The organism is Cyanobium sp. T1B-Tous (assembly GCF_024345475.1).
Classification (GTDB): Bacteria; Cyanobacteriota; Cyanobacteriia; order PCC-6307; family Cyanobiaceae; genus Cyanobium_A.
Genome location: NZ_JAGQBE010000007.1, coordinates 1 through 53425, shown reverse-complemented (window position 1 = coordinate 53425; position 53425 = coordinate 1). Strand labels below are relative to the sequence as shown.

At 68.5% G+C, this 53425-nt stretch carries 58 protein-coding genes, 1 tRNA gene and 1 pseudogene (1 of these 60 cut by a window edge); 32 read left to right on the top strand and 28 right to left on the bottom strand.

The features are described from left to right. The 4 genes in view from sufB to KBY71_RS03070 are tightly spaced (at most 47 nt apart) and all read left to right on the top strand, a layout consistent with a single transcriptional unit that may run on beyond the window. Positions 1–1200: the 3' portion of a Fe-S cluster assembly protein SufB gene (sufB, locus tag KBY71_RS03085; RefSeq protein WP_254927523.1), read on the top strand. The gene continues 240 nt to the left of window position 1, outside the view; 1200 of the gene's 1440 nt are visible here — the last part of the coding sequence; its start codon lies beyond the left edge, outside the window; its stop codon occupies positions 1198–1200. 47 nt (positions 1201–1247) lie between these two features. Further along, the gene (gene sufC / locus KBY71_RS03080; protein WP_254927522.1) at positions 1248–2063 is read left to right on the top strand and encodes a Fe-S cluster assembly ATPase SufC; all 816 of its coding nucleotides are present in this window, start codon (positions 1248–1250) and stop codon (positions 2061–2063) included. Next, on the top strand, positions 2063–3175 hold the full coding sequence (locus KBY71_RS03075) for a SufD family Fe-S cluster assembly protein (RefSeq protein WP_254927521.1): 1113 nt from the start codon (positions 2063–2065) through the stop codon (positions 3173–3175). The genes sufC and KBY71_RS03075 overlap by 1 nt, the downstream gene beginning before the upstream one ends. 2 nt (positions 3176–3177) lie before the next feature. Beyond that, positions 3178–4470: a SufS family cysteine desulfurase gene (locus KBY71_RS03070; protein ID WP_254927540.1), complete on the top strand. Its 1293-nt coding sequence runs from the start codon at positions 3178–3180 to the stop codon at positions 4468–4470. Here the strand turns inward: KBY71_RS03070 and KBY71_RS03065 are convergent, their stop codons facing one another. Beyond that, on the bottom strand, positions 4471–5181 hold the full coding sequence (locus tag KBY71_RS03065) for a trans-aconitate 2-methyltransferase (RefSeq protein ID WP_254927520.1): 711 nt from the start codon (positions 5179–5181) through the stop codon (positions 4471–4473). Here KBY71_RS03065 and KBY71_RS03060 point away from each other — a divergent pair. Next, on the top strand, positions 5180–5758 hold the full coding sequence (locus KBY71_RS03060; RefSeq protein WP_396095060.1) for a DUF1543 domain-containing protein: 579 nt from the start codon (positions 5180–5182) through the stop codon (positions 5756–5758). The genes KBY71_RS03065 and KBY71_RS03060 overlap by 2 nt on opposite strands. Positions 5759–5840: 82 nt before the next feature. On the opposite strand, the gene KBY71_RS03055 is transcribed toward KBY71_RS03060, so the two are convergent. Both KBY71_RS03055 and KBY71_RS03050 read right to left on the bottom strand, forming a co-directional pair. Further along, entirely contained in the window at positions 5841–6179 is a 339-nt protein-coding gene (locus KBY71_RS03055) for a P-II family nitrogen regulator (RefSeq protein ID WP_254927518.1), read from the bottom strand. A gap of 10 nt (positions 6180–6189) precedes the next feature. Next, positions 6190–7641 (bottom strand): ammonium transporter, encoded by a 1452-nt coding sequence (locus KBY71_RS03050; RefSeq protein WP_254927517.1) that lies wholly within the window; start codon positions 7639–7641, stop codon positions 6190–6192. A gap of 159 nt (positions 7642–7800) precedes the next feature. Here KBY71_RS03050 and mtnA point away from each other — a divergent pair, with 159 nt between their 5' ends. The 3 genes from mtnA to KBY71_RS03035 all read left to right on the top strand — a co-directional run bounded on the left by mtnA (position 7801) and on the right by KBY71_RS03035 (position 10792). Beyond that, positions 7801–8928 carry an S-methyl-5-thioribose-1-phosphate isomerase gene (gene mtnA / locus KBY71_RS03045; RefSeq protein WP_254927516.1) on the top strand — a complete coding sequence of 376 codons (1128 nt, stop codon included), beginning with the start codon at positions 7801–7803 and terminating at the stop codon, positions 8926–8928. An 80-nt stretch (positions 8929–9008) separates the two neighbouring features. Continuing rightward, positions 9009–10106, top strand: coding sequence for an ecdysteroid 22-kinase family protein (locus KBY71_RS03040; RefSeq protein ID WP_254927515.1), 1098 nt, complete (start codon positions 9009–9011; stop codon positions 10104–10106). A 5-nt stretch (positions 10107–10111) separates the two neighbouring features. Continuing rightward, complete coding sequence (locus KBY71_RS03035; protein WP_254927514.1) at positions 10112–10792, top strand: class II aldolase/adducin family protein; 681 nt, start codon at positions 10112–10114, stop codon at positions 10790–10792. Here the strand turns inward: KBY71_RS03035 and KBY71_RS03030 are convergent. Together KBY71_RS03030 and KBY71_RS03025 are read right to left on the bottom strand one after the other, a co-directional pair. After that, complete coding sequence (locus KBY71_RS03030) at positions 10774–12147, bottom strand: sodium/glutamate symporter (protein WP_254927513.1); 1374 nt, start codon at positions 12145–12147, stop codon at positions 10774–10776. The two genes, KBY71_RS03035 and KBY71_RS03030, sit on opposite strands and share 19 nt — an antisense overlap. Then, positions 12144–14006: a prolyl oligopeptidase family serine peptidase gene (locus KBY71_RS03025; RefSeq protein ID WP_254927539.1), complete on the bottom strand. Its 1863-nt coding sequence runs from the start codon at positions 14004–14006 to the stop codon at positions 12144–12146. Before KBY71_RS03025 ends, KBY71_RS03030 begins: the two co-directional genes overlap by 4 nt. A 168-nt stretch (positions 14007–14174) precedes the next feature. On the opposite strand from KBY71_RS03025, the gene def reads away from it, so the two are divergent. The 5 genes from def (at position 14175) to KBY71_RS03000 (ending at position 16229) form a co-directional block, all read left to right on the top strand. Then, positions 14175–14759 (top strand): peptide deformylase, encoded by a 585-nt coding sequence (gene def, locus KBY71_RS03020; RefSeq protein WP_254927538.1) that lies wholly within the window; start codon positions 14175–14177, stop codon positions 14757–14759. A 10-nt stretch (positions 14760–14769) separates the two neighbouring features. Continuing rightward, on the top strand, positions 14770–14967 hold the full coding sequence (locus tag KBY71_RS03015; protein ID WP_254927512.1) for a hypothetical protein: 198 nt from the start codon (positions 14770–14772) through the stop codon (positions 14965–14967). Positions 14968–15021: 54 nt separating this feature from the next. Continuing rightward, entirely contained in the window at positions 15022–15684 is a 663-nt protein-coding gene (locus tag KBY71_RS03010; RefSeq protein ID WP_254927511.1) for a DUF3747 domain-containing protein, read from the top strand. Positions 15685–15771: 87 nt separating this feature from the next. Further along, a complete protein-coding gene (rpsU, locus tag KBY71_RS03005) occupies positions 15772–15942 on the top strand; it encodes a 30S ribosomal protein S21 (RefSeq protein ID WP_010304532.1) in 171 nt (56 codons plus the stop codon). 104 nt (positions 15943–16046) lie between these two features. Next, positions 16047–16229, top strand: a complete 183-nt coding sequence (locus KBY71_RS03000) for a hypothetical protein (RefSeq protein WP_254927510.1) — start codon at positions 16047–16049, stop codon at positions 16227–16229. A gap of 27 nt (positions 16230–16256) precedes the next feature. Here the strand turns inward: KBY71_RS03000 and KBY71_RS02995 are convergent, their stop codons facing one another. Further along, a complete protein-coding gene (locus KBY71_RS02995) occupies positions 16257–17834 on the bottom strand; it encodes a YifB family Mg chelatase-like AAA ATPase (RefSeq protein WP_254927509.1) in 1578 nt (525 codons plus the stop codon). 61 nt (positions 17835–17895) lie between these two features. Here KBY71_RS02995 and KBY71_RS02990 point away from each other — a divergent pair, with 61 nt between their 5' ends. Genes KBY71_RS02990 through KBY71_RS02980 form a run of 3 tightly spaced genes read left to right on the top strand, consistent with a single transcriptional unit; the run spans position 17896 to position 20470 of the window. Then, a complete protein-coding gene (locus KBY71_RS02990; RefSeq protein WP_254927537.1) occupies positions 17896–18258 on the top strand; it encodes a histidine triad nucleotide-binding protein in 363 nt (120 codons plus the stop codon). Positions 18259–18297: 39 nt separating this feature from the next. Next, positions 18298–20289, top strand: coding sequence for an ABC transporter ATP-binding protein/permease (locus KBY71_RS02985; protein WP_254927508.1), 1992 nt, complete (start codon positions 18298–18300; stop codon positions 20287–20289). Positions 20290–20293: 4 nt separating this feature from the next. Beyond that, complete coding sequence (locus tag KBY71_RS02980) at positions 20294–20470, top strand: chlorophyll a/b-binding protein (RefSeq protein WP_315858500.1); 177 nt, start codon at positions 20294–20296, stop codon at positions 20468–20470. Here KBY71_RS02980 and KBY71_RS02975 read toward each other — a convergent pair. From KBY71_RS02975 to psbX, 4 genes are read right to left on the bottom strand one after another with little or no spacing between them, the layout of a single operon-like run. Next, complete coding sequence (locus KBY71_RS02975; RefSeq protein ID WP_254927507.1) at positions 20467–20943, bottom strand: hypothetical protein; 477 nt, start codon at positions 20941–20943, stop codon at positions 20467–20469. The two genes, KBY71_RS02980 and KBY71_RS02975, sit on opposite strands and share 4 nt — an antisense overlap. Beyond that, entirely contained in the window at positions 20940–21470 is a 531-nt protein-coding gene (locus tag KBY71_RS02970; protein WP_254927506.1) for a Tol biopolymer transporter periplasmic protein, read from the bottom strand. Before KBY71_RS02970 ends, KBY71_RS02975 begins: the two co-directional genes overlap by 4 nt. Before the next feature lie 55 nt (positions 21471–21525). After that, positions 21526–22461 (bottom strand): Ycf66 family protein, encoded by a 936-nt coding sequence (locus KBY71_RS02965; protein ID WP_254927505.1) that lies wholly within the window; start codon positions 22459–22461, stop codon positions 21526–21528. 56 nt (positions 22462–22517) lie between these two features. Beyond that, entirely contained in the window at positions 22518–22640 is a 123-nt protein-coding gene (psbX, locus tag KBY71_RS02960; protein ID WP_190390211.1) for a photosystem II reaction center X protein, read from the bottom strand. A gap of 90 nt (positions 22641–22730) precedes the next feature. On the opposite strand from psbX, the gene KBY71_RS02955 reads away from it, so the two are divergent. Beyond that, positions 22731–23075, top strand: a complete 345-nt coding sequence (locus KBY71_RS02955; protein ID WP_254927504.1) for a YggT family protein — start codon at positions 22731–22733, stop codon at positions 23073–23075. 21 nt (positions 23076–23096) lie between these two features. On the opposite strand, the gene accC is transcribed toward KBY71_RS02955, so the two are convergent. Continuing rightward, positions 23097–24455, bottom strand: a complete 1359-nt coding sequence (gene accC / locus KBY71_RS02950; protein WP_254927503.1) for an acetyl-CoA carboxylase biotin carboxylase subunit — start codon at positions 24453–24455, stop codon at positions 23097–23099. Between the two features lie 136 nt (positions 24456–24591). On the opposite strand from accC, the gene KBY71_RS02945 reads away from it, so the two are divergent. The 3 genes from KBY71_RS02945 to msrB all read left to right on the top strand — a co-directional run bounded on the left by KBY71_RS02945 (position 24592) and on the right by msrB (position 26472). Continuing rightward, positions 24592–24673: transfer RNA gene (locus KBY71_RS02945), tRNA-Leu, on the top strand. A gap of 52 nt (positions 24674–24725) precedes the next feature. Then, a complete protein-coding gene (locus KBY71_RS02940; RefSeq protein ID WP_254927502.1) occupies positions 24726–26000 on the top strand; it encodes a glycosyl transferase in 1275 nt (424 codons plus the stop codon). Between the two features lie 28 nt (positions 26001–26028). Further along, the gene (gene msrB / locus KBY71_RS02935) at positions 26029–26472 is read left to right on the top strand and encodes a peptide-methionine (R)-S-oxide reductase MsrB (RefSeq protein ID WP_254927501.1); all 444 of its coding nucleotides are present in this window, start codon (positions 26029–26031) and stop codon (positions 26470–26472) included. 10 nt (positions 26473–26482) lie between these two features. Here msrB and KBY71_RS02930 read toward each other — a convergent pair whose 3' ends face one another. Together KBY71_RS02930 and smc are read right to left on the bottom strand one after the other, a co-directional pair. Then, positions 26483–27556 carry a PRC-barrel domain-containing protein gene (locus tag KBY71_RS02930; RefSeq protein WP_254927500.1) on the bottom strand — a complete coding sequence of 358 codons (1074 nt, stop codon included), beginning with the start codon at positions 27554–27556 and terminating at the stop codon, positions 26483–26485. Between the two features lie 68 nt (positions 27557–27624). Next, positions 27625–31236 carry a chromosome segregation protein SMC gene (gene smc, locus KBY71_RS02925; RefSeq protein WP_254927499.1) on the bottom strand — a complete coding sequence of 1204 codons (3612 nt, stop codon included), beginning with the start codon at positions 31234–31236 and terminating at the stop codon, positions 27625–27627. Positions 31237–31335: 99 nt separating this feature from the next. Between smc and KBY71_RS02920 the strand changes: the two genes are divergently transcribed. Together KBY71_RS02920 and KBY71_RS02915 are read left to right on the top strand one after the other, a co-directional pair. After that, positions 31336–31758 (top strand): glycine zipper domain-containing protein, encoded by a 423-nt coding sequence (locus KBY71_RS02920; RefSeq protein WP_254927498.1) that lies wholly within the window; start codon positions 31336–31338, stop codon positions 31756–31758. Beyond that, entirely contained in the window at positions 31755–32168 is a 414-nt protein-coding gene (locus KBY71_RS02915) for a phage holin family protein (RefSeq protein ID WP_254927497.1), read from the top strand. The genes KBY71_RS02920 and KBY71_RS02915 overlap by 4 nt, the downstream gene beginning before the upstream one ends. Here the strand turns inward: KBY71_RS02915 and KBY71_RS02910 are convergent. The 4 genes from KBY71_RS02910 to KBY71_RS02890 all read right to left on the bottom strand — a co-directional run bounded on the left by KBY71_RS02910 (position 32165) and on the right by KBY71_RS02890 (position 35814). Next, positions 32165–32914, bottom strand: a complete 750-nt coding sequence (locus KBY71_RS02910) for a histidine phosphatase family protein (protein WP_254927496.1) — start codon at positions 32912–32914, stop codon at positions 32165–32167. The genes KBY71_RS02915 and KBY71_RS02910 overlap by 4 nt on opposite strands. A gap of 7 nt (positions 32915–32921) precedes the next feature. After that, complete coding sequence (locus KBY71_RS02905; protein ID WP_254927495.1) at positions 32922–34097, bottom strand: class I SAM-dependent RNA methyltransferase; 1176 nt, start codon at positions 34095–34097, stop codon at positions 32922–32924. A 371-nt stretch (positions 34098–34468) separates the two neighbouring features. Next, positions 34469–35182, bottom strand: coding sequence for a pirin-like bicupin family protein (locus KBY71_RS02895; protein ID WP_254927494.1), 714 nt, complete (start codon positions 35180–35182; stop codon positions 34469–34471). Beyond that, positions 35179–35814: a DUF938 domain-containing protein gene (locus tag KBY71_RS02890; RefSeq protein WP_254927493.1), complete on the bottom strand. Its 636-nt coding sequence runs from the start codon at positions 35812–35814 to the stop codon at positions 35179–35181. Before KBY71_RS02890 ends, KBY71_RS02895 begins: the two co-directional genes overlap by 4 nt. Before the next feature lie 142 nt (positions 35815–35956). On the opposite strand from KBY71_RS02890, the gene KBY71_RS02885 reads away from it, so the two are divergent. Beyond that, entirely contained in the window at positions 35957–36319 is a 363-nt protein-coding gene (locus KBY71_RS02885; RefSeq protein ID WP_254927492.1) for a hypothetical protein, read from the top strand. A 55-nt stretch (positions 36320–36374) separates the two neighbouring features. Here KBY71_RS02885 and KBY71_RS02880 read toward each other — a convergent pair whose 3' ends face one another. The 4 genes from KBY71_RS02880 to KBY71_RS02865 form a co-directional block, all read right to left on the bottom strand. After that, positions 36375–36719 carry a SemiSWEET transporter gene (locus KBY71_RS02880; protein WP_254927491.1) on the bottom strand — a complete coding sequence of 115 codons (345 nt, stop codon included), beginning with the start codon at positions 36717–36719 and terminating at the stop codon, positions 36375–36377. Between the two features lie 303 nt (positions 36720–37022). After that, positions 37023–37184, bottom strand: a complete 162-nt coding sequence (locus KBY71_RS02875; RefSeq protein WP_254927490.1) for a hypothetical protein — start codon at positions 37182–37184, stop codon at positions 37023–37025. 65 nt (positions 37185–37249) lie between these two features. Continuing rightward, positions 37250–37708, bottom strand: coding sequence for a hypothetical protein (locus KBY71_RS02870; RefSeq protein ID WP_254927489.1), 459 nt, complete (start codon positions 37706–37708; stop codon positions 37250–37252). Positions 37709–37786: 78 nt separating this feature from the next. Further along, entirely contained in the window at positions 37787–38233 is a 447-nt protein-coding gene (locus tag KBY71_RS02865; RefSeq protein ID WP_254927488.1) for a hypothetical protein, read from the bottom strand. Between the two features lie 163 nt (positions 38234–38396). Between KBY71_RS02865 and KBY71_RS02860 the strand changes: the two genes are divergently transcribed. From KBY71_RS02860 to KBY71_RS02840, 5 genes are all read left to right on the top strand, one after another. After that, positions 38397–39380 (top strand): DnaJ C-terminal domain-containing protein, encoded by a 984-nt coding sequence (locus tag KBY71_RS02860; RefSeq protein ID WP_254927487.1) that lies wholly within the window; start codon positions 38397–38399, stop codon positions 39378–39380. Between the two features lie 25 nt (positions 39381–39405). Continuing rightward, positions 39406–40407 (top strand): porphobilinogen synthase, encoded by a 1002-nt coding sequence (gene hemB / locus KBY71_RS02855; protein WP_254927486.1) that lies wholly within the window; start codon positions 39406–39408, stop codon positions 40405–40407. 75 nt (positions 40408–40482) lie between these two features. Further along, positions 40483–41379, top strand: coding sequence for a hypothetical protein (locus tag KBY71_RS02850; RefSeq protein ID WP_254927485.1), 897 nt, complete (start codon positions 40483–40485; stop codon positions 41377–41379). After that, positions 41367–41780, top strand: coding sequence for a VOC family protein (locus KBY71_RS02845; RefSeq protein WP_254927484.1), 414 nt, complete (start codon positions 41367–41369; stop codon positions 41778–41780). The genes KBY71_RS02850 and KBY71_RS02845 overlap by 13 nt, the downstream gene beginning before the upstream one ends. Before the next feature lie 32 nt (positions 41781–41812). After that, positions 41813–44251, top strand: a complete 2439-nt coding sequence (locus KBY71_RS02840; RefSeq protein ID WP_254927483.1) for an endonuclease MutS2 — start codon at positions 41813–41815, stop codon at positions 44249–44251. Positions 44252–44281: 30 nt separating this feature from the next. On the opposite strand, the gene KBY71_RS02835 is transcribed toward KBY71_RS02840, so the two are convergent. Then, positions 44282–45505 (bottom strand): ABC transporter ATP-binding protein, encoded by a 1224-nt coding sequence (locus KBY71_RS02835; protein ID WP_254927482.1) that lies wholly within the window; start codon positions 45503–45505, stop codon positions 44282–44284. Positions 45506–45543: 38 nt separating this feature from the next. Between KBY71_RS02835 and obgE the strand changes: the two genes are divergently transcribed. Further along, positions 45544–46548: a GTPase ObgE gene (gene obgE, locus KBY71_RS02830; RefSeq protein ID WP_254927481.1), complete on the top strand. Its 1005-nt coding sequence runs from the start codon at positions 45544–45546 to the stop codon at positions 46546–46548. Between the two features lie 38 nt (positions 46549–46586). On the opposite strand, the gene KBY71_RS02825 is transcribed toward obgE, so the two are convergent. After that, the gene (locus KBY71_RS02825; protein WP_254927535.1) at positions 46587–46805 is read right to left on the bottom strand and encodes a CP12 domain-containing protein; all 219 of its coding nucleotides are present in this window, start codon (positions 46803–46805) and stop codon (positions 46587–46589) included. Positions 46806–46946: 141 nt separating this feature from the next. Here KBY71_RS02825 and KBY71_RS02820 point away from each other — a divergent pair, with 141 nt between their 5' ends. Then, the gene (locus KBY71_RS02820) at positions 46947–47447 is read left to right on the top strand and encodes a hypothetical protein (RefSeq protein WP_254927480.1); all 501 of its coding nucleotides are present in this window, start codon (positions 46947–46949) and stop codon (positions 47445–47447) included. Here the strand turns inward: KBY71_RS02820 and KBY71_RS02815 are convergent. The 3 genes from KBY71_RS02815 to KBY71_RS02805 are packed head-to-tail and all read right to left on the bottom strand — an operon-like array spanning position 47436 to position 50981. Continuing rightward, the gene (locus tag KBY71_RS02815) at positions 47436–49346 is read right to left on the bottom strand and encodes an ABC-F family ATP-binding cassette domain-containing protein (RefSeq protein ID WP_254927479.1); all 1911 of its coding nucleotides are present in this window, start codon (positions 49344–49346) and stop codon (positions 47436–47438) included. The genes KBY71_RS02820 and KBY71_RS02815 overlap by 12 nt on opposite strands. Then, complete coding sequence (locus KBY71_RS02810) at positions 49343–49984, bottom strand: DUF2301 domain-containing membrane protein (protein WP_254927478.1); 642 nt, start codon at positions 49982–49984, stop codon at positions 49343–49345. Before KBY71_RS02810 ends, KBY71_RS02815 begins: the two co-directional genes overlap by 4 nt. Beyond that, positions 49977–50981 (bottom strand): glutathione S-transferase C-terminal domain-containing protein, encoded by a 1005-nt coding sequence (locus KBY71_RS02805; protein ID WP_254927477.1) that lies wholly within the window; start codon positions 50979–50981, stop codon positions 49977–49979. The genes KBY71_RS02810 and KBY71_RS02805 overlap by 8 nt, the downstream gene beginning before the upstream one ends. A gap of 78 nt (positions 50982–51059) precedes the next feature. Here KBY71_RS02805 and KBY71_RS02800 point away from each other — a divergent pair, with 78 nt between their 5' ends. Continuing rightward, on the top strand, positions 51060–52025 hold the full coding sequence (locus KBY71_RS02800; protein WP_254927476.1) for an aspartoacylase: 966 nt from the start codon (positions 51060–51062) through the stop codon (positions 52023–52025). Here the strand turns inward: KBY71_RS02800 and KBY71_RS02795 are convergent. Together KBY71_RS02795 and KBY71_RS02790 are read right to left on the bottom strand one after the other, a co-directional pair. After that, positions 52004–52408: a hypothetical protein gene (locus tag KBY71_RS02795; RefSeq protein ID WP_254927475.1), complete on the bottom strand. Its 405-nt coding sequence runs from the start codon at positions 52406–52408 to the stop codon at positions 52004–52006. The two genes, KBY71_RS02800 and KBY71_RS02795, sit on opposite strands and share 22 nt — an antisense overlap. Positions 52409–52469: 61 nt before the next feature. Further along, complete coding sequence (locus tag KBY71_RS02790; RefSeq protein ID WP_254927474.1) at positions 52470–52820, bottom strand: hypothetical protein; 351 nt, start codon at positions 52818–52820, stop codon at positions 52470–52472. A gap of 274 nt (positions 52821–53094) precedes the next feature. Between KBY71_RS02790 and KBY71_RS02785 the strand changes: the two are divergent. Beyond that, positions 53095–53425 (top strand): annotated as a pseudogene (locus KBY71_RS02785) (photosystem II q(b) protein); the annotation flags it as partial.

Genomic DNA, 53425 nt, shown 5'->3' with positions numbered 1-53425 from the left:
ATCATCTATTACGCGGCGCCCAAGCAGCAGGAGAAAAAAGCCAGCCTCGACGAGGTGGATCCCAAGCTGCTGGAAACTTTTGAAAAGCTGGGAATCCCGCTCAGCGAGCAGAAGCGCCTCTCCAATGTGGCCGTCGATGCGGTGTTTGACAGCGTTTCGATTGCCACCACCTACAGGGAAAAGCTGGCCGAGCATGGGGTCATTTTCTGCTCCATCAGCGAAGCGGTGAAGGAGCACCCCGATCTGATTGAGCAGTATTTGGGCACGGTTGTCCCCAGCAACGACAACTACTTCGCTGCGCTCAACTCGGCCGTTTTCAGTGACGGCTCGTTTGTCTTCATTCCCAAGGGCGTGGAGTGCCCGATGGAGCTTTCCACCTACTTCCGCATTAACTCGGCGGATACGGGTCAGTTTGAGCGCACCTTGATCGTGGCCGAAGAGGGGGCGTCCGTGAGCTACCTGGAAGGGTGTACGGCGCCGATGTTTGACACCAACCAGCTGCATGCGGCCGTGGTGGAACTGGTGGTGTTGGACGACGCGTCCATCAAATACTCCACGGTGCAGAATTGGTATGCCGGCGATGAAAATGGTGTCGGCGGGATCTACAACTTTGTGACCAAGCGCGGCCAGTGCCGCGGCGACCGCAGCCGCATCAGCTGGACCCAGGTGGAAACCGGTTCGGCGATCACCTGGAAATATCCCAGCTGCGTTCTGCAGGGGGCCGATTCCGTGGGTGAGTTCTATTCCGTGGCCCTCACCAACAACCGCCAGCAGGCCGACACGGGCACCAAGATGATCCACGTGGGCCCCCGCACCCGCTCCACGATCGTGAGCAAGGGGATCAGCGCAGGCCATTCCTCCAACAGTTACCGCGGCCTGGTTCAGATCGGTCCCAAGGCTGTGGGTGCCAAGAACTACAGCCAGTGCGATTCGATGTTGATCGGCGACCAGGCTGCGGCCAACACCTATCCCTACATTCGCTCCCAGCAGCCCGATGCGGCGGTGGAGCATGAGGCCAGCACCTGCCGCATCTCCGCCGACCAGCTCTTCTATCTCCAGACTCGGGGCATTGGCTTTGAAGAGGCGGTGTCGATGATGGTCAGTGGCTTCTGCCGCGACGTCTTCAACCAGCTGCCGATGGAGTTCGCCGCCGAGGCCGACAAGTTGCTGGCCCTCAAGCTCGAGGGATCCGTGGGCTGACGTCCCGGTTCCCATCTGTGTTCTGTTGTTTCCTCTGACTGCCCTCCGTGATCCGTCCCGACGCCCCCCTGCTGCTTGAGATCCGGGATCTCCACGCCCGTGTGGAGGACCAGCCGATTCTCAAAGGCGTCAACCTGACCCTGCGTGCCGGTGAAATCCATGCGGTGATGGGCCGCAACGGCAGTGGCAAAAGCACCCTCTCCAAGGTGCTGGCGGGCCATCCCGCGTACACCGTCACGGCGGGATCGGTGACCTACCGGGGGGCTGACCTGCTGGAGCTCGACCCGGAGCAACGGGCCCGCATCGGCCTGTTCCTGGGGTTTCAGTACCCGGTGGAGATTCCCGGGGTGAGCAACCTGGAGTTTCTGCGGGTGGCCACCAATGCCCGCCGGGCTGAGCGGGGTGAGGACGAACTCGACACCTTTGCCTTTGAGGATCTGGTGCGGGAGCGGCTCAAGGTGGTGCAGATGGATCCCGCCTTTCTGGAGCGGAGCGTCAATGAAGGCTTCTCCGGCGGCGAGAAGAAGCGCAACGAGATTCTGCAGATGGCGCTGCTCGAGCCCCTGGTGGCCATCCTCGACGAGACCGATTCCGGCCTCGATATCGATGCGCTGCGGATTGTGGCCGACGGGGTCAGCCAGTTGGCGGGTCCCGACAACGCCACCCTGCTGATCACCCACTACCAGCGCCTGCTGGATCTGATCACCCCCGACTACGTGCACGTGATGGCCGCGGGCCGGATCCTGCGCACCGGTGGCAAGGAGCTGGCCCTGGAGCTGGAGCGCACCGGCTACGACTGGGTGGATCAGGAGTTGGCCAACCTCGAGGCCACCGGTGAGCGCGAACCGGTGGAGGTGGCCTGATGCCAGCTGTCGCGTTGCCGGCAACCGCTGAGTGGTTGGCCGCTCTGGCGGGGGAGCCCCTGCCCGGACGCCGTCAGGAGGATTGGCGCTTCACCGACCTGGCGGCCCTGCAGGCCGTTGCCCCCCAGTTCTGGGGTGGCTCCGACCCCTTGGCCCATGTCGTTCTTCCCGCCGGCGTGACCCGTCTGGCTGGGGCCGAGGTCCCAACCCTTCGTGATCAGACCCTGCAGGCCACCGGGAGTGCGGCCGCCTGGACGGTGCGGCTCAACCAGGGTGCGTCGCCCCATGGCCTGGCGCTGCGGGTGAGCGGAGCCGCCGGCCCCCTCCAGCTCCAGCTCGATGCCGGCGACGGCCCCGGGCTGCTGGCGCTGCAGCTGCTGCTGGTGCTGGAGGAGGGGGCCAGCCTGGAGCTGTTGCTGCACCACTCCTCCCGGGGAGCCAATGCCACCAGCCTGGTGACCCTGGCCCAGCTGGCCCGTGGCGCCCGCCTCAACCTCGGCGTGCTGGCCGCCGGTGATGCCCGCGCCAGCCTGCTCAGCCACCTGGCGATCAGCCAGGCCCCTGCCAGTGAGCTGAAGCTCACCACGGCCGTGGGGGGCTGGGGACTCAGCCGGCTGGAACCCCGGGTGTGTCAGATCGAGGGGGCCGCCCAAACCCGTCTGCGGGCCCTGCAGCTGGTGGATGGCCAGGAACTGGCGGATACCCACAGCCAGGTGAGCTTCGGGGGCCCCGAGGGCGAGCTCGACCAGCTCCACAAAGTGGTGGCCGATGGCGCCGGCCGCAGTGTGTTCAACGGGGCGGTGCGGGTGCCCCGGCAGGCGCAGCAGACCAACGCCGCCCAGCTCAGCCGCAGCTTGCTGCTCTCGGAGCGCGCCCGGGTGGACACCAAGCCCGAGCTGGAAATCGTGGCGGACGATGTGAAATGCGCCCACGGGGCCACCGTGAGCCGTCTGCAACAGAACGAACTGTTCTATCTGCAGAGCCGGGGCATCGGGGCTGACCAGGCCTCCAAGTTGCTGCTGCGCGGCTACTGCGAGGAGGTGCTGCGGGAGTTGCCGGCGGGCGCTGCGGCCTGCCATCCCCTGCAGCTGCTGCTGCCGGAGCGCCCATGACCATGACCGCCGCCTCCCCGCCCACCCCCGGAGCCGATGCCGTGGCCGCGGCGCCCGATCTTGCCGCCCTCACCCGGGCCGATTTCCCCCTGCTGGCCCAGACGGCCTGCCTGGGTCAGCCCCTGATCTACCTGGATCACGCCGCCACCAGCCAGAAGCCCCGCCAGGTGCTGGCGGCCCTGCAGCACTACTACGACCACGACAACGCCAACGTGCATCGCGGCGCCCACCAGCTCAGCGCCCGCGCCACCGAGGGGTTTGAAGGGGCCCGGGCCAAGACTGCCGCCTTCGTGGGGGCGGCCAGTCCGCGGGAGATCGTGTTCACCCGCAACGCCAGCGAGGCGATCAATCTGGTGGCCCGCAGCTGGGGTGAGGCCAACCTGCGCCCCGGCGACGAGGTGCTGCTCACGGTGATGGAGCACCACTCCAACCTGGTGCCCTGGCAGCTGCTGGCGGCCCGTACCGGCTGCGTGTTGCGCCATGTGGGCCTCACCGACACCGGTGAGCTCGATGGCGATGACCTGCGGCGCCAACTCTCGGAGCGCACCAAGTTGGTGAGCCTGGTGCAGGTGAGCAACACCCTCGGCTGCCTCAACCCGATCGCCCAGATCGCTCCCCTGGCCCATGCCGCCGGGGCCCTGCTGCTGGTGGATGCCTGTCAGAGCCTGGCCCACCTGCCGGTGGATGTGACCACCCTTGGCGCTGACTTCCTCGTGGGCAGTTCCCACAAGCTGTGCGGGCCCACCGGCATGGGCTTCCTCTGGGCCCGGGAGGCCCTGCTCGAGGCCATGCCCCCCTTCCTGGGTGGCGGCGAGATGATCCAGGACGTCTACTTGGATCACAGCAGCTGGGCCGAGCTGCCCCACAAATTCGAAGCGGGGACGCCGGCCATCGGCGAGGCGATCGGCATGGGTGCCGCCCTCGACTACCTCAACGCCCTGGGCCTCGAGCGCATCCATGCCTGGGAGCAGGTGCTCACCCGCCAGTTGTTTGATCGCCTGCGGGCGATCGAGGGCGTGCGAATCCTCGGCCCCACTCCGGAGCAACAGCCCGATCGGGGCGCCTTGGCCGCCTTCACGGTGGATGGTCTGCATGCCAACGACATTGCGGCGCTGCTCGATTCGGCCGGCATCTGCATCCGTAGTGGCCATCACTGCACCCAGCCCCTGCATCGCCTCTACGGCATCCCCGGCTCAGCCCGCGCCAGCCTCAGTTTCACCACCAGCCCCGCCGAGATCGACCGCTTCGCCGAGGAGCTGGAGGGCACGATCACCTTCCTGCGCGAGCACAGCTAGCTAGGCCGGCGTGAGCACCGCCAGCGCTTCGGCCTGGTCGGGTCCAGCCCAGATCCAGGACAGGGCCCAGCCCTGCTTGAGGGCTGTGGTGCCGATGGTGGCTCGGTCCGCGGGCAGGTCGTAATGACTCACATGGAAGCAGGCCTCGGCCAGTTGCTGCGGCTGGAGGGCACCCCCCCAGTGGTCGCTCATCCGTTGGGTGTAGCGCAGTCGAAAGTCGTCCACCGATTCACCGGGTTCCCGAAAAATGTCCGCCCAGAGAAACATGCCTTTGGGATTGATCTTCTTGCGAACCCCTGCCAGGAAGGCCTCTTGGCTCTCCCCATCCAGGTGGTGGATGGCGAAGGAGGAATAGAGGATGTCAACCGGATTGGTGTGTGGCGTTGCCGCTGTGGCCCACTCCAGCAGCTCACCCTGAATCCAGTCACAGGGATAGGGCACCTCCCCCAGGGCTTGGGCAGCCAGAGGCAGGACGGAGGAGGCCTGATCCAGACCCAGGAGCGAACCGAGGGGGAGGTCCCGTAGAACGGCCGCCAGGGGGTCGGCATCGCCACAGCCCAGGTCGACAAAGTGGGGGCGGTGCCCAGCCGGGGCCCCATCGCAGTAGTGCTTCAGAACCTGCTCCACCGCCCCAACCAGGGCCCGATGGTGCATGAAGTCGTGTTGCACGATTGTTTTATAGGTGCTCCATTGGTTTTCAAAGAAGTCCATGGGCGCTCGGCAACCTGTTCATTCTGCTCAGCCCAGGTTGGTCCAAGCCCTAAGCCCAAGTCTGTTTCTGGTGGTGCTGGGTGGCCGTGCACCGGGCTGCCACGTCGAACTCCATGACGTGCGCTTTGTGGCCGGCGCCACGATCGAGGCGGTGATCCCGGAGCTGCGGTGCCAGTGGTTCGGGACGCGTCAGGGTTTGCACCTGGATGCCTACCTGGCGGTGCGGGCGGTGGATGGCTGGGCGGTGCGCCTCGGGCGCGAGCCGTCCGCGCCCCGGCCCGAGCGGCTCTGGTTTGTGAACCTGGGCGCCTACCGCCCCGACTGCCTGGCCGAGTTGCACCACTTCGGCCTGGTGGTGGCCCGCTCGCCCCAGGCGGCCAAGGCAGCGGCCAAGCGCCAGTGGCTGCAGGGCGCCTTGCACCAGCACAAGGACGACCTCTGCGCGGTGGACGATTGTCTGGCGATCGAGCAGTTGGAGTTGCTGGGCGGTGAGCGCTGGCACGTGCAGCTGGAGCCCCACCCCGAGGGCCTCAACCCGAGCCAGGTGCCGGATTGGTTTGGCTATCGGCCCATTTGAGTCCTCCCCGCTCACTCCTCCCCGTTCACTCGCCTGTTGGCTCCGCGAAGCAAAAGCCCCCCGGATGGGGGGCTCGTGGCCCTCAGAGGGCGGCGTCGCCGCGTTCGCCGGTGCGGATGCGAATGGCGGTTTCGACCGCACTCACGAAGATCTTGCCGTCGCCGATCTCACCGGTTCGGGCCGCCTCGGAGATGGCGGTGATGGCCGCTTCCACCTTGTCGTCAGCCACGACGGCGGTGATGCGCACCTTCGGCAGGAAGTCCACCGTGAAGGCGTTGCCGCGGTAGCGCTCCACCTGGCCTTTCTGGCGGCCGAAGCCGCGCACATCGTTGATGGTCATGCCCACCACGTCGATGGCCACGAGGGCGGTTTTGACAGCATCCACCTTGGCTGGGCGGATGACAGCAGTGATCTGTTTCATGGCTGGCGGCTCAATAGGTCATGGGGTCGTAGGCCTCTTCGCCATGGGCGACGAAGTCGAGGCCGCGTTCTTCCTGGTCGGGGGTGACCCGCAGGCCCACCAGGGCGCCGACGATCCAGAGGATGATCGCGGTGCCGATTCCCACAAAGCCGTAGCTGATCAGCACGGCCTTGACGTGGGCGATGAACAGGGCGGTGTTGCCGCCGCTGGCCAGGATCTCCGCCGACTTGGGGAAGTAGTCGGCTGGCACCAGGGCCGGGATGGCCAGGGCGCCGGTGAGCAGGGCTCCCACCGTGCCACCCACACCGTGGACGGCGTAGGCATCGAGGGAGTCATCAAAGTTGATGGCCGCCTTCACCTGAACGGCGATGTAGCAGGCGATGGCGGTGGCTGCGCCGATGATCAGCGCCTGGGGCATGTAGACAAAGCCGGCGGCAGGGGTGATGCCCACCAGGCCGGCCACCGCACCGGTGGCAGCGCCCACGGCGGTGGGTTTGCCATCGCGGAACCAGTCAATCAGGCACCAGGTGAGCAGGGCTGTGGACGCCGACAGGGTGGTGGTGAGGAAGGAGAGGCCAGCTCCCTTGGCGGCGAAGTAGCTGGCGCCGTTGAAACCAAACCAGCCGAACCAGAGCAGACCGGCGCCCAACAGGATGAAGGGCACGTTGTGGGGAGGACGCTTGTTCTCGGGCCAGCTGCTGCGGGGGCCCACGATGGCGGTGGCCACCAGCGCGGCCACACCGGCGGCGATGTGCACCACGGTGCCGCCGGCGAAGTCGATGGCGCCGATTTCACCGAAGGGACCGATGTAGCCCCCGCCCCACACCATCTTGCACATGGGGCAGTAGATGAACAGGCTCCAGAGCAGGGCAAACCAGAACCAGGCCTTGAAGTTGATCCGCTCCACCAGGGCGCCGGAAATCAGGGCGGGGGTGATGATCGCGAACATGCCCTGGAAGAGGGCGAACGAGGACGCCGAGATGGCAAATCCATCTGCCAGCGGACCGTCACCCAGCTCACCGCCCACACCGTTGAGCCACATCTGGCCGAGGCCACCAATGAAGGGACTGCCGAAACCGGTGTCGAAGGAGAGGGAGTAGCCGAGCACCACCCACACCACCCCGATGAGCCCCATCAGGAAGAAGCTCATCATCATCGTGTTGAGCACGTTCTTGGCGCGGGTGAAGCCGCCGTAGAAGAACGCCAGGCCCGGTGTCATCAGGAGCACCAGGGCTGAACCCATCAGCATCAGCAGGGTGTCGGCACCGTCCGTGGGCACCTTGGCCAAGGCAGCCTTGGCAGACCCGGCCATCAGCGGCAGCAGGCCAGCACCGAAGGCGAGCAGCATCACGGCGTACCGCTTCAGTTCAGGCTCCTGAACCTTGGCGAGCACCTCGGTGCGGAATCGATCAAAGACAGCCAGCGGGGTGGGACCGCCGCGAGCGATAGGGACTTGGGCCATGAAGGGGTTGGGCCTCTCCAGTGTTCAAAACGAACCTTCCTGCTGCCCCGGGGCGCTGTTTTGTATCGGATCACACATTTGAGGGGATCTGTTGCTCTCCCACAGGGGTTGACCCTTCCCCAGGGATGATCACCGGATCACCGTTGCGCGGGATCCTTCATGAACATCGACGGCAAGTCCTGGCGCACGATCTGGCTGGAGTCGGATGGCCGTTCGGGCTCCCACGCGATCGGGGTGATCGATCAGACCTTGCTGCCCCATCGCTTTGCCACGCGCACCCTGGCCAGTTGCGACCAGGCCGCCGAGGCGATCCGCACGATGGTGGTGCGCGGCGCCCCGCTGATCGGCGTGACCGGGGCCTACGGGCTGATGCTGGCCCTGCAGGCCGATCCGGGTGACGCCTCCCTGGAGGCGGCCTTTGCGCAACTCAATGCCACCCGGCCGACGGCGATCAACCTGCGCTGGGCCCTGGAGCGGGTGCAGGCCAAGGTGCAGCCGCTGCCGCCGGCTGAGCGGGCCGAGGCGGCCAAGGCGGAGGCTGCGGCGATCGCCGATGAGGACGTCGCCATGTGCGAGGCCATCGGCGACCACGGGCTGGCGATCTTCCAGCAGCTGGCGGCGGCCAGGCCCGGCGCCACGCTCCATGTGCTCACCCACTGCAATGCCGGCTGGTTGGCCACGGTGGATTGGGGCACGGCCCTCGCCCCCATTTACAAGGCCCACCGCGCCGGGCTTCCCATCCACGTGTGGGTGGATGAGACCCGCCCCCGCAACCAGGGCGCCTCACTGACGGCCTTTGAGCTGGGTCAGGAGGGTGTGCCCCACACCGTGATCGTCGACAACGCCGGCGGCCACCTGATGCAGCACGGCCAGGTGGATGCGGTGATCGTGGGCACCGACCGCACCACCCGCCGCGGCGATGTGTGCAACAAGATCGGCACCTATCTCAAGGCCCTGGCGGCCCACGACAACGGGGTGCCCTTTTATGTGGCCCTGCCGGCCTCCACGATCGATTGGACGATCGATGACGGTGTGGCCGAGATCCCGATCGAAGCCCGCAGCGCCGAGGAGGTGACGGCCATCCAGGGGCGGCTGCTGGGCGGCGGGGGCGGCGGCTCCGTCGAGGGGCAGCTCGCCACGGTGCAGCTCAGCCCCGACGGCAGCCCCGGCTTCAACCCCGCGTTCGATGTCACCCCGGCCCGGCTGGTGACGGCCCTGATCACCGAGCGGGGGGTGGCCCAGGCATCGGAGGCAGGCTTGCGGCAGCTCTATGACCATGATGCGTAAGGCAGCAGCGGTGTTCGCTGACGTCCATGGATTGGAAGTCCCACCGCGAGGCCTCATCGGATGAGGCGCTTGATCACCCCATGACCGAACCGATGCAGGCCCCCATGACCGACCCTGTGGTCAAGCAGCCCGAACCCGACTGGATTGGGGAGGTTCTCGGAACCACGGTGAAGAGCTTGGAGGCCAAGCTGCTGGGTGAAGCCAGGGGATTTCAATCCACCACCTGGCGACTGGAATTGAGCTGTGATCCCCCTGGTGCTGGCCCTGCCAGCGTGATCCTCAAAAGTGAAACATCCGATCAGGATTTCAATGCGTTCAGCCGTCTGAACAATGCCTTCGGGCGGGAGGTCGGGGTGTACACCCATTGCACCCCCCGGCTCAGCAATCACCAGCCGGCCGTGTTTGCCACCCATGCCGGTGAGCCGTCCTGGTTGCTGATGGAAGATCTCACCCACCTCCGCTCCGGCGACCAGGTGATCGGCCTCAGCTACCAGGAAACGCTGGCTTCGATCCAGCGCATGGCCGCCATCCACGCTGAATTCTGGATGGATCCGGGGTTGCACCAGCATGACTGGCTGCCCAACCATGGGTTCTGGTTCTCCAATCCCAACGCCGAGATTGTTGAGGATTTCTTTGCCACCTACGGCGTGCGTTTTGGTCCCGACGTTTGCCACCTGTACCGCGCCGTTCTCGAACAGACCAGTGCGGTGGATGCAGCCATGGAAGACCGACCCTGGACCCTCGTGCATGGCGACCTCCGCGCCGACAATCTGCTGTTCGCTCACACCGTGGAGGATCCCGAATCGGTGATCATCGATTGGTCCTGGGCGAGCCGCAGTGTGGCCGCGATCGACATCGCGTTTTTGGTGGGCGGCAGTACGCCCCAGGCGCAGCGATTGGGGCGCCATGACGACCTGCTGCTGGCCTGGCACCAGGAGCTGGTGAACCGGGGCGTGCGCGATTACCCGCTGAGCGAGGCGCGCTACGACATGCAGCTGTCGGCCCTGCGCTGCATCACGGCGGGCGTGGCGATGCATGGCTTCTCCCGCGGGCCGGATACCCCGATTCGGGCCGCCCTGTTCATGGATGATGCGATCCAGCGGCATGCCGCCTACGCCCTGGAAATCGACGCCTGGGCCGCCTTGCCGGATCCCTCCGGTTTCCCCCTGCGCCGCTGAACCCCTTGCCCGCCGTCCCCCCTGTCCTGGCCCCCGGCTCCGAAGCCGAGCTGCGTCAACAGCTGGTGACGGTGGCCCGGCGCATGAATGCTTCGGGCCTCAACCAGGGCACCTCGGGCAATCTGTCGGTGCGGATCCCCGGGGGTCTGCTGATCACCCCCAGTTCCCTGCCCTACGAGCTGATGCAGCCGCAGGATCTGGTGGCCTTGGATCTGGCTGGCGGCTCCCGGGATGACGGCGCCAGGCGTCCCTCCTCGGAGTGGCGCCTCCATGTGGACATCCTGGCGGGCCGGCCGGAGATTGGGGCGGTGCTCCACTGCCATTCCATCCACGCCACGGCCCTGGCCTGCCATGGCCGCGCCATCCCCCCCTTCCACTACATGACCGCTGTCGCCGGCGGCGATGACATCCGCTGCGCCCCCTATGCCACCTTCGGCACCGCGGAGCTGTCCGCGCTGGCGGTGGCGGCCCTGGTGGATCGGCGGGCCTGCCTGCTGGGGCAGCACGGCCAGGTGGCCCTGGGGGCCAGCCTCGACCAGGCCCTGCGCATTGCGATTGAGGTGGAAACCCTGGCCCAGATGTATCTCCAGGCCCTGCAACTGGGCGAGCCGCCCCTGCTCAGCCCCGAGCAGATGGCGGCCGTTCATCACCAGTTCCGCACCCTGCTCTACGGGGCGGGGGCCTGAAGTCGGGCCAGCAGCAGCCCGGCACTCCCTGCCAGCACCACAACCGCCAGGCAGGCGGCGGTCCAGAGGGGTAAGCCCCAGCTCGCCACCGCCAGGGGCGCCACCACGGTGATCACCCCGCCCGCCAGAAAGGGTTGCAGCAGCAGTTGTTTGATCGAGAAGGCCGGCAGCGCATCGCTGCGGTCGTCGGGGTCGGCCATGCGCAGCAGCAGCAGGCCGCTGGCTGCCACACCGGTGGCCTGGCCGAATTCAATCACCGCCCGCTCAAACCAGTCCGCCGGCAGAACCCGGGGGGCCAGCAGCAGGGTGACCCCCAGGTTCCAGGCCAGGCCGCTCACCGCCAGCACCGTGAGCGGCAGCCAGTCGGCCCGCAGCAGGCCCAGATCCAGCCCGGCGGTGGCGGCGGTGATCAGCAGATCCGCCGAGAGGGTGCCGATCTGGCTCTGCACCGGAGCGGAGGCCCAGTGGGCCTGGCCGCTGCGCTCCAGAACCAGGCGCACCAGCAGCGAGCCCACGATCGCCAGCGGAAACACCGGCAGGGAGTCGACCACCAGGGCGACGCCGTCACCCAGCCCCCCCGTGAGCCAGCGCAGGGCGGCCAGCAGGCCCACGCCCACCAGCACGGCCACGCCCGCCAGGGCCAGATTCACCGCCCAGGTTGCGGCGCCGGGGGCAGGGCCCGGGGGGGAGGGTGCGGGCGCTTCGGCGCCGGCAGGGGTGCTGGCTGGAGCACACCGATCCGCCAGCAGCCAGCCGCGCTTGCGGGCCAGCACCACCACCAATCCGCCCACCAGGGTGGAGGAGAGCAGCCCCACGGTGGCCATGGCCAGGCCGAGGGCCTGGCCGCCGGGAAAGCCCAGGGCCGCATAGCTCGGCCCCATGGCCGCGGCTGAGCCGTGGCCCCCCTCGTAGGCCACCTCAATCAGGCAGGCCATGATCGGGCTCACCCCCAGCCAGGGCTGCAGCACCAGCAGCACCGCCAGGCCGGCCACCACGTACTGGCCGAAGGCCAGCACCAGGGCCAGGGACACCTGCCCGGAGACCGGTCGCCAGAGCCCCTCCAGCTTGGGCAGCGGTTTGCCCAGCAACAGCGAGCCGAACACCAGGGTGAGCAGCACCAGGGGCAGATCGGCCCACAGCTGCAGCACCTGGGGCGGCAGCAGCGGCAGTGGCCCGCCCGGGGCCAGCAGCAGGCCCAGCAGTCCGGCCAGCAGGGCTTCTGGGATGCCCCAGAGCCGCAGCTGCAGGCGGGTGCCGATCGCGCGTCCCACCGCCAGGATCAGGCTGAGGCAGGCCACGGCAAGGGCCAGCCAGCCAAGGCTTTGGAACAGGTCGCCTTCAAGGGTGGCGATCACAGGCCGAAATGCCTGCTGAAGAACGCTTCGGTGGCTTCGAGCACCTGGATCAAGGAGGTGCTGCTGCGGAAGCCATGGCCTTCGTTGGGGAACCGATGCACCTCCACGGGCACGGCGTTGGCCTTCAGGGCCGCCGCCATGCGATCGGTCTGCTCGGGCGGCACGACCAGGTCGTCGAGGCCCTGGAAAAAGATCACGGGACAGCGGATGCGATCGGCATGTTGCAGGGGGGAGCGGTCCGTGTAGGTGGCTTTTGCTACGGGCCAGGGACCCACCAGCCCATCGAGATAGCGGGCTTCGAAGCGGTGGGTGTCCTGGGCCAGGGAGCCGAGATCGGCCACGCCATAGCGGCAGGCACCGGCCCGGAACACGTCCGTGAAGCAGAGGGCCGCCAGGGTGGTGAAGCCGCCGGCGCTGCCCCCCTCGATGGCAAGGCGCGCCGGGCTGGCTTTCCCCGCGGCCACCACGGCCTGGGCAGCAGCGGCGCAATCGGCCACGTCCACCACACCCCACTGGCCGTTCAGCCGCTCGCGGTAGGCCCGGCCGAAACCGGTGGAGCCGCCGTAGTTCACATCCACCACGCCCCAGCCGCGGGAGGTCCAGAACTGGATGGCCAGGCTCAGGCCCCGCCGGGCCATGCTGGTGGGCCCACTGTGGCTTTTCACCAGCAGGGGCGCCTCCCCGTGGGCGCCACCGGCCGGGGGATAGAACCAGGCGTGGGTGCGTTGCCCGCCATGGCCCCCGAACCAGAGCGGTTCGGGGCGGCTGATCGCCTCCGGCTCGAGGGGACAGGAGGCCATGGGTGTGTGCTGCCATGTGCCGCTGGCGAGATCCAGCTCCAGCAGTCCCTCTGCGCTCGTGGGGCTGCTGGCCACGGCCACCAGCCGGCCCGCCTCCGCGCTCAGGGCGGCGAGGTCGTCGAAGGGCAGCTCCAGGGGCTGCCAGGCCGCTGGCGTGCCCACGCGATCGGCGGCGAGGTCCACCCGTCCCAGCTGCCACACCCCGTCCCAGCAGGCCGCGGCGATCAGCTGCTGGCCGTCCCAGGCGGTGGTGCGCATGCCGTACACCCACTGGGGCATGGCGAATTCGGCCTGCAGGGGCAGCAGCGCCTGCCACTGGCCGGAGCGGGTGTGGAGGCGTTGCAGGTTCCACCAGCCCGAGGCATCACTGGCGACCACCAGGTGCTCCGGGCCGATCCACAACGGCTGAAACACCGAGATGGCTCTGGTTGGGGGCCCTGCCGATTCCGGGCGGCCCGTTCCAGCCACCTGCCGCACCCGCTCCAGGCCGCCTGCGGCGTTGACATCGGCCAGCCAGAGCTGGCTGCCGTCCCAGGGCATCAACGGCTGCTGCCACTCCACCCAGGCGAGCTGGCGCCCGTCGGGGCTGAGGGCCGCGTAGCCGCAGAAGTCGGTGGGCTGATGCACCCGCTGGGGCTCTCCCCCCGCCAAGGGCACCGCCACCAGCTGGTCGCGGCCCCCGCTCTCCATCACGCCGATCCAGCGCCGGCGGGGGCCATCGATCAGCCCATCGGCGAAGGCCCGTGGCCCGGGTTCGGTCAGGCGCCGCGGCGGGTGGGGCGGCAGGCCCCCACCGGGTTCGAGGCCCAGGTGCCAGAGGCAGCGGTCGCCGTCGTCGACAAACACCAGATCGTTGCCCTCGAGGGCATAGACGCCGCCGCCGTACTCGTGCACCCGGCTGCGCAGGTTGCGGGGGGCGGGGGTCAGTTCCACCGCCCCACTCCCCTGGGCGGATTGCTGCATCAGCGTGGTGCGCCCCTGCTCCTGGGGACGCTGCTCCAGCCACAGCAGCCGTCCGTTGCGAAGCAGCGGTTCTTTCAGGCTCGGCGTGCGTCCCACCACCAGTGCTGCCGGCAGCGGCTGGAGCCGAGGGGCGGAGGTGGCGTCGTGGGGGGGCGCGGTCAACGGTGTGGGGTGCACGCGGGGGCGCCGGCGGGCCGCCGTAGAATCCAATTCAATCTCTTCACGATCCCGTTGGCCCGCAGTTCCGCCAGCAGCTTCGCCCAGATGGCTCGCTCTGCGGTGCAGGCCACCCGCGGTGTGCAGGTGCCGAAGGAGGTGCTCGACGAGCCTCCGCTCACCATCCACACCCTGGGCGATGCGGTGTTGCGCACCCCGGCCCGCCGCATCAGCAAGGTGGATGAGAGCGTGCGGGACCTGGCCCGCGACATGCTGCGCAGCATGTACAGCGCCCGGGGCATCGGCCTGGCCGCCCCCCAGGTGGGGGTGCACAAGCAACTGCTCGTGATCGACCTCGATCCGGAGAATGCCGCCACCCCTCCGATGGTATTGATCAACCCGGAGATCGGCTCCTTCGGAGCCGCCATCGAGACCTACGAGGAGGGTTGCCTGAGCATCCCTGGCGTCTACCTCAATGTGGTGCGTCCGGCTGCCGTTGAGGTCACCTACCGCGACGAGATGGGCCGCCCCCAACGGGTCAAGGCCGATGGTCTGCTGGCCCGCTGCATCCAACACGAGATGGACCATCTCAACGGGGTGTTGTTCGTCGATCGGGTCACCGATGAGCTGAGCCTCAACGAGGGGCTGCAGGAGAAAGGCTTCAAGCGCGCCGACGTCCAATCCATTCGCTGAGAACCGTTCGATGCCGATGAAACCGTTGGCGGGCCTCTTTCTGGCCCTCGCCTGTCTGCTGGGCATCGCTGCCACCGGCTCGGTCTTTGAGCTGTCCTATGGCGAGCCCGACCTGGGGGTGCAAGCCACCGGTTGGATCCTGGGGCTGAGTCTGCCCGGCACGGTGGTGGCGCTGCTGCTCGCCATTCGGATCAACAAGCCGGCCTAGCCCTGGCGGGCTGACCTGCATACGATTGCGTTCACCGATCTCCTGGAAGCTGTGATGCGAGTGCCAGATCTGACCCTCCGTTCCCTGTCCTTGGCCACGGCAGCGGTGGTTCTTGGGGCCGGAGCCGTCACTCCCGCCCGCGCCAGTGCCCTGTTCCAGGCCGTGGACCTCAGCCAGGAGCGCTTTGTCTTGGTGGCGGCCCCGATCGGGGATGGCACCCGCGCTCAGCTCAACATCTACGAGCAGGTGAAACCCACCCGGCCCTGCTTTGCGGTGGCTCCCGGGGCTCCCGCGCCGGTTGAGCCCCTGCTGGCCAGCTTTGATTTCACCGGGATCTGCAGCCGTTTCATCGATGCCAACGGCTATTCGGTGCGGGTGGGTGGTGCCGATCTGGCCACCAGTTATCGCCTCACCGTGCTCCGTCAAAGCGGCGACAACGTGCTGCTCGCGGTGCCCACCAAGGCTGGAGCGGGGCCGGAAATGGTCGTGGCCCGCACCCAGGGGCCGGGCACCAACTTCCTGCAGCTGGTGTTTGAGCCGGGCTGGCAGCTCAAGCGCCGGGCCTACGGCGGCCGCTCCCTGGGCCATGTCTACCTCTACCGGGATAACTGGCCAGAGGCGGGAAGCCAGCAGGGCGTGTCTGCTGTTCCCGCCGCCGTTCCAGTTCAGGTTCCCGCGCAGGTTCTGGGTCAGCCCAGCGCAAGCTCCCGTCGATAGGCCCTGGGTCCTGCCTCTCGACGCTCAGGGCTGGGTGCGTTGAGGCAGTTGCTACATTGATCAACTCTGAGAGCTGCCCAGCGCTTCATGACCCAGGTCACCGTCGGCGAAAACGAAGGAATTGAATCGGCCCTGCGCCGCTTCAAGCGCCAGGTGTCCAAGGCGGGCATCTTTGCCGACCTCAAGCGCCTGCGTCACCACGAGACCCCCGTCGAGAAGTACAAGCGCAAGGCCCAGCAGCGCCGCCGCCGCCGCTGATCTCCGCGGGCTCTCCCCAAGGCCAAAGGGAACAGGTGCTTTTACCTGTTCCCATGGGTTTGAAGCGTCTCCATGCTGGAAGGGTCCTCCCTGAGGTCGCCACCATGGCTGCACAGGTCAACGTCCTTGCGATGCCGATGCGGGCTCCCCTGCCTGCCCTCCGGGCTTTTGCCGGCTGGATCGGCGACAGCCTCGCCCATGCCTTCGGAAATCCCCGCGAGGAGCAGGCCAACTTGCCCCCCAACGTGGGTGTTCAGCCCTACCGCGACCATCCGCACCGCCGCTGATCACCGCCGCTGAATCACCGCCCCTGATCAGCCCTGCTGGTCAAAGGATCGGTAGGTGAGGGCTTCGGCGATGGCCCCGGCGCTGATGCCGAATTCATCGCCGAGGTCGCTGATGGTCTGGGCGACCCGCAGCAGCCGCTCCCCCGCCCTGGCGCTGAGTTGCCTGTGCTGCAGGGCTCCTTCCCACACGGCCAGGGCGTCTGGCGCCAGCCGCACCACCTGTTGCAGGTGGCCTCCAGGGATCTGGCTGTTGCTGCAGCCGGCTGGGTTGCGGGCCGCCATGCGGGAGCGGGCCCGTTGGACGCGCTGCCGCACCACCGCGGTGGATTCGCTGGCCTGGCCGGCATCCTGGACTGCTGGTGCAGTCCATCCAGTGGATCGCTGGCTGCGGAAGGGGGCGGTGAGGGCCGCACTGCTGGGACGCCGCATCACCACCTGGAGGTCGATGCGATCCAGCAGGGGCCCCGATAACCGCCCCCAGTAGCGCCGCCGTTGCCCTTCGCCGCAGCGGCAGCTGCGCTCCGGATCGCCCCACCAGCCGCAGGGGCAGGGGTTGGTGGCGGCCGCCAGGATGATCCGGCAGGGGAAGCGCGTGCGATGGCGGGCCCGGTGGATCCACACCTCGCCCTCCTCCAGTGGTTGGCGCAGCTGGTCGAGCACGGCCCGGCGAAATTCTGTGAGCTCATCGAGGAAGAGCACGCCGTGGTGGGCCAGGGCCAGCTCCCCCGGCTGGGGTTGGCTCCCACCGCCAATCAGGGCTGGCCCGGAGCAGCTGTGATGGGGGCTTCGAAACGGGCGCTCCTGCAGCAGCCCCTGGCTGCTGTCGAGCAGTCCGGCCACCGAATGGAGGGCCGTCAGTTCCAGGGCCTCAGCGGGGTTCAGCGGCGGGAGCAGGCCCGCCAGGCGCCGAGCCAGCATCGTTTTGCCGCTGCCGGGAGGTCCGCAGAGCAGCAGGTGGTGTCCCCCGGCGGCGGCGATCTCCAGGGCGCGCCGGCCGTGGGCCTGTCCCTTCACATCGGTGAGATCCGGGGCTTCCTGGCCCGCACGGGCCAACACGGGAGCTGACGCGACGGCCCGGGGCTGATCGTCGGCGTTGGGATGTTCCAGATGCCAGAGCGCCAGGGCCAGGTTGCGGACGCCCCACACCCGTAGCCCGCTCACCAGGGCGGCTTCCCAGGCATTGCCCTCCGGCACGAGCAGGGCGCGGGCGCCGTGGCGCTGGGCGGCGATGGCGATGGCGAGCACGCCCCGAATTGGCCTCAGGGCGCCATCGAGTCCCAGTTCCCCGGCGCTCCACACCCCATCGCTTCGCTCCCCAGCCAGCTGGCCACTGGCCACCAGCAGGCCCAGGGCAATGGGGAGATCGAAGGCTGGTCCTTCCTTGCGCAGGTCGGCCGGGGCCAGGTTCACCACCACCCGGGTCAGCGGCACCTTGAGGCCGCTGTGGCGAAGGGCGGAGCGCACCCGCTCCCGCGCCTCCTGCACGGCCGCATCGGCCAGTCCCACCATCTGTAGGCCGGGCAGCCCCGGGGCCAGATCCACTTCCACCAGCACCGGCCGGGCCTCCAGGCCCTGCAGCGCCGCCGTCTTGCACCGTGCCAACATCACGCCCTGGGCCACTACAGCGTTAGTGCCACCCCTGTCCCATCCCCAGTTCTCCGCTGCAATGGCCAGCTCCCCTGATTCGGCGAGCCAAGACACCATTTTTGGACGCATCCTCCGCGGGGAGATCCCCTGTGATCAGGTGTACGCCGATGACCGCTGTCTGGCCTTTCGCGACGTGGCTCCCCAGGCCCCGGTGCATGTGCTGGTGATTCCGCGCCAGCCGATCGCCCAGTTGTCTGACGCCACCGAGCAGCACCAGGATCTCCTCGGCCATCTGCTGCTGGTGGCGGCCCGGGTGGCGCGCCAGGAGGGGCTGGAGGCCTTCCGCACCGTGATCAACAGTGGAGCAGAAGCCGGTCAGACCGTGTTCCATCTGCATGTGCATGTGATTGGTGGGCGTCCGCTGGCCTGGCCCCCGGGCTAGGGAACAGCCCAGCGAGAATGCCCTGATCCGAGTCGCCCCATGAACCCCTTCAAGGCCCTCCGCGAACAGCTGGCCAAGCTGCAGCGCCTGGCCCAGCCCTACTTCCTGCCGGTGGATGACACCCGGGGCTGGCAGTTTCTGGTGCTGGTGGCCGCGTTGCTGGCGGTGGTGGTGGGCAGCACGCTGCTCCTGCTCACCGGGGTGCTGGCCCTGAGCGGCGCTCTCATCCCCGAATTGCGCAGCCGTTTTCTGCCCGGGGTGCCTGAGCAGGTGGCGGCGATCTGGCGCAGCCCGATCGGCCCGCTGGTGATGGTGCTGCTGGCTGCCGGCCTGGTCTGTTTTGTGGCCTTCCGAGCCAAGTTGCGCCAGGGGCGCTGGTTGCCCTGGCTGTTGATGGGGGTGATCACCCTGTTGATTCTGGTGATTAACGGCATCAATGTGGGAATTAGCTATATCGCCCGCAACATTGAAAATGCCTTGGTGGCCTACAAGGTTGAGGACTTCTGGAAGATTGTTGCGATCTATGCTTTTTGCCTGGTGCTGGCCCTGCCAATCCGGGCGATTCAGAGTTATTTGATCCCCAAGCTTGGGCTGTTGTGGCGTGAATGGCTGAGTGGCCGCCTGCTCACCCGGTATCTATCGAATCGGGCTTACTACGTTCTCAATCCAAACGATGAATCGATCGAAGAGATCGACAACCCGGATCAGCGGATCTCCCAGGATGCTGCCAGCTTCACCGGCACGAGTCTGAGCGTCACCGTCGAGATCATCTCGGCCCTGCTGACCTTTGTCAGCTTCATCATCGTGCTGTGGACCATCAGTGACCAGCTGGCCTTGGTGCTGCTGGCCTACTCGGTGGGTGGCACCGCTTTGATCGTGTTTGCCAGTCGCAAGCTGGTGAATCTGAACTATCAGCAACTCAAGCTCGAGGCTGATTTCCGTTATGGCTTGGTGCACATCCGCGACAACGCCGAGTCGATCGCCTTCTACCGCGGTGAGCAGCAGGAGGCGAAGGAGGCCGAGCGGCGGCTGGGCGGTGCCATACGCAACTATGACCGACTGATCATCTGGGAGGCACTGATCAGTGTCATCCAGCGTTCTTACGATTATTTCTCTCGCTTCCTTCCCTGGTTGGTGATTGCGCCGATCTACTTCGCCAAGGGAGTGGATTTCGGCGTGTTTGGTCAAGCCAGCATCGCCTTCAGCCAGGTGCTGTTTTCGGTGAGTTACATCGTCAACAACATCGACCGGCTGGCCGCCTTCTCCGCCTCCATCAGCCGCCTGGAAGGATTCCAGGGCAAGGTGGATTCGATCGGTCTCGAGGCCGCGGCCCTGGAGGCCAAGCTCGCAGCCACCAGTGGTGGTCGCCCCGATGGCTCCATCCTGGTGAGCCATGTCGACCTGGTGCCGCCGCGCACCCAGCGCACCCTGATCCGCGATCTCAGCCTTGAAGTGGATCGCCACCAGCGGCTCCTGGTGGTGGGCCCGTCGGGTTGCGGAAAAACCTCGTTCCTGCGCATGGTGAGTGGTCTGTGGCCCCCGGCGGCCGGCCGGGTGGAGCGTCCCAGCGAAGGGGAGCTGCTGTTCATCCCCCAGAAGCCCTACATGTTGTTGGGCAGCCTGCGCGAGCAGCTCTGCTACCCCCTCCAGCCCGATCGCTTCAGCGATGAGCAACTGCGGCATGTGCTCGAGCAGGTGCGGCTGCCCGAGCTGGTGCAGCGCTACCCCGATCTCGACATCATCCAGGACTGGCCGCGCCTGCTCTCCCTGGGGGAGCAACAGCGCTTGGCTTTTGCCCGGTTGCTGCTCAATTCGCCCCTGTTTGTGGTTCTCGATGAGGCCACCAGCGCCCTCGACGTGGCCACCGAGCGCCACCTCTACGGCCTCCTGGCGGAGCGGGAGATGGCCTTCGTGAGCGTCGGCCACAGGCCCACCCTCACCGCTTTCCACGACACGGTGCTGGAGCTCGATGGCACGGGGAACTGGCGCCTGTTGCCCGCGGCCGGCTATGACGTTGGCCGCCATGCTTGATGTGATGCCTGACGAGACTCCCGCCACCAGCGCCACCACCCGTGATGTGCCGGCCTTCGGCTGGAGCGGTTATGCCGAACGGGTGAATGGCCGTTTCGCCATGGTGGGCTTTGCAGCCGTGCTGCTGATCGAGGCCCTCAGTGGTGACACCTTCCTTCACTGGGCTGGCCTGGTGCCCTAGGGGATCTGCACCAGATCCACTTGCCAGAGGCCGGCCCGACTCACCTGGACGGCCATCTGGCGACCATCGGCCTGCAGCTGCACCTGCCTGGGCACCCCACTCGGCACCATGGCGATCGGCTGCAAGCTCTGGAGGGATCGCCGGTAGAGCACCAGTTCCGTGCGCCCCTCCAGTTGCCGCACCAGGGCGATTCGCTCGCCCGCGCTATCCACGCTGACGCTCACCGGCTGGGCATCAGCCCTGTTGAGGCCTGGCAGGGGTAGGGGCTGCTGACGCTCCAGATCCACCAGCACCACCTGCTCCCGTCCGCCCTTGCCGCTGATCAGGGCCAGCCAGCGGCCGCTGAGGGAGGGGTCGCGGTTGGCCCCCAGGCTCTCCAGTTGGCGGTTGAGCGGTCCGATCGGCAGCGGCATGGAGCCCATGCAGCCGCTGAGCAGGCCTGCCAGGAGTGTGGCGCTCAGCAGCCTCTTCATGGTGGGGCTCCGGGCCCGCCGCCCTGGACGGCCATGCCGCCGGGGAGGTCGGGTTCCAGCAGGCCAGTCAGGTCAAAGGCCTGGACACGCCACTGGCCTCGCTGGGCCACTTGCACGGCCAGCCGGCGGGCATCCGGCGCCAGGCTGAGGCGTACGGCGGTGCGATCCGCGGGCAGCGGCAGGCGATGGAGGGCTCCGGTGGCCCGATCTTCGATCAGGGCCACCCGCTGCGCCCCCTGCTGCACCAGGGCCGCCACGTAGCGGCCGGTCCAGCTCAGGGAGGGGGAGCTGTGGGGCTGGTGGCCCTGGAAGTGGCGCAGGCGGATCACCGTGCCGCCGGGTTGCTCCTGCAGCAGCAGCGTGGCGCGGCCGCTCCGTTCCACCACCGAGGCCAGGAAGCGCCCCTGGCCGCTGAGGGCTGGATCCTGGCGGTTGGCCTCCAGGAATCCACCCGTCGGTCCGGCGCTGCGCCGGTTGAGCCAGGCTCCCTCCCCGCAGCCGGCTAGCAGCAGCGCGACAGCCGGCATCAGCAGAGCCGGCACCAGCAGGGCCGGGATCCGGAAGGGCCTGGTCAGGGGGGATTCAGTCGTCGAACCGCGAGCTGTTGTCCCGTGGGCGGGGCCCGGGGCTGGAGGGGGGCTTGATCGGGCTGAAGTCGGCATCGCTGATGTCGCCGGCGGCCGGCCTGTTGGTCCGGCCAGGGGCCTGACCCCCTGCGGAGTTGGCCCCACCGCTGAGGGGGGCTCCCTGAGGAATCCCCGCTGGTCCCCGTTGTGGGGCCCCCGAAGCCGGGGAAGCCTCTCCTTCCGCGGGGCGCCGGCTGGAGCGCGGCATCCCCTCGTTGGAGGCCACAGGACGGCTGCCGCGGCGCGGTTCGCTGCCGCTGTCCCGGTCCCGGCGCCGGGCGCCGAAATCAGGCGCAGGGCGGCTGCTAGGGCTGCTGCCCGAGGGGCTGTAGCGGCTGCGATCGGGCGTGGCGGGCGCCGGTTGGGCTGCCCAGTCATCTTCGGTCGGCCGCCGGCTCGCCGCCCGTTCCGGAATGGCTGCCCGACTGCTCGGCCGGCGGGCCCGGTAGAAGTCGTCGTCGCCTTCTTCCTCGCGGGATGGGATGCGGCGGCGCAGGGGCTGGGGTTCATCAAAGCGATCCACGTCGCTCTCGCCCCAGGCCCGTCCACCCATGCGGGGCCGGTAGGGGCCCGGGGCTGGCATGGGTTCGTCGTCATCGAAGTAGGACGAACGCCTGGCCTGTTCGGTGGTCACGCCCCGCAGCCGCACGCTCTCGTAGGCGAAAAACACCGTGGTGCCAGCCAACAGGAACTGGCCGAACTGGAGAATCGGGTCGAGGCGCCAACCCTGAAAAAACAGAATGCCGCCGCAGAGCAGACCCACGGCGGCAAAGAAGACGTCGTAGTCGCGGGCCAGGGCGGGCTTGAAGCTGCGCATGAAATAGAGCAGCGCACCGCCCACCGCCAGCACGATGCCCACGATGCTGGCCCAATTCAGGCTGGCGTTAACCACGGAAACTCACCCGTCGGACCGTTTCGCCAGTGTAGGCAGCTGGTCCAGAGCCGGGCTCAGAGGCGGCGATCGAGGCGATCGTTCTGGCTGATCAGCACCAGGGCGATGGTGATGGGCACCACCACGATCACGGCACCAGCCACCAGGCTGTTGAGGAAATTGGCGAGGGAAGGGGTCATGGCGGGGCCCGCTTTCAGGCGTCAAGCGTCGCGGAATCCTAGGCAGTGGCGGCCGCTTCCTACGCTGCACTCCCAGCTGCTTAGAGCTTTGTGACGGCCCTGCCCTCCGAATCCCTGTCCTGGCTGCCGTTGTTGTCCGGGCTGAACCTGGCGCTGGGGCTGGGCCTGGCGCTGTGGACCCTGCTGTTTCTGTTTCGCATCGTGCTCACCTGGTATCCCCAGGTGGATCTGAGCCGGGGCGCGATGCGCTGGATCGGGGCCCCCACCGAGCCGCTGCTGGTGGCCACCCGGCGTCTGATCCAGCCCATCGGCGGTGTGGATGTGACGCCGGTGGTGTGGGTCGGTCTGCTCAGCCTGGTGCGCGAACTGCTCGTGGGCCAACAGGGACTGGTCACCCTGGTGTTGCTGCGGGCCCAGGGCCTGATGGTGGGGTAGTTGGCCCGCTGAGCTCGCGGCTCAGGGGGTTTTCTGGGGCAGCATGTCCTGCTCCACGAACTTGGTGTGCACGTCGCCGGCCTGGAATTCGGGCCGATCGAGCAGCTGCAGGTGGAAGTCGATGGTGGTGGGGATGCCGGTGACGGCACATTCCGACAGGGCACGCCGCAGGCGCCGCAGGGCATGGGGCCGGTCGGTGCCCCACACGATCACCTTGCCGATCAGGGAGTCGTAGAAGGGCGGGATCTCGTAGCCCGTGTAGACGTGGCTGTCGACCCGCACACCCGGGCCGCCCGGGGGGAGCCAGCCGGTGATCTTGCCGGGGGCGGGGCGGAAGTTCTGGCGAGGGTCTTCGGCGTTGATGCGCACCTCGATGGCGTGGCCGCAGAGCTTGATCTGGTCCTGGGTGACCGAGATCGGCTCCCCTCCGGCAATCCGCAACTGCTCGGCGATCAGGTCGACGCCGGTGACCATTTCGGTGACCGGGTGCTCCACCTGGATGCGGGTGTTCATTTCCATGAAATAGAACTTGCCGCTGCGATCCACCAGGAACTCGACGGTGCCGGCGCCCTCGTAGCCAATGGTGCGGGCGGCGGCCACGGCGGCTTCGCCCATCTGGCGGCGCAGGTCGGCATTGATCGCCACGCTGGGCGCTTCCTCCAGCAGCTTCTGGTGGCGGCGTTGGATCGAGCAGTCGCGCTCCCCGAGGTGCACCACGTTGCCGTGGCGATCGGCCAGCACCTGCACCTCCACGTGCCGAGGCCGGTCGATGAATTTCTCCATGTACAGCCCGGGGTTGCCGAAGGCCGCTTCCGCTTCCCCCTGGGCTGCCTTGAACAGGCTCTCCAGCTGGTCCGGGCCGGGCACCAGGCGCATGCCGCGGCCACCGCCGCCGGCGGTGGCCTTGATCATCACGGGATAGCCCATGGATTCCGCCAGGCGGGCGGCCTCTGCTGGGGTATCCAGGAGGCCTTCACTGCCGGGGATGGTGGGCACGCCCACCGTCTGCATGGTGGTCTTGGCCGTCGACTTGTCCCCCATCGAGCGGATGGCTTCCGGGGAGGGACCCACGAAGGTGATGCCGTGGTCGGCGCAGATCTCGGCGAAGCGGTCGTTTTCGGCCAGAAAGCCGTAGCCGGGGTGGATGGCATCGGCACCCCGGGAGGTGGCCGCCGCCAGGATGTTGGGAATGTTGAGGTAGCTCTTGCTGCTGGGCGCCTCGCCCACGCACACGGCTTCGTCGGCCAGCTGCACGTGCAGGGCGTTCTTGTCCACCGTGCTGTAGACGGCCACGGTGGGGATCCCCAGCTCCCGGCAGGTGCGCAGGATTCGCAGGGCAATTTCGCCACGGTTGGCGATCAGCAACTTGCCGATGGGCATCCGCGGCGACTCAGCTGATACGGGCCAAAGCGGACTGTATCAGTGCTTCCCAAGCCCGCCGGCATCAACGGGCGAGGGGGAAGGGCGATGGGTATATTGCACGCCGGAACGCCCTTGAGGCGGACCGTCCTCCCATGCGGATGTGGTGGAATTGGTAGACACGCACGTTTGAGGGGCGTGTGGCTTCGGCCTTACGAGTTCAAGTCTCGTCATCCGCATTTCATTTTTCATTTCAGCCAGCCGTTGCCTGAACCGAAGCGGGTTCCCAGGGTGACCCCCCTGCCACCGGTTTCGATCGTGCTGGTGAGCAATGGCCCGGGAGAGCTCTCCACCTGGGTGCGTCCCCTGGCCCTTCGCCTGCAGCGCTTGATGCCGCTGCGGCCGGCGGTGCCCGATGCCGATGTCAGCTTGCAGCTGGTGCTGGTGCCCTGCCCGAACGGCACGGGGCAGGAACACCGCGCCGCGGCGGCCTGGGGATTGTTTGAGCGCATCGTGCCGGCCCGGAGTTTCTGGTCGCTGCTGCTGCGGCCCCAGCGGTTCGGCCCCTGGGGCCGGCAGGGGGTGGTGGTGTTTCTGGGCGGCGACCAGTTCTGGACGGTGCTGCTCTCGGCACGCCTGGGCTACCGGCACCTCACCTACGCCGAATGGGTGGCCCGCTGGCCCCGCTGGAACGACCGGATCGCGGCGATGGGCCCCTTGGCGGCCGGTCGCCTGGCGCCGCGCTGGGCAGAACGCTGCACGGTGGTGGGCGATCTGATGGCCGATCTGTCGGAGATGGCCCGCAACGATGCGCCGCTGCCCGAGGGGGAATGGGTGGCCCTGCTGCCGGGCTCGAAGCGGGCGAAGCTGCGGGTTGGCATGCCCTTTCTGCTGGAGACGGCCGATCACCTGGCGGCGCTGCGGCCGGGCTGCCGCTTCCTGCTGCCCGTGGCGCCCACCACCAGCGTGGAGGAACTGCTTGCCCAGGCCGGCTCGGACAACCCGATTGCCCGCACCTACCGCGCCGGTGTGCCCCGGATGCTCGCTGGCGATCTGCTGGAGACCCCGGCCGGCACCCGCATCCAGCTGGCCCGCGAGAACCCGCTGCACAGCGCCCTCAGCCAATGCGCCCTGGCCCTCACCACGGTGGGGGCCAACACGGCGGAGTTGGCGGCCCTGGGGGTGCCGATGCTCGTGCTCGTGCCCACCCAGCACTTGCATGTGATGCAGGCCTGGGATGGCCTGGCCGGGTTGGTGGGGCGCCTGCCGCTGCTGCGTTGGTTCTTTGGGGTGCTGCTGACCCTTTGGCGGCTGCGCCATCGGGGCTTGCTGGCCTCCCCCAACATCGCCGCCGGCCGTCTGCTGGTGCCGGAGCGGGTGGGGGCGATCACGCCGGAGAGCATTGCCACCGAGGCCGCCGACTGGCTGGCCGCACCTGAACGCCTGGAGGGGATGCGGGCCGATCTGCGCAGCCTGCGGGGGCAGCCGGGGGCCGTGGCCCGCCTGGCGACCCTGGTGCAGGAGCTGCTGCCCCCCGATCAGATGCCGCCTGGGCGGAGTGCCTAGGGTTGGTCCAGTGTTTTCAATCGTTCCGATGGCAGACGCCACCAGCTCTCCCGACCCCTCGGCCTGTGGGCTCGACAGCGGCCTGGCTCGGGGGGCCTCAGAGGAGCAGTGGCGCCAGAAGCTCACCCCTGACCAGTTCCGGATCGCCCGTCAGGGCGGCACTGAGCGGGCCTTCACCGGCGCCTACTGGAACCACAAGGGCACGGGGATGTATCACTGCATCTGCTGTGACGCCGAGCTGTACAGCAGTGCCACCAAATTCGACTCCGGCACCGGCTGGCCCAGCTTCTGGGATGGGGTGACATCCGGGGCGATCAGCACCCACACCGACAGCTCCCACGGCATGGTGCGCACTGAGATCCGCTGTGCCAACTGCGATGCCCACCTGGGGCATGTGTTCAACGACGGTCCGGCGCCCACCGGGCAGCGCCATTGCGTCAACTCGGCCTCACTGGCCTTCAAGGAGCGCTGAGCGCCCGCAGTCACCAGGGGTCGTCGATGCCGTTGCCGGGCAGGTCTTCCGCATCCACATCCAGCGGCTCGCGGTAGGGGCTGGGTGCGGGGCGGCGTTCCGGCTGTCTGGCCTCTAGCGGCCGCCGCTCAACCGGCCGGGGCTCGGGTTCCAGGGGCCGCCGGGCGCTGCCGAAGCGGCCGTCGTCGTCCCTGCTCTCCGGGTAGTCGGACTCCTCATACCCGGATGGCTCGTACCTAGATGGTTCGTACCTCGATGGCTCGAAGCGGGACTCCTCCTCGTCGAGGTAGCGGCGCTGGCGCAGCGGTTCCCGTTGGCGCTGGGCGTCCAGCTCGACGTAATCAAGCTCTTCTTCGGGCTCAAAGGCCCGGCTGGTGGCCGGCTGGATGCGGCGCTGTTCCTGCACCGCCGGCTGGCCAGCGGCCAATTGGTTTTCCACCGGCACCATGCCACTGCGGAACCGTTCCCGCTCCTCCTGCTCCCAGCTCGGCCCACCGATCCCCAGTTTTTCCAGCAGGCCCGAGCCCAGTTGCTTGAGCTTCTCTTCGGCCCCTTCGTACACGATGATCCGGTCGGGACCGCTGCTGACGATCTCCTCGACCGTGAGTTCCCAGGTGCTCAGCACGCCCTCGCCCAGCAGCGGCACCCCCAGGGCACCGATCACCAGGGTGGCCAGTTCGCCGGTTTCGATGTCGAAGCTGAACCCCAGCACCCGCCCCAGCTGATCGCCTGCTTCGGTGATCACCTGGCAGTTGATCACCTTGCTGTAACGGTCCGGATTGAAGGCCTCGGCGAGGGAATCGACCGAATCCACCAGGATCACATCGCCCACTTGGCGGATCCGATCCAGGGGCATCCAGCGGGGCAGACCGGGCAGAAAACGGGTCAGGGGGTTGTCGCGCAGCCCCAAGGCCACCACCTCACGCCGGTCGATATCCACCACCACCTCGCCCACGACCCCCAGCCGCCGGCCGGTGTCACGGGTAATCACCTGGGTGCCCATCAGCTCGGAGCGCAACCAGAGGCGATCACTGGGGGCAGCGGCTGATCCGAGATCAGCAGAGGGGGGAATGGAGGAGGTCAAAGAACGGGTCGTGTCCGTGGCCCAGTCGGCCCATTGTGACCCACCTGGCCCGCCGGGGAAGGGGTGTCTCAGGCCGCGGGCGGTAAACCGACCACCTGGGTGTGGGCCCCCCGGGCCTGGGTGACGCCGATGGTGCGGGTGGCGGCGGCGATCATGGGGCGCCGGTGACTGACCACCATGAACTGGGCCTGGTCGGCCTGGCTGGCGATCAGGGCGGCAAGGCGCTCCACGTTGACCCCATCGAGGAAGCTGTCCACTTCGTCGAGGGCGTAGAAGGGCGACGGCCGGAACCGCTGCAGGGCAAACAGGAAGCTGAGGGCCGTCAGCGATTTCTCGCCACCGCTCATCGCATTGAGCCGGCGCACCGCCTTGCCCTTCGGATGGGCCACCAGGGTGAGGCCCCCCTCCAGGGGGGCTTCGGGGTTTTCCAGCTGCAGGTGGCCTTCGCCATCGGAGAGGCCCTCGAAAATCGTGCGGAAGTGGCCGTCCACCGCCGTGAACGCTTCCAGGAAGGCCTCCTGGCGCAGGGTGGCCACGGTTTCGATGCGCAGCAGCAGCTCTTCGCGCTCCTTGCTGAGCACTTCCAGCCGCTCCGCCAGTTCCGCCAGCCGGGTTTCCAGCTGCTCGAGCTCCTCGAGGGCCAGCATGTTCACCGGTTCGAGGGCCTCCATCCGTGCCTGCAGGCTGCGCAGCTCGGCCTGCAGGGCCTCCAGGCCCGCCTCCCGCACCTCCTCGGGGATCTCCGGCAGGGGGTCGGGCAGCTCCCGCTCGAGTTGGGCCAGACGCAGCTGATCGCCGCGCTGTTGTTCGGCCAGCGACTCCAGCTCCTCGCCCAGCCGCTGCACCTCCCACTGCTTCTGCTGCAGGGCCTGGCGCTGGGCGGCCAGCTGGGCTTCGGCGGCATCGCGGGCCCGCCGCCGCTCGCCGAAGCGGGTCTGCAGGTCCTGCTGCTGGGTTTCCAGGCTGCTGCGGCGTTCCTGGTCGGCCTGCTGCTGCTCCTTCCAGCGGGCCCGCTCCGCCACCAGGGCCTGGACGGCGGCCACCAGGCGCTGCTCATCGGCGCCCAGGGCGTCGAGCTGGTTGCGCAGCCGCTCGGCGGCCAGGGCCCGCTCCCGTCGGGCGGCCAGGAGCCCATCCCGTTGGTGCCGGGCGGCGGCCAGGGCCGTATCGGCTGCTTCCAATTCACTTTGCAGGCCCTGCCAGCGGGCGGAATCGCCCGAGGCCTGGACGGCGGCCTCGGCCTGCTCCAGGGCCGTCCGCTGCTGCTGGAGGGGGGCCAGCAAGGATTCCAGCTCCTGCTGGCGCTGCAGATCGGTCCCCAGCGCCTCCTGCAGCTGGGTCAGGCGGCCCCCCAGTTGTTGCTGGCGCTGCAGCTGGGGGGCCAGGGCCCGCTGGGCGGCGCTGCGTTCGGCCTCCAGGGCAGCCTGCCGTTGCTGGTGCTCCAGCAGCTGGGGGCGCAGGGCTTCCAGTTGCTGGCCCAGTTCGGCCTCCTTGCGGCGGCAGGCCAGCAGGCTCTCGCCCAGCTCCAGCAGCCGCTGCCGCAGGGGAGCGGCCTCATCCCCCTCCTGGGCGCGGCCGAAGCTGAGCTGGCTGCCGCGTTGCTGCAGGCTGCCGCCGGTCATCGCCCCGCTCTTTTCCAGCAGTTCTCCCTCGAGGGTCACCGCCCGGCAGCGCCCAAGCTCACGCCGGGCATTGGCCAGGGTGTCGAACACCAGGGTGTCGCCGAAGACGTAGCGGAACACCTCGGCATAGACGGGTTCGTGGCGCACCAGATCCACCGCCTTGCCAATGCGACCGGCTCCGCCGGCCCCGGCGTCGCCCCGCTGCAGGGCCGCCCCGGAACTGGCGCTGCCGCCGCCGGCTCCCCCCCGGATCTTGTTGAGCGGCAGAAAGGTGAGCCGCCCGGCCCGGCGGGTTTTGAGCAGCTCGATGGCCCGGGCGGCAATGCGGTCGTCGTCGACCACCACCTGGCCCAGGCGCCCGCCGGCGGCCACTTCCAGCGCCAGGCGCACCCGCTCCTCCACCTCGCCGAGCTGGGCCACCGGGCCGTGGATGCCGTCGAGGCCAGCTTCGAGCAACACCCGCAGGGCGCCGGTGCCGCGGCTTTCCTGCAGGGTCTCGCGGCGGCTGTCCAGCCGGGCGATCTCGCGCTCCAGCTGGGTCTGCTCCTGCTCCAGCCGGCTGCGGGTGCGCTGCTGCAGGGCCAGGGCTTCGGCCAGCTCCTGCGCCTGTTGTTGCTCCAGGCGGGTGGCCTCCAGCACCTGCTGCCAGGCGCTCTCAGTGGCCTCCAACTGCTGCTGGCCGCTGCGATGGCTGAGGCCCTCTTGCTGCTCCTCCTGCTGCAGTTCCGCCAGCCGCTCCTGGTGCTGCCGCAGCCGTTCCTGCAGTTGCTGGCGTTCCGCCTCCAGGGGGCCCAGCTGCTCGGTGAGCTGCTGGCGGGCGAGGCTGCGCTGCTGTTGCTCCTCCAGCCAGCTGCCGGAGCGGCCAGCCACCTCGCCGAGGCGGCGGCGGGAGAGCTCCACGGCGGCTTCGCCGTTGCGGCAGGCCTCCTCGGCGGCCTCCAGGGCCGCTTGGTCGGAGCTGCTCTCCAGGCTCCCCTGCTGGCGCCGCAGCTCGCCCTGGTTGTGGGCCAGCTCCTGCCGCTGGCGTTGCAGGGCTTCGGCGTCGAGCTGGTGTTTTTCGGCCTGACGGGCCAGTTCGCGGCCACTGGCCTCCAGTCCCGCCAGCTCCGCCTGCACGGCGATCAGCTGGTCTTCGCCGAGGGCCTTCACCTCGGCCTGGAGCTGCTCGAGGGCGGTGGTGGCGGCGGTCAGCGCCTCCTCGCCGGCAGCGATCGCCTCGCGCTCGCCCAGCTGCTGGGCCGTGAGGGCTTCGCGGCGGCGCAGCAGGGCTGCCTGGCTGGCCTGGGCCGCCTCGAACGCCAGCACCTGTTCCTGCAGTCGGCCGGTGTGCTGGCGCTGGCGTAGATCCTGGTAGGTGCGCGCTTTGGCGCAGTCCCGTTCGAGTTTCTGGCGGGAGCTGAGCAGCTCCTGCTGCACGATGCTGCAGCGCTCCTGGCGCTCCTGCACCTCGTCGAGTTTGCCGCGGGTCTGCTCGATGCGGCTGTCGAACAGGGCCACGCCGGCCAGCTCATCGATGATGCCGCGGCGGTCGCGGGCACTCATCGAGACGATGCGGGTCACGTCGCCCTGCATCACCACGTTGCTGCCCTCCGGATCCACCCGCAGGCGCCGTAGCTGGCCCTGCAGCTGCTGCAGGTTGCAGGGCACGCCATCGGCACTGAAGCTGCTGGCGTAGGTGCCCCCCGGCGCCACCCGCAGCCGCCGGCTCACGGTCCAGTCCTTCTGGCCTGTGCGGATCCAGGGGCCCTCCTCGGGGGGCTCCAGGCCGGCCTCGGCCTCGTCGGGTTGCCAGTCGGTCAGGTCGAAGCGCACGCTCACCGAGGTTTCGGCGGCCTTGCCCTCGCGCAGCATGGCGCTGTTGATTAGGTCGGGCAGGCGGTCGGCCCGCATGCCCCGGCTGCTGGCCAGCCCGAGGCAGAACAACACGGCATCGAGGATGTTGCTCTTGCCGGAGCCGTTGGGGCCGGTGACCACCGTGAAGCCTTCTTCCAGCGGGATCGAGATCGAGCCGCCAAAGGACTTGAAGTGGGTGAGCTCGACCTGATTGATGTGAACCAACAGGCCCGTGCGCCGAGCAGCAGAAATGTAGCGGAGGGTTTCGAAAGCTCAACCCCCTCCTTACCTTGAAGGCTGAGCTGCGTTGTCGCCCCTTCTCCCATGACCGCCGAAACGCCTCCCCGTGCCACGAGCCCCGAGGGCTTCCGTGAGCGCTTTGAGACGCTGATCCCCACCATCCAGCGGGAGTGGCCCGCCGTGGCCCGCCAGACCCTGGAAGCCACCCGGGGCAGTTTCGATGAGGTGGCGGAGGTGATCGCCAGCCAGACCGGCCGCACCGCCGCTGTGGTGAAAGACCAGTTGTGGGAGCTGCTGGAGGTGGCCAGCGGCCAAACCAGCCGTCTGGCGGACAACCTGGCACCCATCGAGGCCCAGCTGGAAAGCCTGCTCGATGAGCTCAATGCCAGCCTGCGGCCCCGGATCGAGAAGCCGGTGCGGGAGCGCCCCTTGATGGCGATCGGCATCGCCGCGGGCGTGGGGGTGGTGCTGGGTCTGCTGCTGGCCTCGGGGCGGCGCTCGGCATGACGGAGTCGAACGGGTCGGGCCAGCCCCCAGAGGAGCGGCGCAGCGGTGTGGCCCGGGTGGCGGCCGGCCGGGTTGGGGCCCTGATGACCTCGGTGATGGACCTGCACGTGCGCATTGCCCTGCAGGAGGTGGATCGGGAAAAGCGCCGCCTGATCAGCGGGGCCCTGCTGCTCAGTGGCGGGCTGACGCTGCTGCTCCTGTCCCTGATCGGCGCCGAGCTGGCCCTGCTTCTGTGGCTGCATGCGGCCCAGGGGCTGAGCTGGATCCATGCCGCCCTGGCCGTGGCCGCCTTGAATCTGGTGCTGGCCGGGGTGTTCGTGCGGGTGGGCGGCCAGCTGCTCAAGGGGCCCTACCTGCCCCAGACCATCTCCGGGCTGAGCAAAACCACCAAGGCGGTGCTGGGCCGCTAAGGCCCGGCAGCCGGGGCGGGTGCCGGTGGGTGGGCCCAGACCAGGGCCCGGATCTCTCCGGTTTGGAAAGGCTTCACCCGGCTGGGGTCCTGATGGGCGGCGGCGCTCTGGCCCTGGGCGCTGGTCTGCAGGATTTTCAGGGTGTCGCCGTGGGACACCAGCACCGTGACCCGGTCTGGATTCGCCGCGGCCTCCCGTTCCAGCCGGGCCATCAGGGCCGCGCCGCGCCGCTGCACCGCGGCGGCGCTCTCCACGCCCCAGGGTGTCCCGCTGGGATCGGTGGCGTCCTGGTCCCAGACGCGCCGGTAGAGGGGGCCGCTCGGGCTCTGGCCTTCCAAGCGGCCGAAATCCCGCTCCCGCAGGTCGGCTTCGAGGCGAATCGCCAGGGCTGGGCCCTGCTGGCGTTGCCAGTGCTGCAGCCGCTCCACCAGGATCTCCGCCGTTTCGCGGCTGCGGCTGAATGGCGAGCTAACAATCCACAGCCCACCCTGCTGCCAGGCCCTGCGGATGGTGTCCCCATGGGCCGCAATCCAGGCATCGCTGGACGCCTGGGCCTCCTGCCGACCCCGTTCCGTGAGCCCGTTGCGGGGATCGATCCCTGCGGCCATGGCGCTGCAGATCCGTTGCTGGGAGGACGGCACGCTCTCGCCATGGCGCATGCCGAAATAGCGGGCCATCGGTTGGCTGGGGTTGGCCTGCGCGGGCAGGCTCATCAGGATTCCAGCCAGCACCAGGGGAATGAGCATGGGGCTGTCAGCGGATTTCATAGTGCAGCCAGCGGCAGTCGATGCCGCCGTTGCTGATCGGGATGCGGCGGCTGGCCTTCATCTTCAGGGCCCCGGTGAGCTCGGGGTTGCCGCTGAGCAGCCACAGGCTCCAGCCGCTGCAGCGCTCCTTCACCATCCGCCCCAGGTCGGCGTAGAGGGGCTCGAGGGCTCCCTGCTCGCCCAGGCGCTCGCCGTAGGGGGGATTGCACACCAGGATCCCCGGGCCTGGCGGCGGCTCAAAGTCGCGGCAGTCGCCCTGGCGCAGATCGAGGGCCGCGGCGACGCCGGCTGCCTTGGCGTTGTGGCGGGCCTGCTCCAGGATCCCGGCGTCCTGCTCCACCCCCACGATCGGGGGCAGGGGGGATTCAGGCGGGAGGGCTAGGGCGGCGGCGGCCTCCCGCTCCTGCTGCCAGAGCTGGGGGTCGAAGTCGGGCCAGCGCTCCAGGGCGAAGGGGCGCCCGAGGCCCGGCGCCTTGCCCAGGGCCAGGCAGGCCGCCTCGATCAACAGGGTGCCGGAGCCGCACAGGGGATCGGCCAGGGGCATGCGCCCATCCCAGCCGGTGAGGGCGATCAGGCCGGCGGCGAGGTTTTCCTTCAGTGGCGCCAGGCCCATGGCGGCCCGGTAGCCGCGGCGGTGCAGGCTGCCGCCGCTGCCATCGAGGCTGAGGGTGGCCGTGCTGCCGTCCCGGCTGCCGGCGCCGCCCAGGTGGAGGTGCAGGGCCAGGTCCGGATCGTCGAGGTCGACCGAGGAACGGGCGCCCCACTGCTGGCGCTGCAGATCCACCAGGGCGTTTTTGACTTGGAGGGCGCTGTAGTGGCTGTGGTTCAGTCCGGGTGCCGTGCCGGTGGCGTCCACCCGGAAGGTGGTGCCGGGGGGCAGCCAGCGGGCCCAGTCGGCGGCGCGCTGCACGCCGTCGTAGAGGTCGTCGCGGCCCCGGCAGGGAAACTGGGCCAGCTCCCGCAGCAGGCGGAAGGGCAACCGGGCCTGCAGGTGCAGGCGGTAGTAGCCAGCCAGGTCGCTCTGGAAGCGCACGGCCCGGCGCAGGGGTGAGACGGCGTGGCAGCCCAGGGCCGTGAGCTCGGCCGCCGCGGCGTCCTCGAGGCCCGGTGGCACCACCGCGATGCCACTGATCTGGTTGGCGTTTGGTTCGGTGATGCCCACCCCTGCGTCAGCCCGTGCCTGCTGCCACAATGAACCAGTCCGGTTTCGGCCGGACTAGGTGGCTCACACCGGTGCTTCGGACAGCGGTTCGATTCCGCTCAGCTCCATTCCCCCATCCCGGGGCTGCAATGGTTTCGACGGGGTATAAGGAGGGTGACTGAAGCCTGCTCGGTAAGAGCGAACCCGTAACAGCGAACAACATCGTTCGTTTCTCCCGTCAGACCGCCCCTGTGGCTGCCTGACCCTGTAAGGGAGATGGGGTGAGGTCAGCCTTATCACCCAAATGACCCATGGGCCCTGGAAGGGGCCTTTTTAGTGGGCCGTTCAGCCGGATTTGCCCCTGCGGAGCCACCGTGATGGCCCTCCGCCGTTCAGTGGAGTTCGAACAGCAGCAGGTCGGCCCCGCCGGAGGTTGCCGTGAAGTGGTCCAGGGCGCCGGCTTCAAACCCGAGCCCATCGCCCTGTTCGAGGGTGCGGCCTGCGGCCTGGCCACCACCGCTGATCAGCTGGATCCAGCCCTGACGTCCAGCCGTGATCGCCAGGGGCAGGCTCTGGCCAGCCTCCGGTTGGGCCCGCCACAGCCGCACAGGGCGCTGGATCGCCAGGGCGCCGCCGCCCTGCTCGGGATCCAAGATCGGCGTCCAGTCAGTCCCGATGGAGAAGGGCTTCTGGGCGTAGGTCGGGGACAGGCCGACTTGGCTGGGTTCAATCCAGATCTGCAGCAGCCGGCAGGCCCGCTCGCCCCCATTCACCTCGCTGTGCACCAAACCGGTGCCGGCGCCCATGCACTGCACCTCGCCGGCCCGCAGCACCTCGCTGTGGCCCATGGAATCGCGGTGCTCGAGCTGGCCGTCCACCATCACCGTGATGATTTCCATGTCGCGGTGGGGGTGCATGCCGAAGCCCCGGCCAGCGGCGATCGTGTCGTCGTTGATCACCCGCAACGGCCCAAATCCCATCCAGGCGGGATCGTGATGGCCGCCAAAGGAAAAGGAGTGCCAGCTGTCGAGCCAGTCGAGCTGGCTGTGGAAGCGCTCGGCGGCCGGGCGGAACACGGAGGCCGCAGGGGTGGATTGGGGCGTCATGGCTGGAGTCGGCTGGCGTTCAAGGCCGCCTGCTGGAAGATCAGGGTGCGGTTGTTGGCGGGCATCGCCACATCAGCCAGCGGCTGGAGGCCCAGGGCGGCACCCTGCTCCTGGAGCTCCACCGCATCCCGTACACCCATGGCCGGATCGAGGCTGCGGAGGTGCTCGTCGAAGGCGATGTTGCTGGCGGCGGTGTGGACGCCCCGGTCGTGAAAGGGGCCGTAGAGCAGCAACAGCCCGCCGGGCACCAGCACCCGGGCGGCACCGGCCAGCAGCTGGGGCAGGGCCAGGGCCGGCATGATGTGACAGGTGTTGGCCGTGAACACGGCGTCGAAGCTCTGGTGGGGCCACTGCCCAGCCTCGGTGACATCCAACGGGATCGGTGGGAGCAGCCGGGCACCGAATGCCAGGGGGATTGGGTTGGGGGTCACCAGCTGGGCCTGGAGCATCGCCAGGACGCCCTCCCGTTCGCTGGGCTGCCAGACCAACTCCGGCACCTGCCCGCAGAAGAACGCGGCATGCTGGCCACTGCCTGAGCCGATCTCCAGCACCTGGGCGCCCTCAGGGAGCCAGTCCTGCAGCATCGCCAGGATTGGTCCTTTGTTGCGTTCGCAGGCGGGGGAGTGCAGCACCGTCTGCCGGGGATGGGTTCATCCATCTTGGGGGGCCTGGGGCCCTGTAGAGGGCATTGTTCGTGGTTGGGAAAGGGCTGGTCAAGGCTGAACCAGCCTGTCTTGGGCGGCCTACGCTGGCCCCAAAGGCAAGACTGGCTTGATGTCAAAATCCCAGCTGGAATTCACTCCAAAGCAAGATGTCGAGTTTCGGCAGCTTGTGGCCAAGCAGAGAATCGCTGCCATGGCGATTGCTGCTCTCGTTGTTTTCAAGGCTGCGTCTAGCCTTCCGAGTTTTTCTGGCCAAAATTGGCAAGAGGTCATGTTTGGGGTGGCTTCTTTCGCTGCTGCTGGCTACTCCTGCTACGCCCTCTACCTGAGCAGCTCAAAGTTGTATAGGATCACCCAAACGAGCGGCAATGATGTCAATCATTTGTTTGCCGGATTGCGAAGCCTGGAAAACTGTTTGGCGGCTCTGGCGCTTGCCATTCTATTCAGTATCATCCCGGCCTATGTCGGCACCTAGCGCTCGCTGTCGAAGTGATTCCAGGGGCTCTCGTTAGCTCTGGTTAAGTATTTGGCTAGGTTCTGAGCTTGATCCTCTTCCGTTTGCCGCCCGTCTTGCGATCGCCGGAGTTGGGGCTGCCGCCATTGTCCCCGCGATGATTCTCCAGCTTGCGTTGCAGGATGAGCCCGGAGAGTACAACGGTGATCGCATTGGCGATGATGAGGGGGCCATTCCCTGTCAGCGCTCCATAAATCAGCCAGAGGGCGATTCCACTGGTGAACAAGGTGTACATGCTGAGCGAAATCCCCCTGGTATCGCTGCTGCTAAGCGTTCTCATCGCCTGGGGAATGAAGCTTGAGGTGGTCAGGGAGGCGGCCACGTAGCCAAGGATTTCAATGGCGGATGATGGCTGGCTCATGGCGGGGTGGTAGAGGGCGTTCTGGACGCAAAGTTGAGATTGCAGTTGAAAAATTCTAAAAGTCCTTGAATGGGTGTTCAAGGCTGGGTGTCTTTGGGTCTATGAGTTCGAATCAATATCTCTTGAGAGATCGATAGATTTTAATGTCATCCCATCTGATGTGGCCCTGTTGATGGGTCTAGGTAGCCAGGCCCAATATCCGCTCCACCACTTCAAGCTTGATCTGCAAGCTTCATCTGCAAGCTTCAGCCTGAATCGTCCCAGGGGTGAAGTCCCGCCTGATTGAGGCCATTGATCGGCTGGTCAGGCTGGGCTGGCGGTGGCCTGGCGCGTGATGGCGGCCCTCAGCTGGGGGAGCTTCGACTCCGCCAGGTGGTACGAGGACACCAGGCAGCAGCAGCGGATGCCGTCCGCTTCGAGGCAGACCTGGATGCACTCGTTGCGCAGGGTGGTGATGTCGAGCACCGATCAACGTGGCAGGGTCCAGACCCCTCTTAAAGCCGCCTGGAGGGGGCTGCAAGCCCCTGGGATCAAGGCTGTTGCCCCATGGCCCTCAGCATCGCCCCCTGGCAGGGGCCGCCGTGGGAGCAGAGCGGGATCCGTTGACCATTCACGGAGGCCCCGCTCGGGGCGCCACTGGCCAGGTTGGGCCCAGCCTGAGCTGCTGAGTCAGACCCGCCCGTGGGCGCTCCGGTGGCTGCGGCCGCACCGCCTCCGGCCTGAGCACTGGTGGCCGTGCCCAGCGTGGTGCGCGCCCTGTCGAGCACGCCCGTGTAAGTCGGCGTGGAAGTGCCCTGGAGGGTCCCCTGGATGGCACTGGCCCCCACCATGGGCGCCAGGCCTTGGGCCTGGGCCCCCTGGCTCAGAAACGCCAGGACGGCCACCAGGAGCGACGGGGCCAGGCCGGGGGTCAGGCGTGGCTTGGTCAGGCTTGGCGTGCTCAGGCGAGGCGACGGGATGGGAGCCGAAATCGATTGGGAGCGGGCCATGGGAAAGCGTCGATCGGGCACTGGGGGTTGGCTCAGGTCAGCTTGGGTCAGGTCAGCTTGGGTCAGGGTTGCTGGGGGTCAGGGTTGCTTCGGGGCTGAGGAGAAGCCACTCCAGATTTTGAGCTCCTCAAGGGTCTGCACACCTTCGCGGCGTTCCTTGCCCGCCAGGTCCCAAGTGGGGAACGCGCGGATGTTGGCGGCGACGCAGCGGGCCCGGCCGTCGTCGCTCTTGTCGCACTCCACGTAGGGCAGGGTGTTGCCGCCCTCCTTGCCGAACAGGTTTTTCTGTTGGAAGCAGGCCGGACACCACCAGGCCCCGTAGAAGATGGCGCCCTTGGCCCGCAGGTGGGCACTGAGGGCCTTCTGTTCGGGGGTGGAGGCCTCCAGGGCCTCGCCCAGGCTGGGGGTGGTGGAGCTGCCCAGGCCCTGGACGCCGCTGCCCGCACTGGCGGTGGCCGTGAAGCCGAGCAGCACCGTGCTCAGGCCGATCAACAGGCTGGAACGCAGGGAACCGAGAGCGGCCATCCGGAGACGCTGGGGGCTTTTGAGGCTAGGCCTGGCGAGCGGTGCGGCCCATGGTCTGTGGGCAAATCCGGAGGAGGAGGCGTTCGGCCTTCCGCCCTTTCGGGCGTCGGCGGTCGGTGCCAGGGGCTGAGACACTGGGTGCACGGCGGTGGACACCAGGTCGATGGGCGCGAACGGCTACCGCGACTACTTCAATGTGTTGGGCGTGGAGCGTGGCGCCGATGCCGACACGATCAAGCGAGCGTTCCGGAAGTTGGCGCGCCAATACCACCCGGATGTGAATCCTGGAGATGCGGGGGCTGAGGCCAAGTTCAAGGAGGTCAGTGAGGCCTATGAGGTGCTGTCCGATCCCGAAAAACGCCGGCGCTACGAGCAATTCGGCCAGTACTGGAGCCAGGCGGGGGGTGGTCCCGGCGGCTCAGGTGTTGACGTTGACTTCGGTCGCTACGGCAACTTCGACGACTTCATCAACGACCTGCTCGGGCGTTTCGGTGGTCCGGCGAGCGGGGGGGCACCGGGAGGATTTGGTTTTGGCTCCGGCTTCCCCGGGGGCTTTGGCGGTCCTGGCTTTGGGGGTGGCGTACCGGGTGGGGCCCGCAGCAGCCCGGTCAATCTCGATGCCGAAGTGAGCATCAGCCTGTCCTTTGCCGATGCGTTCCGCGGCTCGGAACGCACCCTGGCTGTCAATGAGGAGCGGGTGCAGGTGCGGATCCCGCCCGGCGTCAAGCACGGCAGCCGTCTGCGGCTCAAGGGCAAGGGCAACCTGCAGCCCGGCACCGGTCGCCGCGGCGATCTCTACCTCAACCTCCAGATGCAGGAGCATCCGGTGTGGAAGCTGGACGGCGACCAGCTGCGGGCCGAGCTGCCCCTCAGCCTTGATGAGCTGGCCCTCGGCGGCGAGGTGCGGGTGGCCACGCCCGATGGCGAGGCCTCGGTGCAGGTGCCTCCGGGCATGACCCTGGGCCGCAGCCTGCGGCTCAAGGGCAAGGGCTGGCCCCTCAAGGACGGCCGTGGCGATCTGCTCCTCACGCCCGTGCTCAAACTGCCCGAGCCTCTCAGTGCCGAGGAGCGGCGGCTGCTGGAGCAGCTGCGCGCTGCCCGCAGTGCCGATCCCCGTGCGGGATGGATCCAGGCGGCCCGTCTCTAGGATCCGCCCCAGCCAGATCGCCGCCATGGAGCTCACCTACCGTCCCCGCCGTCTGCGCCGCACCCCGGCCCTGCGGGCGATGGTGCGGGAGCATCACCTCAGTGCGGCCGATTTCATCTACCCGCTCTTTGTGCATGAGGGCGCCACCAACGAGCCGATCGGGGCCATGCCCGGGGCCATGCGCTGGAGCCTGGAAGGACTCGTGCAGGAGGCGGGCCGGGCCTGGGATCTCGGCATCCGCTGCGTGGTGCTCTTCCCCAAGGTGGCCGATGGCCTCAAAACCGAAGATGGCGCCGAATGCTTCAACGAGGGCGGCCTGATCCCCCGGGCGATCCGCCACCTCAAGGAGGCGCATCCCGGCATGGCGATCATGACCGACGTGGCCCTCGATCCCTACTCCTGCGACGGCCACGACGGCATCGTCAGCAGTGAGGGGGTGGTGCTCAATGACGAAACCGTGGCGATCCTCTGCCGCCAGGCCGTGGCCCAGGCCCGCGCTGGTGCTGATCTGATTGGCCCCAGCGACATGATGGACGGCCGCGTCGGCGCCATCCGCGAAGCCCTCGATGAGGAGGGGTTCGAGCATGTGGGGATCATCAGCTACACCGCCAAGTACGCCTCCGCGTACTACGGCCCCTTCCGCGAAGCCCTCGATTCAGCCCCCCGCGCTGCCGCCGGCAAGCCGATCCCCGGCGATAAGAGCACCTACCAGATGGATCCGGCCAACGGCCGCGAAGCCCTCACCGAGGCCCTGCTCGATGAGCAGGAAGGGGCCGACATCCTCATGGTGAAGCCCGGCCTGGCCTACCTCGACATCATTCATCGGCTGCGTGGCGAAACCGAGCTGCCGATTGCCGCCTACAACGTCAGCGGCGAATACGCGATGGTGAAGGCCGCCGCAGAAAAGGGCTGGATCGACGAGCGGGCCGTGGTGCTGGAAACCCTGCTCTGCTTCAAGCGGGCTGGGGCCGATCTGATCCTCACGTATCACGCCTGTGATGCGGCCGCCTGGCTGCGCCAGGGCTGATGGGAAGGCGGGCCTGATTTGAAGTCCGTTCCTTGGGTTGGGCCTGTTCTGGCCGCGGCTCTGTACCTGGCCCTGATGACGGCCCTGGTCAGGGCCACCGGCGTGGGTTTTCTGTTGTTCCCAGAGCTGGGGGCCCTGGCCTCGGTGGTGTTTGCCGATCCCGGAGGCCGCTGGGCCCGTGCTCCCGTGTTGCTGGCCGTCACGCCCGTCGTGACGGCGTTGCTGGGGGTGTTGATCACCCGCCTGTTGCCCTATGGCCCCCTGGCGGTGGTGTTGGATCTGGCGACCTGTCTGCTGGTGATCAGGGCCCTGCGTTCGCCGATCGTGCCGGCCATCTCGGCAGGGATCCTGCCGCTGGCCCTGGGAATCACCAGTTGGATGTACCCCTTGGCCATCCTCGCGGGCACGGGAGGGTTGGCCCTGCTGGTGGTTTTGCGCGCCTCCCTGGCTCCCGCCATTCCGACGGCACCCATCCCGACGCCAGCCCCCCCTGCGGCGTCACCGCGGCCGGGACCATGGCGCCTGCCCTGGCTCTGGCCCCTGGCCGTCTTCCTCGCTGGAGCGCTGGTGTTGGTGCAGCTGCTGGGCTCCCATCTGGTGCTCTATCCGCCCCTGCTGGTGATCGCCTGGGACATGCTGGCCGATCGCGACCATTGCCCCTGGCTGGGCCGCCCCCTCGCCGTGCTGGTGGTCACCGGTGGCGCGGCGGCGGCGGGCCTTGCCCTGGTGCAGGTCTTGGGGGTGGTGCCCCTGGCCTCCTTCCTGGCGATGCTGGCCACGGCCTTGCTGTTGCGGTTATCGCAGCTCCGCTGTCCTCCGGCCTTTGGCCTGGCCCTGCTGCCCTTTGTGATTCCTGCGCCCCCAGCCACCTACACCCTGCTCACCCTGGCGGGTACGGCCTGGTTGCTCTTGGTGGTTGGATTGGCAGAACGTCTCGACCGTCGGCGCCGTCAACCAGAATGGAACCCGTGAATGGTTCCGGTATGGATGCAGCGCCCGTCCATCGCCTCGGCCATGTGGCTCTGAGGGTGCAGGATATGGAACGCGCTAAGGCGTTTTATCGGGGCCTGGGGCTGACCCTGACCTGGGACGCCCCCGATTGGGCCTATCTCGAGTGGCCCGGCGGCGGCACCGGCATCGCCCTGCTCAGTCCTGCTTACAAGGCCGCCGGCCCCCACTTTGCCTTCCATTTTCGCGACCGGGCCGAGGTGGATGCGGTCCACGCCGAGCTGGTGGCGGCCGGTCGCAGCTGCGGCCCGGTGCACGATCACCGCGACGGCACGGCCAGCTTTTATTTGCAGGATCCGGAAGGCAACTGGCTGGAGATGCTCTATGAGCCCCCCGGCGGTATCCCCTCCAACCTGGCCGGGTGAGCACACCCTCCACCCCTGCAGCGCTCCTCCAAGTGGCGCCGATTCAACAGGAAGCGCTGGAGCTGCTGGAGTGGCCCCGGCTGGCTGAGCAGCTGGCCAGCTTTGCCAGCACCGCGCCGGGCCGTCGCGCCTGCCAGGCCCTGCCGCTGCCCGACTCCCTGGCGGCCAGCCAGGCCCTGTTGGCTGAAACCACCGAGCTGCTGGGCCTCGATGGGCTGCTGGAGGGGGGGCTGAGTTTTCAGGGGGTGGCTGATATCGCCGCGTTGGTGGCCCACTGCGCCAAGGGCGGCACCGCCGCCGGCGAAGACCTGCTGGCCCTGGCCGGCACCCTGGCAGCGGCCCGCCGGCTGCGGCGCCAGATCGATGATGCCGAGCTGCGGCCGGTGTGCTCGGCCCTGGTGGCCGACCTGCGCACCCTGCCGGAGCTGGAGCAGCGCCTGCACTTCTGCCTCGAGGAGGGTGGCCGGGTGGCCGATCGGGCCAGCCCGCCCCTGGAGGGGCTGAGGCGCCAGTTGCTCGGCGTGCGCGCCGATCGTCGCGAGCGGCTGCAGGAGCTGCTGCGTCGCTGTGGGGCGATGCTGCAGGACACGGTGATTTCCGAGCGCAATGGCCGGCCCGTGCTGGCGGTGAAGGCCGGTGCCGCCGCCCAGCTGCCCGGGCTGGTGCATGACAGTTCGGCATCCGGGCAAACGGTGTTCATCGAACCCCAGGCGGTGATTGCCCTGGGCAACCGCATCCGCGAGCTGGAGGGGCGGGAGCGGGACCTGGAGCTGGAGGTGCTGACGGCCCTGAGTGGTCAGGTGGGGGAGGAGGCGGAAGCCCTCGAGGGCCTCCAACAGGTGTTGCGGCGTCTCGATGCCGGCCTGGCCCGGGCCCGCTACGGCGCCTGGCTGGGGGCGGTGCGGCCCGAGCTGGTGGCTGGGCCCGAGGCTCCCTTCGAGCTGCGCGACCTGCGCCATCCGCTGCTGGTCTGGCAGCACAAGCGTGAGGCCGGCCATGCGGTGGTGCCTGTGAGCCTGCAGGTGGGGCCCGACCTGCGCGTGGTGGCCATCACGGGCCCCAACACCGGCGGCAAGACCGTCACCCTCAAGAGTGTCGGCCTGGCGGCCCTGATGGCCCGGGCCGGGCTGTTCCTGCCCTGCAGTGGCACGCCACGGCTGCCCTGGTGCGCCCAGGTGCTCGCCGACATTGGCGATGAGCAATCCCTGCAGCAGAACCTCTCCACCTTCAGCGGCCACATCCGCCGCATCGCCCGCATCCTCGAAGCCCTGCCGGATCACGGGGACCCGGCGTCCGATGGGGGCCCAGGGCCTGGCGCTGCGCTGGTGTTGCTCGATGAGGTGGGTGCCGGCACCGATCCCCTGGAGGGTTCAGCCCTGGCCACGGCGCTGCTCAAGCATCTGGCCGATCGGGCCCGCCTCACCATCGCCACCACCCACTTCGGCGAGCTCAAGGCCCTCAAATACAGCGATCCCCGCTTTGAGAACGCCTCGGTGGCCTTCGATGTGGACACCCTCTCCCCCACCTATCGCCTGCAGTGGGGCATCCCCGGCCGCAGCAATGCCCTCGCCATTGCCCGCCGTTTGGGGTTGGGGGAGCCGGTGCTGGAGCTCGCGGCCTCCCAGTTGGAGCCCCTGGGCGAAGGGGAGGTGAACCAGGTGATCGCCGGCCTGGAAGACCAGCGCCAGCGCCAGCAGGAGGCCGCTGAGGAGGCCGCCGCCTTGCTGGCCCGCACCGAGCTGCTGCATGAGGAGTTGCTGCTGCGCTGGCAGCAGCAGACCCAGCAGAGCGCCGAGCTGCAGGAGCAGCGGCGCCAGCAGCTGGAGCGCTCGATCCGCCAGGGCCAGAACGAGGTCAAGCGGATCATCCGCCGGTTGCGCCAGGGCCAGGATGGGGGCCTTGCCAGCAGCTCCGCGCTGGGTGAAACCGCCCGCCAGGCCGGCCAGCGCCTCAAGAGCCTCGAGCAGCAGCACCGCCCCACCCCGGAGCGGCGCGAGCACCGCGGTTGGATGCCCGCCGTGGGCGATCGGGTGCGGGTGCTGTCCCTGGGCAAGGCCGGGGAGGTGCTGGCCCTGGCCGACGACGGCCGCGAACTCACCGTCCGCTGTGGTGTCCTGCGGCTCACCCTGGAGCTGGCCGGCATCGAGGGGCTGCATGGGGAGAAGCCGACGCCGCCGGAGGTGCAGGTGAAGGTGAAGGGCCAGCGGGGCCTGGGGGGCCGCGGTCCCGACGTGCGCACCGAGCGCAACACGGTGGATGTGCGGGGCCTGCGGGTGCATGAGGCCGAGGCGGCGGTGGAGGAGCGGCTGCGCGCCGCCAATGGCCCCGTCTGGGTGATCCACGGCATCGGCACCGGCAAGCTCAAGCGGGGCCTGCGCCAGTGGCTCACCACCGTTCCCTACGTGGAGCGGGTACGCGACGCCGAGCAGGGCGACGGCGGTGCTGGCTGCAGCGTGATCTACCTGAAGTAGGCCAGTCGAGCCCACGTCATGCCCTCGCCATCAGAGCCGAGGGAGCAGGGGTTCCTGGCCAGCGGCCGGGGGCGGCAGGGGCAGGGCCTCGCCGGCCCCATCAAACAGTCGCCAGCCGCGGGGATCGATATCCAGGTGCACCGTGGATCCGGGCGGCAGGATCTCTTCGGGGCCGACCCGCACCTGCACCAGGTGATCGCCCTCCGCCAACCGGCAGGTGAGCAGCTGTTCGTTGCCCAGGGCCTCGCTGTGGCTCACCTCGGCTTTCAGATTGCGGTTGGTGGCTGGGGCCAGGCGGAAGTGCTCGGGCCGCAGGCCTCCGGTGAGGCTCTGCCCCGTGCGCGCGGCCAGCCCCTCGGCCAGCACACCCTCCACCGTGAGCCGGCGGCTGCCCAGCTGCAGCTGGCCGGCTCCCAGGGCCTGCACCGGCAGCAGGTTCATGGGCGGGCTGCCGATGAATTGGGCCACGAAGAGGTTGGCGGGCCACTGGTAGAGCTCCATCGGCGTGCCCAGCTGCTGCAACCGGCCGGCGTTGAGCACGGCGATCCGGTGCCCCATCGTCATCGCTTCCACTTGGTCGTGGGTGACGTAGAGGGTGGTGGTGCCCAACCGCCGCTGCAGCTCGACGATCTGGGTGCGGGTGCCGGTGCGCAACTTGGCGTCGAGGTTGCTGAGGGGTTCATCCATCAGGAACACCGCCGGCGCCCGGGCGATGGCCCGGCCCAGGGCCACCCGCTGCTTCTGGCCGCCGGAGAGTTCCTTGGGCAGCCGGTCCAGCAGGTGATCGAGCTCGAGGGTTTCGGCCACCTCGGCGATGCGTGCGGCGATGCGCTCCTCCCGCGGCGAGCGCACCTGCAGGGGCCTGGGCAGCCGCCGGCTGGCCAGGTGGAGGCTGTCCTGGAGCTGCTGCAGGGCCGAGCGGTTGCGGCTGCGGCGCAGGCCGAAGCCAATGTTGCCGGCCACGGTGAGATGGGGGTAGAGCGCGTAGCTCTGGAACACCATGGCCACGTCCCGCTGGGCGGGCCGCAGCTGGCTCACGGGCCGGTTGCCGACGTAGATCTCCCCCCCGCTCGGCTGCTCCAGGCCCGCCAGCAGCCGCAGCAGGGTGCTCTTGCCACAGCCGGAGGGCCCCACCAGCACCAGGAATTCGCCGTCCTGGATCTGCAGATCCAGCTGCTGCAGCACCTCCACAGGATCGCCGCCCCTGCGGGGTGGGTAGGTCTTGCTGACCTGCTGGAAGCGAACCTCTGCCAAGACGGGCCTTCAGACGGCGCGATCCTAGGTTTGTCCCAATGCAATTCATTGATCAGGCCCGCATCGCCGTCAAGGCCGGCCGTGGCGGCGATGGGATCGTGGCTTTCCGCCGCGAGAAATACGTGCCGGCTGGGGGCCCTTCCGGCGGCGATGGCGGCCGCGGCGGCGACGTGCTGCTGGTGGCTGACGCCAACCTCCAGACCCTGCTGGATTTCAAATACAAACGCCTGTTTGCGGCGGTGGAGGGCCGGCGGGGCGGTCCCAACCGCTGCACCGGCGCCAGCGGCGATCACCGGGTGATCAAGGTGCCCTGCGGCACGGAGGTCCGGGATGCTCGCACCACGATCTTGCTGGGCGACCTCACGGCCCCGGGGGATGAGCTTCTGGTGGCCCTCGGTGGCCGCGGTGGCCTCGGCAACGCCCATTACCTGAGCAACCGCAACCGGGCGCCGGAGAAGTGCACCGAGGGCAAGGAGGGTGAGGAGTGGCTGCTGCAGCTGGAGCTCAAGCTGTTGGCAGAGGTGGGGATCATCGGTCTGCCCAACGCCGGCAAGAGCACCTTGATTTCGGTGCTGTCAGCCGCCCGGCCCAAGATCGCCGATTACCCCTTCACCACCCTGGTGCCCAACCTCGGCGTGGTGCGCCGGCCCAGTGGCGATGGCACCGTGTTTGCTGACATCCCAGGCCTGATTGCCGGGGCGGCCCAGGGGGCTGGGCTCGGCCACGACTTCCTGCGCCACATCGAGCGCACCCGCCTGTTGATCCACCTGATCGATGCCAGTGCCGAGGACGTGCTGGCCGACCTTCAGGTGGTGCAGCAGGAGCTCACTGCCTACGGTCACGGCCTCGATCAGCGGCCGCGGTTGGTGGTGCTCAACAAGATCGAACTGCTCGATTCCGCTGCCCTGGAGAGCGCGCTGGACATCGTGCGCCAACAGGTGAAGTCCCAGGGGGAACAGCCCGTTCTGGCGATCTCCGCGGCTGCCTCAAAAAATCTGCCGGAGCTGCTGGCCGCGGTGTGGCAGCAGCTCGGCATTGCCTAAAGGCTCAGGTCCCTCGAGATCGGGGCCTGGAGAGACCCTCAGTCGTCGTAGACCCGGCACTCGGGGGCCGAGGGGTTCAGGTCGCAGAACACTTCGAGGGGGGTGGGGTCGTGGCTGTCCTCGGGATGGTGTTCCTTGAACTCCTGGAGCCCCTGCAGCTCTTCCTCCAGGTGTCGCACCTTGCCCAGATCGCCGGCGGCGCGGGCGGCCTCGATCTCGCTCTGGTCCTTCTGGATGTGCTCGTCGATGCTCTTCATTTCGGATACCGGCTGGCTAAGGCCGGAACTCACCGCGGCCCACCTTACGGGCGCCGGCCGACCTTGCGCCTTTCTGTTGCCTGCTGCCGATCGGCAGCGCCGTGGCTAGCAGCAGGAAAAGCGCATTGCTGGGGCATCTCCATGGCACGCATCAAGCACCGGCGCGGTCGCCACTTCATGGACGAGAACGGCCGCCTGTTCTGGATCAACGGTCCGGAAGAGCACTGCTATCTGTCGGAGCAGCGCCAGTGGCGCCGCGATCTGAGCTTCGATGATGTGTTGGATTGGAAACAATGCGCGCCCAGTGGCCTGGTCAGCCAGCGCTTCCCGTCCCTCCAGGCCGCTTGCGAGGCCTATGAGCATTGCCAGATCACCTGGTGCCAAGACCTCTACCTGCGCCGCATGGGCGACCAGATGGCGGCCCATCGGGCGGCGGACGACTACAAACCCACCGCGATGAAGGAGGCGGAGAACCAAGGGGGACGGGTGCGGCAGCAGCCCTGGTTGCTGCCAGAACCGGCGGGTCCGGTGTGTGGGCTGCCGCCGCGGCAGAGCGTGACCGCCGGAGCCCCCCTGGAGATGGCCCACCCCCACCGCCGCCGGCGCTCGGCCGCAGGGATGGCCACACCCTCAACCCGCTAGTTCGCTCAGGGCCAGCCAGCGTTCCTCGCCGCCGTGGATCCGCTCGCTCAGTTCCGCCAGCTGCTGGGTGAGTGCCTCTAGGGCGGCGTAGTCGCTGCCGCCTGCGCCGAGGGCCAGCTCCAGCTGGCGGCGCTGCTCCTCCCACAGCGGCAGCTGGGTCTCCAGATCGGCTAGCTCGCGGCTCTCCTTGAAGCTGCGGCGCCGGGAGGCCGGGCGTTTGTCGCGGCTGGGGGCTTGGGCCGCCTGGGCGGGTTGAGGTTGGGTGGCACTGGCCAGCCGGGCGGCCTCCTGGCGGGCGGCGCTGGTTTCCAGGTAGGCGCTGTAGTTGCCCTCGAAGCGCTGCAGCTCGCCGTTCTCGAAGCAGAACAACCGATCCACGGTGCGGTCGAGGAAGTAGCGGTCGTGGGAGACCACCACCACGCAGCCGCGGAAGTCTTCGAGGAAGTCTTCGAGCACGCTCAGGGTCTGGACGTCGAGGTCGTTGGTGGGCTCGTCGAGCAGCAGCACATTCGGCGCCTCGATCAGCAGCCGGCAGAGGTGCAGCCGCCGCCGCTCGCCGCCGGAGAGCTTGGCCACCGGCTGGTGCTGCTGGGCGGGGGGGAAGAGGAAGCGCTCCAGCAGCTGGGAGGCGCTCAGCTCCTCGCCATCCACGGACACCCGGCTGGCGGCGGCCTGCACCACCTCCAGCACCTTCTGGTCGGGCTTGAGCAGCACGTCGCTGTGCTGGTCGAAGTAGGCCAGCTTGACGGTGGCACCCAACTCCAGGCTGCCGCTGCTGGGCTGGCGCCGGCCTGCAATCACCTCCAGCAGGCTCGACTTGCCCACACCGTTGGGCCCGATGATGCCGATCCGGTCTTCCGGGCTGAAGTCGTAGCTGAACTGGCGCAGCAGGGGCCGGGCTTCGGGGCCTTCGCCCGCATTCACCCCCAGCGCCTCGGCCGTGATGGCCCGCTTGCCCAGCCGCCGGCTGCTGGTGGCCAGGCTCACCTGGCCGCGGCCCTGGCGCTGGGGGGCTTCCCGCATCGCCTCGATGCGCTGGATGCGGGCTTTCTGTTTGGTGCTGCGGGCCTTGGGGCCCTGCCGCAGCCAGGCCAGCTCCCGCCGCAGGGTGCCCTTGAACTTGGCGGCTGAGGCGGCTTCCGAGGCCTCCTCCTCGGCCTTGTGGGTGAGGTAGGTGGCGTAGTTCCCGGCGTAGCTGCGGGCCAGACCCCGATCCACCTCCACGATCCGCCGGGTCACCCGATCCAGCACGTAGCGGTCGTGGGTCACCAGCACCAGGGCACCTGGGAAGCGATCGAGGTAGCTCTGCAGCCACTCCACCCCGTTGGCATCGAGGTGGTTGGTGGGCTCATCCAGCAGCAGCACATCGGGCTCGGCCACCAGCGCTGCGGCGAGGGCCACCCGTTTGCGGTATCCGCCGGAGAGGTCCCCCACCTTGCGGTCGGTCTCAGCGATGCCGAGCCGTTCCAGCACCTCCCGGCACTGCTGTTCGAGCCCCCAGGCGTTGAGCTGGTCCATGCGCCCGTGCAGGTCGCTCAGCCGGGCCAGGGTGGTGGCGTCGTCGGGAGCATCCGCCACCGCCTGGCTCAGGGCCGTGTGCTGGCGCAGCAGGGCCATTTTTTCACCGCTGCCGGCGAACACCTGCTCCAGCACGGTGTGCTCAGGGTCGAGCTCGGGCTCCTGGTCCACCAGCACCACCCGGGTGCGGGGGGCGCAGCGCCGCTGGCCGCTGCCCAGGGGCTCGTGGCCGGCCAGCACCTTCAGCAGGGTGCTTTTGCCGGCTCCGTTGGGGCCGATCAGCCCCAGCCGCTCCCCCTCGCCCACGTGCAGGGTGAGGCCCTCAAACAGGGTGCGGATGCCGAAGTCCTTGCCGGCCTCCACCAGGCTGATCAGGCTCAAGGTGCGGCTCCCTCGGTGTTGGCAGCCTGGGCTTTGAGGTAGGCGAACACGCTTTTGTCCCCCACATCGGCTGCGGCGGGCATGGGGAACTTGCGCAGGCATAGCACCAGCAGCAGGGCGCTCTCCAGGGCCAGCAAGGTGGTGGTGGCCGTGCCGTCCAGCAGGCCGCCCAGGTAACCGAGCAGGGCGATCGGCAGCAGCAGGGTCACCCCGATGGCCTCGGGACGGCGGAAGCAGAAGAACTCCTTGAAGCCCACCCCCGCCAGGGCGGCGAAGAAGGGGCCGATGGCCAGGATCCAGAGGGGCTGGTTGGTCAGGGCCGCCACCATGGCGTCCGGGCCGCTCCGGGCCGCCAGCACGAAGGCGCCCCCGCAGCCCAGCAGCCAGAAGAGCTGCAGGGCCCGGTGCAGGGGCACCAGGTAGATGTGGATCCAGCGCAGGGCCAGGCCCAGACCCACCGCCATCACCACCATCCAGGGCCAGAGCTGGCCGGGGCCGAACTGGCGCCATTGCAGCAGCAGGCCCGCTTGTCCCACGGCCACGGCGGTGAGGCCCAGGCGGTACCCGAGCACCTCGCGCCGGTCGGTGGCATCAATCGTGAAGGGCCCGTAGACCCCTTCAAACACGGGATCAGCCATCGTTGTTTCCCGGATCAGGCATCGGTTGGGTCTCCCCTGGCCCTCCCAGAGCGGGTGGACCTTCCACCAGTGTGGCGAGGGGCGGTCCCGCCGGAACGATTCCCGAGGGATGGAGGGGGAAGAGGGCGCCGAAGTAGTCCCGGCGCCAGGCCTCCGGCCAACAGGTGGCCGCCACACCCGGCAGGGCGTGGAACCGCTGGCGCCAGCGCCACAGGGCCGGCAGCTGCCACAGGGGCAGGCGGCTGCAGCCGAACAGCGGCGCGTACACCAGCTCCAGCCGGATCAGGGTGGGAAACAGCACCACGTCCGCCAGGCTCAGCTGGGGGCCGCTCAACCAGGGCGCCCTCGCCAGGGCACGGTCGGCGTCCCCCAGCGCCTCAAACAGCGCGGCCTCGGCCCGGTCGTAGGCGGCCTGGGTGCGGGCGAAGCCACAGCGGTAGACCCCATCGTTGACGCTGCTCTGTAGCCGGTCCCGCCATTGGTCGGTGGCCTCCTGCTGGGGGGCTGGTTCCAGGTTGGGGGCGTCGGGGGAGGGCCAGCGGTTGAGCAGTTCGATCAGCCGGGCGCTCTCGCCCACCAGGATGCGCCGTTCGCGGCGGGAATACAGGGCTGGCACCGTGGCCCGCTGCCCCGCATCGGCGCCCGAGCGCCGGTAAAGCTCGATCAGGGTGTGGCAGCCCTCGAAGGCCTCCGCAAAGCGCCAGCGCCCCTCGGCCGGGTCGGGGTCCACCACCACCAGGCTGATGCTGGCCCCGAGGCCCCGCAGGCTCCACACCAGCCAGGCTCGGTGGGCCCAGGGGCAGCTGCGGCCCACGATCAGCACGTGGCCATCGGCCGCGGCGGCCTCGTCGGGCAGGGGGGGCAGCACGCTGAAGGCCCCGTCCGGGCGGCGGTAATTGCCCTCCGCATCGGCCGGCCCCAGACCACCCATCAGTTGTTGCCACTGCCAGTGCCAGAGCGAGCGGGCGGTGCGCACCAGCGGAGCGGGTGGGGCCATGGACGGGGAGGCGGCGAGGCTCTGAATCTGCGTCAGGCTGGGCTTGAAATCCAGCGCCTGCCGGCGACCCTCCCGCTGATGCGTTCGACTCCTGTGCCAGCCAGGGTGCTCGTGGTGGCTGGCACCCACGGCAACGAGCGCAATGCCCCCTGGCTGCTGGACCACTGGTCCCAGCAGCCAGGCGCCCTGGCCAGCTGCGGTTTGGAGTTGGAGCTGGTGGTGGGCAACCCCGCTGCTTACGCCCAGAACCGCCGTTACCTCGAGCGGGATCTCAACCGCTGTTTTGCCCCGGCCCTGCTGGCCGACCCCGCTTTGGCCGGGCCGGATCTGCAGCGCGCCCGGGAGCTGGTGGCCCGCCATGGCCCCGAGGCCGATGTCCCGTGCCTGGTGGCGCTGGACCTGCACAGCACCACCAGCGCCATGGGCAATTCCCTGGTGATCTACGGCCGGCGGCCCACCGATCTGGCCCTGGCGGCGGGCCTGCAGGCGCGGCTGGGCCTGCCGATCTATCTGCACGAGGCCGACACCGTCCAGACCGGGTTTCTGGTGGAGCGCTGGCCCTGCGGACTGGTGATTGAGGTGGGGCCCGTGCCCCAGGGGGTGATCACGGCCCAGATCTGCCGCCAGACCCAGCTGGCGGTAGAGGCGGCGCTCGCGGTGCTGGCCGCGGCCCAGACCGGAGACCTGCGCTTGCCCCCCCAGCTGCTGGTGCACCGCCATCTGTGCAGCCTCGACCTGCCCCGCCGCCCCGATGGATCCCCGGCGGCCTGTCTGCACCCGGCGCTGCAGCATCGCGACTGGTGGCCGCTCCAACCGGGGGACCCCGTGTTCAGCGGTCCCGGGGGGGAACCCATCGGCTTCGTTCCGCCGCCGGGACTGGAGGATCAGCCGGCCTGGCCCGTGTTTGTCAATGAAGCCGCCTACGGCGAGAAGGGCATTGCCCTCAGCCTCACCCGTCGGGAAAGCTGGCCGGTGTTACCCGAGTGGCAGCAGGCCCTGACCGATCTGGCCTCCCAGCTCGCTCAGCGGGGTGCGCCGTTGTAGTCGATGCCCAGCACGGTGCGGCCATCGCTGGAAATGCGGATTTCGGTTTCCACCGTGGCGGCCAAGTTGAGTTGCTGCCAACCCGGGGCTCCACCGAGGAACCGGAACAGGTAGCCCTCGCTGGTGGAACTGATCAGGCACTGGTTCCCCGCGTTGGCGGTTTCGTACATGCACTGAGCTGGGCGGTAGACCGCCAGGCCGCCGTTGGTTTGGATGGCGGTGTTGCGCGCCAGGTTGAGGGCTCGAACGGCGCTGAAGGGAACCGGAGCCTCCTGGGCCAGGGCTGCCTGGGGGGCCATCAGGGTGATGCCACCGCCAGCCCCTCCGGCCAGCAGTCCCGAGCAGAGGGCGGCTGCAGCTGCAGAAGCCAAACGGGCGGGCATGGGTCGCTAGGGCAAAGAGTTGAACCAGCTCAACCCTGGCCCATGGGCCTGTCAAGGGGGCTCAACCACACACCAGCGTGGACTGCTCTTTGGTGCAGGGCAGATCCGTTTTGCTGCCGTCCGCCCAGTAGATGCGCAGCCGATCGTCCTCGGTGCCACTGCGGTAGGTGAGCGACTTGATCGCTCCGGCCGGAGGCTTGCCGGCGGGGTCAGCCCCATTCCCCGGAGTCGCCGCGTTGAGCTTTTGCTCCAGCTGCTGGATCTTCAGCTCCAGCTGTTCCTGGCGTTGTTGCAGGCGCTGGACCTCCGCGGAGGGCTGCCGTTGGCAGCCGGTGATCAGGAGGGCGGTGCCGGCCAAGGCCGCCAGGGCGCCACGGATGGGCAGGGCGTGAAGCAGGGAAGGCGGTGCCATGCCGGAGGAAGGCCTGTGCAGGGCAACTCCTAGCAGCGTCAGGAGCCCCTGGCTACGGATTGCCGCCTCTTTTGTCCTCTTGACCCGCAGAGCACCCATCAGCGGAGCTGATCGGAGTCATCAGCAGCCCTGGGCCACCCAGGCCAGACTCCTCTCACCAATGCCGCAATCTTCCGTTACAGTTACGAGCGACGGGATTCCGTCCGGCGGTTTTCGCCCTGGCGGTTTACCGCCCTCCATACCCGTTCCTCTGGAACACTCTTCTCTCGTTCTCATGACAACCACTCTCCAGCAGCGCCAAGGCGCTTCTGCGTGGAACCAGTTCTGCGAGTGGGTCACCTCCACCAACAACCGCCTGTATGTGGGCTGGTTCGGTGTGCTGATGATCCCCTGCCTTCTGGCCGCCACCATCTGCTTCATCGTTGCCTTCATCGCTGCTCCCCCCGTCGACATCGACGGCATCCGTGAGCCCGTTGCCGGCAGCCTGATGTACGGCAACAACATCATCTCTGGTGCTGTTGTGCCTTCCAGCAACGCCATTGGCCTGCACTTCTACCCCATCTGGGAAGCCGCCAGCCTCGATGAGTGGCTGTACAACGGTGGTC

Excerpts from the sequence above, each read along its gene's own strand:
- KBY71_RS02805 (WP_254927477.1), bottom strand. The coding sequence starts at position 50,981 with ATGGCCCCACCCGCTCCGCTGGTGCGCACCGCCCGCTCGCTCTGGCAC.
- psbX (WP_190390211.1), bottom strand. The coding sequence starts at position 22,640 with ATGACCCCTTCCCTCGCCAATTTCCTCAACAGCCTGGTGGCTGGTGCC.
- mtnA (WP_254927516.1), top strand. The coding sequence starts at position 7,801 with ATGAACATCGACGGCAAGTCCTGGCGCACGATCTGGCTGGAGTCGGAT.
- KBY71_RS02975 (WP_254927507.1), bottom strand. The coding sequence starts at position 20,943 with ATGAAGAGGCTGCTGAGCGCCACACTCCTGGCAGGCCTGCTCAGCGGC.
- KBY71_RS03065 (WP_254927520.1), bottom strand. The coding sequence starts at position 5,181 with ATGGACTTCTTTGAAAACCAATGGAGCACCTATAAAACAATCGTGCAA.
- KBY71_RS03015 (WP_254927512.1), top strand. The coding sequence starts at position 14,770 with ATGCCGATGAAACCGTTGGCGGGCCTCTTTCTGGCCCTCGCCTGTCTG.
- KBY71_RS02880 (WP_254927491.1), bottom strand. The coding sequence starts at position 36,719 with ATGAGCCAGCCATCATCCGCCATTGAAATCCTTGGCTACGTGGCCGCC.
- KBY71_RS02920 (WP_254927498.1), top strand. The coding sequence starts at position 31,336 with ATGACCGCCGAAACGCCTCCCCGTGCCACGAGCCCCGAGGGCTTCCGT.
- KBY71_RS03050 (WP_254927517.1), bottom strand. The coding sequence starts at position 7,641 with ATGGCCCAAGTCCCTATCGCTCGCGGCGGTCCCACCCCGCTGGCTGTC.
- KBY71_RS02985 (WP_254927508.1), top strand. The coding sequence starts at position 18,298 with ATGAACCCCTTCAAGGCCCTCCGCGAACAGCTGGCCAAGCTGCAGCGC.
- KBY71_RS03010 (WP_254927511.1), top strand. The coding sequence starts at position 15,022 with ATGCGAGTGCCAGATCTGACCCTCCGTTCCCTGTCCTTGGCCACGGCA.
- KBY71_RS02800 (WP_254927476.1), top strand. The coding sequence starts at position 51,060 with ATGCGTTCGACTCCTGTGCCAGCCAGGGTGCTCGTGGTGGCTGGCACC.
- msrB (WP_254927501.1), top strand. The coding sequence starts at position 26,029 with ATGGCAGACGCCACCAGCTCTCCCGACCCCTCGGCCTGTGGGCTCGAC.
- KBY71_RS02995 (WP_254927509.1), bottom strand. The coding sequence starts at position 17,834 with ATGTTGGCACGGTGCAAGACGGCGGCGCTGCAGGGCCTGGAGGCCCGG.
- accC (WP_254927503.1), bottom strand. The coding sequence starts at position 24,455 with ATGCCCATCGGCAAGTTGCTGATCGCCAACCGTGGCGAAATTGCCCTG.
- KBY71_RS02980 (WP_315858500.1), top strand. The coding sequence starts at position 20,294 with ATGCCTGACGAGACTCCCGCCACCAGCGCCACCACCCGTGATGTGCCG.
- KBY71_RS02910 (WP_254927496.1), bottom strand. The coding sequence starts at position 32,914 with ATGCTCATTCCCCTGGTGCTGGCTGGAATCCTGATGAGCCTGCCCGCG.
- KBY71_RS02795 (WP_254927475.1), bottom strand. The coding sequence starts at position 52,408 with ATGCCCGCCCGTTTGGCTTCTGCAGCTGCAGCCGCCCTCTGCTCGGGA.
- KBY71_RS02810 (WP_254927478.1), bottom strand. The coding sequence starts at position 49,984 with ATGGCTGATCCCGTGTTTGAAGGGGTCTACGGGCCCTTCACGATTGAT.
- KBY71_RS02865 (WP_254927488.1), bottom strand. The coding sequence starts at position 38,233 with ATGGCCGCTCTCGGTTCCCTGCGTTCCAGCCTGTTGATCGGCCTGAGC.
- KBY71_RS03040 (WP_254927515.1), top strand. The coding sequence starts at position 9,009 with ATGACCGAACCGATGCAGGCCCCCATGACCGACCCTGTGGTCAAGCAG.
- KBY71_RS02850 (WP_254927485.1), top strand. The coding sequence starts at position 40,483 with ATGACGGCCCTGGTCAGGGCCACCGGCGTGGGTTTTCTGTTGTTCCCA.
- KBY71_RS02990 (WP_254927537.1), top strand. The coding sequence starts at position 17,896 with ATGGCCAGCTCCCCTGATTCGGCGAGCCAAGACACCATTTTTGGACGC.
- KBY71_RS02860 (WP_254927487.1), top strand. The coding sequence starts at position 38,397 with ATGGGCGCGAACGGCTACCGCGACTACTTCAATGTGTTGGGCGTGGAG.
- KBY71_RS03055 (WP_254927518.1), bottom strand. The coding sequence starts at position 6,179 with ATGAAACAGATCACTGCTGTCATCCGCCCAGCCAAGGTGGATGCTGTC.
- KBY71_RS02870 (WP_254927489.1), bottom strand. The coding sequence starts at position 37,708 with ATGGCCCGCTCCCAATCGATTTCGGCTCCCATCCCGTCGCCTCGCCTG.
- KBY71_RS02915 (WP_254927497.1), top strand. The coding sequence starts at position 31,755 with ATGACGGAGTCGAACGGGTCGGGCCAGCCCCCAGAGGAGCGGCGCAGC.
- KBY71_RS03070 (WP_254927540.1), top strand. The coding sequence starts at position 3,178 with ATGACCGCCGCCTCCCCGCCCACCCCCGGAGCCGATGCCGTGGCCGCG.
- KBY71_RS02825 (WP_254927535.1), bottom strand. The coding sequence starts at position 46,805 with ATGAAGAGCATCGACGAGCACATCCAGAAGGACCAGAGCGAGATCGAG.
- KBY71_RS02885 (WP_254927492.1), top strand. The coding sequence starts at position 35,957 with ATGTCAAAATCCCAGCTGGAATTCACTCCAAAGCAAGATGTCGAGTTT.
- KBY71_RS02820 (WP_254927480.1), top strand. The coding sequence starts at position 46,947 with ATGGCACGCATCAAGCACCGGCGCGGTCGCCACTTCATGGACGAGAAC.
- KBY71_RS03060 (WP_396095060.1), top strand. The coding sequence starts at position 5,180 with ATGGGCGCTCGGCAACCTGTTCATTCTGCTCAGCCCAGGTTGGTCCAA.
- obgE (WP_254927481.1), top strand. The coding sequence starts at position 45,544 with ATGCAATTCATTGATCAGGCCCGCATCGCCGTCAAGGCCGGCCGTGGC.
- KBY71_RS02790 (WP_254927474.1), bottom strand. The coding sequence starts at position 52,820 with ATGGCACCGCCTTCCCTGCTTCACGCCCTGCCCATCCGTGGCGCCCTG.
- hemB (WP_254927486.1), top strand. The coding sequence starts at position 39,406 with ATGGAGCTCACCTACCGTCCCCGCCGTCTGCGCCGCACCCCGGCCCTG.
- def (WP_254927538.1), top strand. The coding sequence starts at position 14,175 with ATGGCTCGCTCTGCGGTGCAGGCCACCCGCGGTGTGCAGGTGCCGAAG.
- KBY71_RS02970 (WP_254927506.1), bottom strand. The coding sequence starts at position 21,470 with ATGCCGGCTGTCGCGCTGCTGCTAGCCGGCTGCGGGGAGGGAGCCTGG.
- KBY71_RS03000 (WP_254927510.1), top strand. The coding sequence starts at position 16,047 with ATGGCTGCACAGGTCAACGTCCTTGCGATGCCGATGCGGGCTCCCCTG.
- KBY71_RS03075 (WP_254927521.1), top strand. The coding sequence starts at position 2,063 with ATGCCAGCTGTCGCGTTGCCGGCAACCGCTGAGTGGTTGGCCGCTCTG.
- KBY71_RS02895 (WP_254927494.1), bottom strand. The coding sequence starts at position 35,182 with ATGACGCCCCAATCCACCCCTGCGGCCTCCGTGTTCCGCCCGGCCGCC.
- KBY71_RS02845 (WP_254927484.1), top strand. The coding sequence starts at position 41,367 with ATGGAACCCGTGAATGGTTCCGGTATGGATGCAGCGCCCGTCCATCGC.
- rpsU (WP_010304532.1), top strand. The coding sequence starts at position 15,772 with ATGACCCAGGTCACCGTCGGCGAAAACGAAGGAATTGAATCGGCCCTG.